Raw genomic sequence first — 57671 nt, 5'->3', positions numbered from 1 at the left:
TGGCCCATATCGTGAACACCGGCGTGCGCGTGCAGGACCTGATGGCAGCCCTGGTCAAGCACACCTCCGCGAGGGAATTTGTCCGCGGGTTCTTCGAGGACTACGTCGAGAAGGTGTTCATCGCCGACTACAGTGAGCTGCGGACCAAGGATCACCCTCTGCAGCACCGCGCCGCAATTGTGCAGCTGACCCTGCAACTCCAGCACCACGAGTCGCGCCGCGAAGAGCTCATCGGCTGGTACCAGGCCAAGATCACGGGCGGCAATCGTGAGAAGGCGGAGATCCGCTTTGAGCGAGATACCCAGATGCTGTTGCGCCTGCGCGAGGTCGATATCCAGCTCCGCCGCGTTGATGAGTTGATTCGCGATGCCAACCACCGCGCGATGGTGTTCTTCGATTACCAGCTTCGTGCGCCCAAGCAGCTGGACAAGCTGATCTCCAAGGCACTCGCGGCAACGAGCCACCTGCCCGACGACCACATCGCCCTGCCGGCTGTCCCGTTGGAGCGGCACGCGTCCGAATGGAGCCTGGCCAAACCACGCCAGGCGCCGCGCCCACCCATGGAAACCAGCGTCGATGTGCGCCCGCCGACCGATCGTGAAATTGCGATGGAAATGCTCCGGCGCCAGATGACCGAGAACCGCATGGTCAGGCCGGCGAATCTCGACAACTACATCGCACGGCACCTGAAGGAGCCAGGATCGGTCACGTCCGATGACCTGGTGATCGAGTCGATCAATGACCTGTGCTGTTACCAGCGTCTGCTGCTGATTGCCTCGCGCGGCAACGCACCCGCTTCGATGCGGCGATCCGATCCCCAGCTGCTCATGCTCCGCAAGGTGCGCGTTGAGTTCGAACCTGAGGCCATGACACACAACGGATACCTGGCGCATCAGCGCTTCATCATCACCAGGGAGGCAAGCTGATGGCCAATTGGGAACGACTGGCGGAACAGAACCCACATTACGTCGCTGGGGACTACGAGAGCGCAGGGTACCGGCTCCTGCTGGAGCAGGTGCTGTACGCCAGCGACCGTCGCAGCCGAACGGCATACGATCTGGTCGTCAAGCATCTCGGGGCTTACCGCGAACTTCTTGGACAGCTGGGTGTGTCGATTCTCCACAACGCGCATATGTCCTATCTCGTCGCCCTACCCAATCAGGCGGTGGCCGAAAAGATGCGCCTTTCGGAGACCCGCCTGGCGCTGGTGCTTCGACGGCTCTACGACGACAAGATGCACGCCACCGAGGTCGTCGCTGGCGAGGCATTCATCGACCTCATCGAGCTGGAGCGCTCCTTCAAGGAGCTGCTCGGTCGCGAACTCCCCGACCAAGCCTCGTTGCGCGATCAGGTCGATGCGCTGAAGCGATACGGGATCGTCCGCCGGGAGGACACGGAAGATGAACAACCCTTCGTGATCGTGATCCGCCCCGGCATCGTGGATGTGCTGGGCGAAACCGCACTCCTGCAACTCGCCGCGTACGCAACCGCCATTGATGAGGAGGATGCCAGTGAAGCACCTTGAAGCGATCGGCCTGGTTCAGTACTTCCTGTACGAACGGATAGACCTCCGCGTAGGGCGCAACACCGCGTTCCTCGGCCCTAACGGCACCGGTAAAACCGCCCTGCTCGACGCCCTGCAGATCGTGCTCCTCGCGGCAGACGCGAACATGATGAACTTCAACGCGGCCGGCGAAGGCAAGAAGCGTGCACGCACGCTCCGCGAGTACTGCCTCGGCGTGTATGGTCAGACGGACGATGAACGCGCGCGATCAGCCGCGAACACGTACATCAACTTGGTGTTCCGTGATCCCGAGACCCAGATCCCGGTCACCGTTGGCGTGTCCGCCAGCGCCTCTACTGATTCGCTGGATGTCATCCGAAACCTCTACATCCTTCCCGGCGTTGCGCTCACCACCGCCTCGCATATCGAAAAGGAAGGCGGACGCGAAGCCGTGATCCCCTGGCGCCGCTTCATGCACGTGGCTGCCGATCTGTGCCGACAGGAAGGGGCCACGCCCTTCTTCACGACGAACGGTAGCGATTTCGCGCGTCGACTGTACCTGGAGCACCTGGCATCACCAGGCGAAAAGCCCAACGTTCGGTCGATCCGCTCATCGTTTGCCAGGTCGCTCAAGCTCAACAAAGATGTTGAAGATCTCGACGAGACCCTTCGCCAACACCTCATCGAGGCGCGCCCGATCAATGTTCGCCAGTTCCGTGCGCGACTGGACCAGTTCCGTGAAGTGACCGCGTTGATCCGGCGTATCACCGCTCGCATCGAGAGTGCGCGGCGGGTGGAAGATCGATATGCCGTTGTCCATCGCGAGCGCACTGCACAGACGAACCTGCTGGCGCTGAAAGCCGTGTACGAGTCAGAACGTGTCGCCGAGAAGCTGGGTGAGACAGAGGAACTGCTTGAGACGTATCGCGAGCAGCTGGAAGCGGCAGGCCTCGCCTTGGCGCGCGCCACCGATGATCGAGTCAAAGCCGACGCCGCGCGCATTCGCGCCGTGGAGGCGCTGAACCGCGACCCGGAGTACACCAGCCAAGCTGGACAAGCTGACCGGCTGAAGGACCAGCAAGAGCGACTGTCATCGGTCGAGAAGCAGTTGACGGTGACGCTGGATGCGTTGCTGGCGCTGCTGGGCCAGGCCGGTCGCATCCCAGCCCTGTTGGACCATCAGGGCGAGTTCGAGGAAGCCTTTGCTGTCGTCGACGACCTCAAGCGGGCGCTGAAGACCGCGCACAGACCGGAGCCAACCGTCCTGCTAGCGGCAGGCCGCGCGGCGGCACGCGTCCACGATGTGGTGCGCAAGGCGCTGTATGCGGCTGAGGCAGATGCACGCCAGGCCAAGGAACGTCGCCGCGACGCCAAGACGGCGTTGGAACGAGCACAGTGTGGTCTCAGTCCCCTCCGTCCCCAGGTGGTGATGCTCCAGCGCGTGCTGGAAGACGCAGGCATCCAGACGACCCCGGTATGTGACGTCGTCTCCATCAAGGACCCGAAGTGGCAGCCAGCCATCGAGGGGTACCTTGCCACCAATGTCGAGGCGTTGCTGGTGCCGGCGGACAAGGAGCTGGAGGCGATCGATGCCTACAAGGGGCTGAAGGGTTCTCAGGCTATCTACGGTGTGAAGCTCGCCCTGCCTTCCCGCGGCAAACCGTGGCAGGCACCCGGGGGCGGTCGCTATGCCGCGCAGCTCATTGATGGCGAGAACAATGCCGCGGTTCGCTACCTGCAGGGGGAACTTGGTCGTTTGGCCTTAGCGGAATCGAGCCACGACCTTCAGATCGGCGCACGCGCCATCTCCGTCGAAGGCATGCTCAGCACGGGTGGTGGCATCGAGCGCCTGCGACTGCCCGCCGCCAGCGACATGAAGATCGGTCGAGCTCAGGAGGGCAACTTGCGCGCCCAGGCTGAGCAAGAGGTACGGGATGCGGAAGGTGCTCTGAAGGCCGCCGAGGAGGCTGCCTCTCAGCTTCAGGCCGTCCACTCGCGCCTGGCGCAGTTCGCCGACGGCGATGGTACCCAGGTCATGCTCGAGGGGCAGTTTGCGTCGCTGGCCGAATCGCGTGCCCTTGTGGGTGATCTGTCAAGCGCCTTGGTAGCGTCCCAGTCCGATCGCCTCACTGCCCTTCGGGCTGCCATGAATGAGGCTGGTGCCAAGCTTGAAGCGGCTATGGTCGCCGAGCGCACCCATGGGCAAGAGGCTGCACGCTTCGACACCATGATCCAGTCCACGGAGAAAGAGCGCGCCACTCTGGAGAAGCTGCTCACATTGGCGAACCAGGCGGAAGCGGGAAATCGCCAGAAGCCGATGTATGACGCGAAGCAGGTCAACACCTACCGTGAGCGCTACGACGGCCGCTTTGGTGACGACTGGGATGCCAAGCTCGAAGCGTGCTCCACGCTAGCCGACAAGGCGGGAGCGACGGCGCTGAATGCGGACCGCGAGGGTTGGCAGCTGTTCTGCCAGTACGTGGCGGACAACGACATCCGGAACCACGATGTCGCCAATGCCCAGTGGGAGCGCGCCTACGCCTACGTCATGGCAGACAGGCAGCGACTGGAGGAGCTTGAACTTGTCGAGCAAATGGCACGTGCCGAAGAGGCCTATGCGGCCGCGGTGAAGGTTTTCCGGACGGACGTCGCCCAGGCGATTCTGGAAGGCTTCGACGCCGTGGAAGAGCAGATCGATAGCCTCAACCAGGTACTTCGCCACGCGCCCGAGTTCTCCAACGGAGAGCGGTACCAGTTCCGGTACAAGGTTGTTCCACAGCATCAGGCGCTGTACGACTTCCTCAAGCGCGTACGCGAGCACGGGGATGTCGAGGAGGACATGTTCGGTGGCTCCGGTAAGGTGCCGGAAGAGTTTCGCGCGCTGGTGGACGGCTCGGCCGATTCCGAGCTACTGCATGACACCAGCCCGCTCAACGATCATCGTCGCTTTTTCAGCTACGACGTGGAGATCTTCCGGGAATCGAAGTCGGTGGGCTGGCTGAGCAAGCGCCTGGGGCCGGGCTCCGGCGGTGAGCACCGCACGCCCCTCTACGTGATCTTTGGCGCGGCGCTTGCGGCGGCTTACGGAAAGGCCCGTGGGACTGAAGGATCGGGCGGCGTCATGATGCTAGACGAAGCCTTCGAGAAGATGGATCCGCAGAACGTGCGCGCTACGGCCGAATACCTGAACTCACTCGGCCTCCAGTTGGTCATGGCGGGTCCGGAGGGCGAACAGTCCAAGATGTCCTCGTTCCTGGACATCTATTACGACATGGCCAGATATGGGTCTCGCACGGTGCAGATGACGATGAATCTCGTGGAGGAAGCGGCCCGCGAGCTTCTGCGGAGCGACAACTTCATGCTGCATCCGGAACTGCTGGAGCAGAAGATCCAGGACATCGAGGCCAACCGTCGTGCCGCTGGCTGATTCCGTACTGAGGGCTCTGCTGGATCGCGCGGAGGGGGCCGCGGTGCGGCGGTCGACGCGCGCAGTCCAGGAAGGATTCGCAAGCCAAGATTCGCCCTACTGGAAGCTAAGCCTCGACGAACGCGATGCCTTCCACCACCGGATGCGGGAAGCTGCCGCATGCGGTGGTGTGTCCCTCGTGTGGGCCAAGCAAGGCGGCGAGGACCGGCCGTTGACGACCGTCCGTGTTGAGGACCGGCGTGCGCTTGCCCTATTCCTGGGCGTGGACTCGCTGGAAGGCCGTGTCGCGCGTGCGTGCACCCAACTTGAACCATGGAGCGACCTTCTTCGGGTGCAGGAAATCTTGGCTGCCTGGGAGTCCCGAAAAGCCGTGCGCGGCCTGGAGCCCGAAGCGGCGGGTGACATCGCTGATGCGCTGCGGGTTCTCGATGCAGCTCGCGAGGAAGAAGATGACGACCTCATCGCCCGACCCCTGAGTGTGCGCCTGTTTGGCGACTCCAAGCGCATCGAAGCCCTTCGCGTTCCGTTGGACCTTTTGACGGCGGATAGCACCGGTGCGCCGGCGCGCCACTGGGAGGAGGTCTTCAGCAGGCTCGGCATCAAGAAGGAGCCGCAGCCGTTCCTGGTCGCCGGCACCGGTCATCTGCAGTTGGCTCAGGGGGACGCGTGCCCCATCGTTGTCCCGTATGTCGGTGTCGCCAACTGTGCTGTCACCGGGTACATCGGATCGCCGGCATGGGTCATGACAATCGAGAACCTGACGACCTTCCACCAAGCCAGCCAATTGCTCAATGGTCAGCGTGCGCTGCTCGTCTATACCGGGGGCATGCCATCACCTAGTTGGGTTACAGCTTACCTCCACATCCTGGGCGCTTTGCCGAAAGACGTGCAGCTATATCACTGGGGCGATATCGACGTCGGAGGTTTCCGGATCGCAGCTCGCATCCGTACAACGTGCGTTGGCGATCGCCCGTTCAGTCCGTGGCTGATGGATGCGAGAGGCGTATCGACGGAAATGCGCGCCAGCGTTAACGAGGCAACTCGAAACGCCATGGCGAGAGCCGCGTCATCAGCGGGCTGGGATGATCTTTCTGAAGCGATGATCCCAGAGGCGGTGGAGCAGGAAGGAATCAGGGTGGCTTTGCCACCTGTTTGATCCCGGCTGCCGGGCCCCTGCGAGATAGCAGGGGTCCATCAAGTCCTTCACAGGTCAGGCAGACAGCGCGGCGGGCAGCTGCAACTCCAGAGCGTCAAGCATCCTGTCTCACTCGTCGTACGAGCGCTGCAGATCCTGGTCGAGCGTCAGCTGCAGGCGTTCTCCCTGTGCCTTCGCCTCCACGCCAAACAGGTCCAGTTTGTCGAGGGAAGACGTGAGCAGGGCCGTGACGATGCCCGTCGCCATCTTTGCAGCGCATACCAAATCAAGGACGACCCGAATGGCATGTTTCCGTGCGCTGCAGTGTAACTTCGCGGCGCGCGTTCTTTCGCGGAAACTCAAGGTTTGCCAGGGGTGACGCGGCCATTAGTGGTAACCCGTTTACTTGCTTTTTGGTCACGAACGGCATCAATTGCTGAAAGCAAGTACTTTCCCTACCCTCGATAACACACCCTAATCACCCGCCGGACACGCTGCCTTCGCGTCACTTCTTGGTGCCAGGCTCATTCGTCGTTGAAGAGACAAGTATCTTGATCCGGCGCCCTCGCCTTCAGTAGCGGGACGAATTGGAGTCTGGGATTTCGCATGGACGGCAGGTGTCAGCCCGCCAAGGGCTCGCTTGGGCGCTCCTCGTTGTATTGCCGACGCCAGGCTTCGATCTCGATGCGCGTGTAAAGCTGACTGGGGAGCCGCACCCTGATAGGGGGAGCCACCCCGTTTTCGGCGAAGTCAAGATCGCCGGAATTGCCGCGGCTACAGCGACACCAGTGTGCTTGCCGGCAAGGGTGGGCGCCGGCAAACACGCCAGAGCCCCACTGTCATGAGTGGAAGGACAAAAATTGCGAGGACCGCGAAGGAAAGCCAGCGGTAGCCGTTCGCGATGAGTGCAACGAGACCGATTCTATCGGCTGCAAATACAGATCCGATCAGAATGATCACCGTGTTGCAGAGGCGGGCACGATTGGAGAGAGTCTTTCGGCCGCCGGCCTCGTAGGTACGTGCAATGCGCTCGTTGATGGCGTGAATTTGCCCCGTGCCGCTCTCCAGGAGAGCCGCGAAGATCATGGCTTGAAAGATGAGCCTGAGCAAAGGAATGTCGAGCTGCTTCAACATGAAATCGGAAGGCAGTACTTGAGTCTGTATCGCTGGATAGAACGCCGTCATCGAAACGAAAAACAGGATCGCTGGAAGCATGGCGAGCGGGCCGGCCAAGAGCCCTGCAACCACGGCGTCCTTTCGGCTTCTCAGGTGGCGCATCACGGGAAGAATGATCACGGCACCGATCACGTTATACCCGGCATAACTCAGGCCACCTGCAAACCAACCTGCTTTTAAAGCGTTTTCACCAAACGCGCTCGAGATACGACCGCCGAAGTGGGTCAGCGATAGGACCAGAAAAACACCGTATGTTGCGTAGAGAAAAAACGAGACGTACTTGAACAAACGCTCAACCGACTCGTTTCCAAAAGTCGCAAACAGCGTGATTGAGGCGATCAACATCAAAGAACCGGCCAACATGGGCCATCCAAAAAGTGCGTGACCAATCGCTCCTGCAGCGGCTGCGAAGACAGCCAGAATAACGATCATTGCGAAAATGAAAGTGATCTCGAACGCCGGCCAGAACGGCCCAAGGAGGTGACGAAAGAATGTTCGGTAGTCTGTACTTCCCGTTTGCACGCTAAACAGGAATGTAACTATGCAAACGACACTCCATACAGTCATTGCGAGAGCCATTCCCAGCAAACCGCCACGCGGGCCGCTCGCCATAAAGAAGGTAGCCAGCTCTCGGCCGGTCGCGTACCCTCCTCCGATCACTACCGCCTTGAACGCGAGCCCTGGCAGCCATAGCCGGCGGAACCAATCTGCTTTCGGTGCCATCTTTCGGTCCCCTGTCTAGCGTCTGGACTGTCGCGAAACCAGCCCTTGGTTACGGCCCTGATGCAGCATCAGGCGTCAGCTTCAATGTCGATTTCGTTTCGCAGTCTGTTTCGGTGGGCAACTGCTCGCAATGAAGCGATGAAAAGCCATGGTGGAGTTACCGTGATTTAGCGGACACCTGATCGTCGTCGCGGATTCATGGCCTCGAACTAATCAGGACTGACACCACTCAGCCTGCCTGGCTTTACTTGGCGTCTTGCGTGAAAGCATGGCTGAACTCCTCGGCTGATCGGCTGGATTTCAGGACCTGTCCATCAACTCCTGGTAACGCCATCCTTCAGGACGTCATCGGCCAAAGCCTGATTCGAGCCTCGCTGGCATGCCCAAGCATCCATAAATTGCGTATGGGAACCGACGGAGATCCACGCCCCCTCCCCTGCTTCCGACGCCCATCCCCCATAGCGCTCGAGCAACACCAGTCCACCTGACGAACCCCTCGCCTCGCGGACGCCGCCTGCAGGGTCCGCCGCAAGTAACTGCGCCCGACGGAACACGATGCGCCCAAAGGAACAGGGCTGGATGCGTTTGTGTGCCACTTGCAGTTCGCCAGACACCCCCGCGCCTGCGGCCGCTACTGACCTGCCCCTTTCGTGGTCGTTCTCAACCGAGCGATTCGCCGGCCCCACGAATGGTACCAACATATCATTGACACATGTGTGTTATGTATATACCAATCGGCAGTCTGAGTCGACCACGTGATCATTTCGGGGGGAAATGCCATGCAGCTTCACCACATGCAGCAGGAGCGGCGCCGCGCGTGCGCTGTCAGTCAGCAGCAACAGCAAGCGTCCGCGGGTCGTCACTTAGTGGCTGGTGCGTGGATGCGGCCCATGGCCAGGCTGCTGGCTGCGTTCGCACTCACCCTGGCCAGCGATGCTGCCATGGCCCAGTCGCCCATCCCGACGCCGGCCCCGGCCACCTCGGTGATTTCGCCAGCCGTGCCGGCGGCGGTCGTACCAGCCAGTGATCTCCACGGTGCATCCACGCACGAGTTGACCAACCAGGATCTGTCCGCCTACCTCGACGGAATGGTTCCCTCTGCGCTCAAGAGTGGCGACATCGCCGGCGCCGTGGTGGTCGTGGTCAAGGACGGTCAGGTCTTGTTCGAAAAGGGATATGGCTATGCGGATGTCGCCGGCAAAGTGCCGATGGACGCCAACACGACCATGATGCGCATCGGCTCGACGTCCAAGCTTTTTACCTGGACGGCAGTGATGCAGCTGGTACAGCAGGGCAAGATCGATCTTGACCGCAACGTCAATGACTATCTCGATTTCAAGATCCCCGAGACGTTCGGCAAGCCGATCACCATGCGCGATCTGATGAATCATCGCGCCGGGTTCGAAGAAGGGCTGAAGGACATTCTCGCCTATGACCCGACGCACTTCGAATCGAACGAAACCTACCTGAAGAATCATCCGCGTCCGATGTTGTTCGCGCCGGGCAAGGTTCCTGCGTACTCCAACTACGGTGCCGCGTTGGCGGGCTATATCGTGCAGCGGGTGTCGGGCGAGCCGTATGAGGAATACGTCGCACAACACATCTTCCAACCGCTGGGCATGACGCATTCCACGATGGTCCAGCCACTTCCCGCCCAGTTCGAGCCCTTCATCGCCAAAGGCTATCGCGCGGCGAGCGACGCGGCACCCACGCCGTTCGAACTGGTCATTACGTCGGCAGCAGGCAGTGCCTCTGCCAGTGCAGCCGACATGGCCCGCTTCATGCTCGCGCATCTGCAGCAAGGGAGTGTTGACGGACACGCGATCCTCGACCCGGCCACCACGGCCTTGATGCACAGCCCGAGCGATTCCGAGCCGCCGGGCTTTGCCGCGATGGCGCACGGCTTCTTCTCCGCGACCCAGAACGGACAAACCGTGATCGGTCACGGCGGCGACACGATCGTCTTCCATACCGAGCTGGACATGCTGCCGCAGCAAGGCGTGGGCATCTTCTACAGCTTCAACAGCCGCGGCAAGGATCAAGCTGTCTATGGTGCCCGCAAGCGGCTTTTTGACGGTTTCATGGATCGGTACTTTCCTGCCGCTGCCACGGTCGAGCCACCGGCGTTGAGCTCGGCCAAGAGCGACGCACAGCAGATCGCCGGCCGCTACCAGAGCTCACGCCGGATCGAACATGGCTTCCTGAGCGCGCTCTATATCCTGAGTCAAACGGTGATTGCAGCGAATCCCGATGGCACGATCACCGTGCCGGACGAACTGCTTGGTGGACCGGTCACCTACCGTGAGATCGCTCCGCAACGATGGCGCGAGGTAGGTGGCACACATGAGCTTGCCCTCAGCCTGGTTGATGGCGTCAAGACCGTCAGCGACAGCGAGAATCCGATTTCCGTGCTGCAGGAGGCTTCATTCCTGCATTCGGCACCGCTGAACCTGACCGTGCTGACGCTGTCGCTGGCTGTCCTGTTGTTTACGTTGTTGCTGTGGCCAATCGGTGCCTTGCTGCGTCGGGCAGATCGTGCCACCAGCGGCACGTCCACCGAGGTGAAGCGGCTGCGTCTTTACCAACGCCTCGCGGTGGTGTTTGACGTGGTCTACCTGCTTGGGTGGTTCAAGCTGATCCAGCCGATACTGAACAGTGACGTGGCGGCATACAACAGCGCCATCGATGGCGTGGTGCGCTCTCTGCAGGTCAGTGGACTGCTGGCCATCGCAGCCGCCGTAGTGGGTGCATGGGTGGCGTGGCGGATGATGCGCATCGACGCTTCGCGTCTGTCACGCATCTGGAGCGTACTGGTTGCATTGGCCCTGCTGGGAGTGGCCTGGGTCGCCCTGATGGGCCAGCTGATGAGCTGGAATCTCAATTACTGAATGGGCTGCTGGAGTCGGCAGAGTCATTGTCTGCCGACTCCTTTCGCGCAACCTGCATCGCCACGCTGGAAAGTCTTGCTCACCATGGTTTCAAAAATGCCAAGCCATTACCCCAATGACCCCGCAGGCAGCACGCCTTACCGGGTAGCCGGTCTCGTGCACGCACGTGCGGTGGCGTTGTGAGCGCCGTTGCCATCGGCGAGGCTCCTCGCAAGGCGGTCCGCAATGCGGTGATCGGGTTGATCACCCTTGCCATGTTCACCGGGACTGCCACGCGCTATGTACTGAGCCCCGTGCAGGAGCTGGTCCGATTGGACCTTGGCCTCAGCGACAACCAGATGGCCTTGCTGCAAGGGATGGCCATCGCGTTGCCGACCGCACTGATCTCGATTCCGATTGGTCGGCTGGTCGATCGCACCAATCGCACCCGTTTGCTCATCATCCTGGCACTGGTCTGCGCTGCTGGCAGCTTGCTGACCGTCGTCGCGCACAACTTCATAACGGCCTTCGTGGCGCGGATGTTGGTCTGTGCGGCGGTGGTGGCGGCGCAACCGGCCGCGCTGTCGCTGGTGTCCGACGTGACCGATGCCAGACAACGAGGCCGAGTGATCACCCTGACCTCGCTTGGACAAGCATTGGGCGGCACGATGGCCTATGTGCTTGCCGGTCCGTTGCTGCGTTGGCTGCCGACCGTAGTGCCCATCGGCAGTGGCCTGGCGACTTTGGCACCCTGGCGCCTGGTTCAGCTCGCCTTCGCGGCGGCGGTATTGGTGGCCAGCGCGGCCTTGTTGTTCATGCGTGAGCCCGTGCGCCGGGAAGCGGGTGCTGCCCTGGGCGACAACTTGCATGCGGCCCTGCGTGAATTGTGGCGTTATCGAAAATTCTTGTTGCCGTTGTTTGGCGGCATGATGACCGTTGGCATGGCGGATGCTGCCGCATCGGTCTGGGCGGTACCGGTATTGACGCGCACCTTCCACCAGACGCCCGCGGACTTCGGCACCTGGATGGGGCTGCTTATGCTTGGCTCCAATGTGGTGGGTGCCGTCATCGGCGGAACCACGGCAGATTTCGCCCAGCGCAAGCGTGGCCGCGGGGGTGCACTGCTCGGTGCGGTGCTCGGTGCTGCGCTGTCCATACCTGCCGCGCTCTTTCCCGTGATGCCCGACGTAACCTGGTTCGCCGTGTTGATGGGAGTTCTGCTCACCAGCGGCGCTTGCGTAAATATCGCCGCAACCTCGGCCATGATGGTGATTCTTCCAAACGAGCTGCGCGGCATCTGCATGAGCCTGCTAGTCGCCGTCATGGGACTGGCAGCCTTTGGTGTCGCGCCCCTGCTGGTCAGCCTCACCACCCAGGCCTTCGCACACGGTGCCGACGTCGCCATTTCTCTCGCATGCGTGGGCCTGGTCACCAGTTTGCTCGGCACCGTCTCCTTCATTTCGGCGATGCGCGTCGCTGCGCACCCGGCAGCGAATTAGACGGCAGCTTTGCCAGCAGCGAGGCACTACCCATGCCGCTGCCATCCAAACAACAGGAATTCCAATGAGTCAATCCAGCATGGCCGATACCTATCCCGCCGACGATCTCTGCGTCACGGCACTGGATCGACTGTTCCAGAGCGTCAATCGCAGCGATGCGCCTGGCCTTGTCGTCGGCGTGGCCCGCCATGGCAAGCCCATCTATCGGCGGGCGTTTGGACTTGCCAGCATTGAACACGGCGTGGCCAATACGCCGTGGACACGCATGCGCATTGGCTCGACGAGCAAGCACTTCGCCAGCCTTGCTGCGTTGCTGCTGGCGGAAGATGGCAAGCTCGATCTCGACGTCGGCGTGCGCACCTATCTACCGGAACTGCCCGAATTTCCGCAGGAACCCACGCTGCGTCAATTCATGACGCACACCGGGGGCTTCCGCGACAGTCTTGACGCGGGTTTCCTCGCTTCCGGGCCGGTGATCAAACCCAAGGGTGAGGGGCTGGCCATACAGATGCGCCAGGGCGAAGTGAATTTCGCACCGGGTGAGAAAATGATCTACAACAACAGCGGCTACCAGTTGCTGTCGCTCGCGATCGAGCGTGTGAGTGGGCTTTCGTTCGAGCAGTTCCTGAAAGAGCGCATCTTTGATCCGATGGGCATGCTCGATACCCGATCCGTACCAAGCGATTTCGAGATTCATCCGGGTACGGCCACGCTGCATGTTCCCCAGCCCGACGGAAGCTACCGGCGCGGCATGTTTCCCAGCGAAGAAGTTCGTGGTGAAGGCGCCATCGTCTCGACCATTGACGACATGCTTTGCTGGCTGCGGAATCTGCGCGGCCCTCACAAGGTGGGCAGTGACGATAGCTGGGCGCAGATGTTGACGGTGGCACGCCTGAATAATGGACTGGTGTGCAAGTACTCGCTGGGCTTGCAACTGGAGCAGTACCGCGGCGTCGACATCATCCATCACGGGGGCACGGTATTTGGAGGCAACTGCCAGATGCTGACTGTGCCGGGCCATGCTCTGGATATCATCATCATCACGAACGGAGCCGCGGTCAGCGTCGTCGAACTGGCCAACAGCGTCATCGAGGTCATGCTTGGCGAAGATCTGCTTCCGCTGCCTGCCGAAAAAACCGCCGCCAGCGCGGATTTCATGCCTCTGGTCGGGGCGACCTATGCGTCACCGGACATGCAAATGGTGTTCGGATTCGGCGACGCAAACGGCAAGCTCGGCTTTGCCATACACAACTCGCCGGTGATTCCGGTGCGTGAAGAAAATGGCGAGCTGTGCCTGGATTTCAGCCGCATTGTCACCGGTCCGTACCGGGTCGCCATGCAGCCTCTGGCTGCGAGCGACGCGGCCCCTTCGACGATAGAGCTGGACGACGGCGGCACGCGATGGGTGCTTGAACGCTTGCCCGAGACGGCGCCATCGCTTGCGGTCGCAGGCCAGGCTCTGGTGGGAAACTACCGGGTTCCCGATCTGAATGCGCAGGCGAAAATCGAATTCGACGGCGATGCGCTGGTGGTGAGAATTGCGAGCGATTTCGGCCCCAACCTGCTCACGCTGAAGGCGCATTCCAGCGACGTTTTCGCCTGGAATTTCACGGGTCAGCTCGCCCAGCTGGGAGGCAGCCTGACGGTGGAGCGCAGCAACGGCGAGGTGATCGGCCTGCGCTTCAATACGCTGCGTACACGGCACATGCACTTCCAGCGCATCGCCAACTGAAACCTTCCACCAAGACTCGTCGTCCACTGCGCCCATGAAGTTTTTCATTGCTCACCTCGCGACCGAAACCAATACGTTTGCCGCCGCGCCCACCGGCCTTGGCGGGTTCGAGGAGTACGGCATCTTCCACGGCGATGCCAGCAGCAGAGCGCCTGGCGGCACCGGCGCATTCATGCGTTACCTGCGCGACCTGATCGAGGGCGACGGTCATGAAGTGGTGGAAAGCGTCTGCTCGCTCGCCCAGCCGGCCGGCCGCACGGTTCGGTGTGTGTACGAGGCCTTGCGCGACGAGATCCTGGCGGACCTTCGCGCCGCCATGCCGGTGCATGCCGTCCAGTTGCTGCTGCATGGCGCGATGGCCGCTGATGGCTATGACGATTGCGAAGGCGATCTGGTCGCGCACATCCGCCAGATGGTCGGACCTGATGTCAGCATCGGCATCGAACTTGACCTGCACTGCCATTTCACGGAACTGATGCGCAGCTCGACGGACGTGATCATCGCGTTCAAGGAATACCCGCATATCGACACCGAAGAGCGTGGCCTGGAGCTTTACCGCCTGCTGGTTGATGCGGCATCAGGCCGGACGCGACCGGTGACCGCTGTGTTCGATTGCAAGATGGTTGGCCTCTGGCGCACGACGCGTGAGCCGATGAAGTCATTCGTGCAGCGGATGCAGGCTGTTGAGTCCCAGCCAGGCGTGTTGTCAGTCTCGCTTGGCCATGGTTTTCCCTGGGGTGACGTGCCGGAATCCGGCGCCAGGCTTTGGGTAGTCACGGACAACCAGCCTGCGCTTGCTCGCGCACTGGCTGACCAGCTGGGGCGTGAGTTCTGGGATCTGCGCGAGGCAATCCAGCCCGCCGCAACCTTTGTCGACGAAGCACTCGACCAGGCACTCGCCATCGGTGACGGGCCCGTCGTGCTGGCAGACATCGCCGACAATCCGGGTGGCGGAGCAGCAGGCGATAGCACCTTCATCCTCCGGCGGCTTATCGAACGTCAGATTTCCAACGTAGTCGTCGGCGTCCTATGGGATCTTTCTGCCGTCCAGATCTGCAAGGATGCCGGTGCGGGCGCTCAACTTGACCTGCGCGTGGGCGGCAAGTGCGGGCCCGCATCCGGCCAGCCAGTGGACTTGCGCGTAACGGTTCGAACCGTCGTCGAGAACCACACGCAAAGTGCGCTGACGACGCGCGAGCGGCTGGGTACCTGTGTCTGGGTCGAGGCAATGAATGGCCTGCACATCGTGCTTTGTTCAATCCGCACGCAGACGTATGGTACCGACGCATTCACCGGCATGGGCCTCACGCTGCATGACAAGTCCATCATCGTGGTGAAGTCGACCCAGCACTTCTACGCGCAGTTCGCTCAGCTGGCCAAGGCAGTGATCTATGTCACCACGCCCGGCGCGCTCACCTTTGATTTCGCCAACATCCCCTACCAGTTGCGCTCGCTCGACTTCTGGCCACGTATCGACCATCCACACGCGTTTGACTGAGAGAGCCGGCATCTGTCCTGATTCGGCGACAGGCATCTCATGAGAGCAGGTCCGAAGGGCTTTTCACCAGGCGCACGGCGCCTTGAGTGGCGCCACCCTGACAATCCGGACGCTTGAGTCAAGGCTGTAACGGCCTGGCCATGCTGATCAAGCCAGTACTGCATGCGAGGACGGTGGAAACGCTCGATGCAATCCAGGGCATCGGCACGGATATAGTCCAACGAGAGGTTACGGCGCTGGCAAAAGCGCCCCCCCCCTGGGCATGCCAGCTAGCCTGCCGCGGCGGGATCGTCCCGGCCATGGCCCACATCACCCATGATGCTGGTGATGTCGTGACCGGCCTTCCTGGCAGGGTATGCGTTGATGGGCCCGGACCCTTTGGCCGTTAGCTGGCGCTGCGGCCGTTCGGCTCCGTGGTGGCGATCGATACATGCCGTGGCGCGCATCATTGGGCGAGCTTTGTTCGCAAGCGGCCTGCCGTTGCTGCAAGGAATCCCGCTCAGATGGGCAGGCTCGTCGTGAGCTTCACGCATTTCAGCGCGAAGCTGGAGTTGATCGATGCCACCCCCGGAAGGTGCAGCAAGGTTTTCTTCAGAAATTGCTCGTACCGCTCCACACTCGCCATGACGATGCGAAAAATGTAATCACGGTCGCCACTCATCGAGAAACACTCGACGATCTCCGGGCGTTTCTCGACAGCCTCCTCCAGCTGACTCAGTGTCTCCTCGTCATGCCGCCTCAGCTTGACCTCGGCAAATACCGTGATCGGCAAGCCCAGTTCGGCTGCATCCAGAAGCACCGCTCGGCCGCGTATCACCCCGGAGGATTCCAACTGCTTCAGGCGTCGCCAGCATGGCGTGTGCGAGAGGTGAATACGGGCGGCGAGTTCCTGTATCGACAAGTCGGGATCGGCTTGAAGGGTACGTAGGAGTGCCAAATCAATAGCGTCCAGCATGGAGGTGGTCTCATCCTCAAATAAATGGACTTTATAGGATAAATTTGCACATTCCGACGGAGATTTTTGCAAAACAGCAAAAATATTCCTGTAAGACGATGCCATGATGGCGACTATTGTCGAACCCGAGAGCGGCCACCGGATTGCCATGAACCAGCCCGCAGATACCTCCCCTGACCAGGTGCCCACCGGCGCCATTGCCGTGCCGCAACCGCATGGTCGTCCCGGCGACGAGCCTGACTTCAGCCATCTGGAGTTCCCCCCCGTCGGCAGCGCGCGCCGGCCTGCGGTGGACGAGTCACCCGCTCAGATGCGCGAACTGGCCTATGGCCTGATCCGCGTCCTGGACGCAGATGGTGCTGCCGGCGGCGAGTGGAATCCTTCGCTGAGCGGCGAAACCATGCGGCGAGCGCTCCGTGCGATGGTACTGACCCGGACATTCGACGACCGTATGTTTCGCGCCCATCGCCAGGGCAAGACATCGTTCTACATGAAGTGCACCGGCGAAGAAGCCATCGGTTGCGCGCAGGCGATGGTGCTCGGCAAGGACGATATGTTCTTTCCGACCTACCGGGTGCAGGGCATCCTGATCACCCGCGACTATCCGCTGGTGCAGATGATGAATCAGATCTACTCCAACGCCAGCGATCCGTTGCAAGGCCGCCAACTGCCGATTCTCTATTCGGCACGCGACTATGGCTTCTTCTCTCTGTCCGGCAACGTCGGCACCCAGTATTGCCAGGCGGTGGGCTGGGCCATGGCCAACACCTACAAGAACAACACGAATATTGCGTCGGCCTTCATTGGTGATGGCTCAACCGCCACCTATGACTTCCATCACGCGTTGAATTTTGCGGCCGTCTACCGCGCCCCGGTCATTCTCAACATCACCAACAACCAGTGGGCGATTTCCAGTTTCCAGGGTATCGCCGGCGGCGAGCAGACCACCTTTGCGGCACGCGGAATAGGTTTCGGGCTGCCGGCATTGCGCGTGGATGGCAATGATTTTCTTGCGGTGTATGCGGCCACCGACTGGGCCGCCCAGCGCGCGCGCAAGGGCCTGGGCGCCACGGTCATCGAGTTTTACACCTATCGCGCCGAGGGCCATTCGACCAGCGACGACCCGTCCAAGTACCGACCAAAGGACGAGGCCGCCCACTGGCCAATGGGGGACCCGATCAAACGCCTCAAGCAACACCTGATTGCCCTGGGCGAGTGGTCCGAAGAACAGCACGCAGCGATGGAAGCCGAACTGTTCGCACAGGTACGTACCGCGGCGCGCGAAGCCGAGGCTGTGGGCACGCTGGGCCAGTCACGCCCGCCGGTCGGCAAGATGTTCGAGCAGGTATTCACGGCGCCCGACTGGCGCCTTGAACGCCAGCGCCAGGAGGTCGAAGGACAATGAGTACGATGAACATGATCCAGGCCCTCAATTCGGCCATGGATGTGATGATGGAGCGTGACCCGACCGTGCTGGTATTCGGCGAGGACGCGGGCTACTTCGGTGGCGTCTTCCGCGCCACCGATGGCTTGCAGCGCAAGTACGGCGTGTCTCGCTGCTTCGACGCCCCGATCGCCGAGGGCGGCATCGTCGCGACCGCCATCGGCATGGGTGCCAACGGGCTGCGTCCCGTGGTGGAGATCCAGTTCGTCGACTATATCTACCCGGCTTACGATCAACTGGTGTCCGAGGCGGCGCGCCTGCGTTACCGCTCCAACGGTGAATTTTCTGCGCCCATCACGGTGCGCTCGCCCTACGGCGGCGGCATCATGGGTGGACAGACGCACAGCCAAAGTCCGGAAGCCATCTTCACGCATGTGCCCGGCCTGAAAACCGTCATTCCGTCCACACCCTACGATGCCAAGGGCATGTTGATCAGCGCCATCGAAGACGATGACCCGGTCATCTTCCTTGAGCCCAAGCGTATCTATAACGGCCCCTTCGATGGCCATCATGACCGGCCATTGCAGCCCTGGGCCATGCATCCCGCCAGCGAGGTTCCGGCGGGTCATTACACGGTGCCGCTTGGCTCGGCGGACATCCGCCGCAGTGGCAAGGCCGTGACGGTGCTGGCCTATGGCACCATGGTTTACGTTGCATTGGCCGCGGTCGCAGAGAGCGGCATCGATGCGGAAGTGATCGACCTGCGCAGCCTGGTGCCACTGGACCTGGAAACCATTGAGGCTTCCGTCAAAAAGACCGGTCGCTGCGTGATTGTGCACGAGGCGCCGCAAACCTCGGGCTTTGCCGGCGAATTGATCGCACTGATCCAGCAGCATTGTTTCTATCACCTGGAAGCACCGATCGAGCGCGTCACGGGCTGGGATACCCCCTATCCGCACGCATTCGAATGGGACTATTTCGTGTCACCGGCGCGAGTCGCCGCAGCGTTGCGCCGCGCCGTGGAGGCTGTCTGATGGCCGATTACGTTTTCAAGTTGCCCGACGTAGGCGAAGGTACCGCTGAAGCCGAGATCGGCGATTGGTACGTCAAGCCCGGCGATCGCGTCGAGGAAGACCAGGTTCTGGTCGAGCTGATGACTGACAAGGCTGTGGTGGAAATCACCTCGCCCGTGGCCGGTGTGGTGCTGTCGATTCATGGCGAATCCGGCGGCATGGGCGCGGTCGGTTCGCCGCTGGTGGTATTCCAGCTCGATAGCGCCGACGTCGGCGCCAGCCCGACGAGCGATGCGCCTCTTGCGGCCGGGCCGAAAGACACTGCCACAGTCGAGGTCGCAGCCTGTTCGGTAGCCCAGTCGCCCGCCACCGTCGAGCCGGATCACGGCCTATCCAGGCCGCTTGCCTCGCCGGCCGTGCGCCGGCGCGCGCGCGAGCTTGGTCTTGCGTTGAACACCGTTTCCGGAAGCGGTCCCGGCGGACGCATCACGCACGCCGACCTGGACGCTCATCTCGGGGACACCGCGGCCGCAACGACGGGGGCGCCAACAACGGCGCGTCCGCCCACCGCGCAAGCGGCAGGCGGCATCACCGAGACAAAAATCGTCGGCGTACGCCGCAAGATCGCCGAGCGCATGCAGGAGTCCAAGCATCGGATTCCACACATCACCTATGTGGAAGAATTCGACCTGACCGAATTGGAGGATCTGCGCACGCATCTCAACGAGCGACGCAGACCGCAGCAGCCGAAGCTCACGCTACTGCCGTTTTTCATGCGTGCGCTGGCATGTGCGTTGCCCGAATTTCCGGCGATCAACAGTCGCTACGACGATGATGCCGGCATCCTGCGCAGTTATGCCGATGTACACGTCGGCATCGCCACCCAGACACCAAGCGGCCTGCTGGTACCGGTGGTCCGCCAGGCACAGGCACGCGATCTCTGGGACAACGCGGCTGAGGTGATGCGGCTGGCCAAGGCAGCGCGCGAAGGCAAGGCGACGCGCGAAGAAATGAGCGGCTCAACCATCACGATTACCAGCATGGGGGCGCTCGGCGGCATCAGTGCCACTCACATCATCAATCATCCGGAAGTGGCCATCATTGGCCCCAACAAGCTGGTCGAACGACCGGTGGTGTATCGCGGCCAGGTGGCCATTCGCAAGATCATGAACGTGTCCTCCTCATTCGATCACCGCATCATCGACGGCTACGACGCTGCGCAGTTCGTGCAACGGCTCAAGCAGTTGCTGGAGCATCCGGCCACACTGTTCATCGAGCAGCACTGAAGCACGCCGGATCGACACCAGAGCGCGCGCTACGCAGCCCTGGGTGCGTAGCGCGCCATGAGCATCCCTCGGAACACCGTCATTGCACGACGCAGCGCGCCATTGGCTCAGGAGTCCAGGGCATGGGATGGTTTGACGTTGCGCGTAGTCTTTCGACATGGCAGCAGGCCCGGCCCCTCGACCGAGCTGTCGAACACGCCCCTCCATCAGGGCCGCCTATACGTTGGCGAGTGCCTGACCGTAGGTTTCGTGAAAGTGGCACACAAGGCGATCCTGCGCGATATCCACGGCCACCGCTTCGATCAGGCTACAGGCCTGCCCCGCAGTACCCACTGCCGTGGCATCGTTGCGCACACCTCATGACAGCCCAGGTCGAACGGCGCCCATGCGACCACCACCGACGATTCGCCATGGCGCAATCGCACGGGCGGCCGTATAGAAACGTGCGCCCTCTCGTTCTGCACGTCAGCACGCGGATTCACTTCGACAACGCGCACTTCGCCAGGCTTGCAATCGGCTGTATTTACGCGTCGGGTTCGAAATCCACCAGGTCAGCGCTTTCGCGCACCTGACTCCCCACCTGGCAGAAAAATCCGCGCACCACCCCGTCGGCGGGTGCCGTCAAGGTGTGCTCCATTTTCATCGCCTCCATCACCAGCAAGGGCGCGCCCTTTGTCACCCTTGAGCCAGGTTCGACCAGTAGCGCAATGATGTTTCCAGGCATGGGGGCACGCAGGCCGCCTTGCGTTTCACGTTCTTCACCTGCGTGCATCAGCGGGTCAGCAAGCGTCAACACCCACGCCTCGCCATCCATAAAGACATGCACGGTGTTGCCATCGCGTACCACATCCGCGTGCAACTGGCGCTTACCCCAACTCAAATGCAGGCGGCCCGTGCTATCGATATAGCCGCCGCTTCGCTTGCCGGCGATCTCGATTCCGCTGTTCGTGTAATGCACGGCAATCGCCGTGTTTTCCGTCTTCCCTGCTTCACGAAACGCGATGCAGCGGATCTGCGGCCCGAGCATGCGCCAGCCATTCGCCCGCGCCCAGGGCGATTGAGGTTCATTGATCGATTGCGCATGTGCCTGCAGAGCGCTGGACTCCTGCAACACCATGAACATGGCCGCCGCAGCCAGCGCCTCCGCGCTGGCCCATGGCGCCGGTGCCAGCAGTTGCTCGCGATCGCGTTCAATCAGGCCGGTATCGACGCAACCGGAGCGGAAATCGGCGTGATCGACCAGGCGCGACAGGAAGGTGACGTTGTTGCTGACGCCGACAATCTGAAGTTCACTCAATGCGTGCAACATTCGATCGATCGCCTGTGCGCGTGTTTCAGCCCATACGATCAACTTGGCCAGCATCGGGTCGTAATGGGGGCTGACCACGCTGCCCTGCTCGACTCCGCTGTCAATTCGTATGTGGGGCGACGGCGCCGGAGTGCGCAGATGCACCAGCCGTCCGATCGAAGGGAGGAAACCCTTGTTCGGGTCCTCGGCATACAGTCGCACTTCAATCGCATGACCACGCAGCGGAACCTGGGCCTGCGCGAGCGGCAGAGGCTGGCCGGCTGCTATGCGCAACTGCCACTCCACCAGATCCAGGCCGGTGATCATCTCGGTCACGGGATGCTCGACCTGCAGGCGGGTGTTCATCTCCATGAAATAGAACGCATCGTCGCGATCAACGATGAATTCCACGGTGCCCGCACCGACGTAGCCGACTGCACGTGCAGCGTCACAGGCGGCCTTGCCCATGATGGCGCGACGTTCGGCACTCATGCCTGGTGCAGGTGCTTCCTCAACGACTTTTTGATGCCGACGCTGAGTCGAGCAGTCGCGCTCGTTGAGATGGATGATGTCGCCGAACTCATCACCGAACACCTGTATTTCGACGTGCCGCGGTCGGTCGAGATATTTCTCGATCAGTACCTTGTCATCGCCAAAGCTCGCCTGTGCTTCACGCTGGCACGATGCCAATGCCTGCGGAAAGTCGGCAGATTGCTCGACCACCCGCATGCCCTTGCCACCGCCTCCGGCAGATGCCTTGATCAGCACCGGGTAACCCATGCGGTCCGCTTGTTGATGCAGGTGCTGCGTGCCCTGCTCGTCACCGTGATAGCCCGGCACAAGTGGCACACCCGCCGCGGCCATCATGGCCTTCGCTGCCGACTTGGAACCCATCGCGTGGATGGCTTCTATGGGCGGTCCGATGAAAGTAATGCCTGCCTCGCTGCAGGCCTTGGCAAAGCTCTCGTTCTCCGAGAGAAACCCATAGCCGGGATGGACCGCCTTGGCGCCACTCGCGAGCGCCACCTCAAGGATGCGCTCGGCCTGGAGGTAACTGTCACGCGCCGGCGCCGGGCCCACGCACCAGGCCTCGTCGGCCAATTTCACATGCCGCGCGTTGCTATCCGCCTCCGAATAGACGGCTACCGTGCGGATGCCGAGGCGACGACAGGTGCCGATAATGCGACAGGCGATCTCGCCGCGGTTGGCGATCAGGATCTTGCTGAACATGGGATATTCCGAACGGGCTGGGGTGGTCGCGCTCACATCCGGTACACCGGACTGCGCGTGTCCTCAATCGGCGCATTCAATGCCGCTGAAAGCGCCAGGCCAAGCACTTGACGCGTCTGCGCCGGGTCGATGATGCCGTCGTCCCACAGTCGTGCCGTGGCGTAGTACGGGCTGGACTGTTCTTCGAACTGTTCGAGAATCGGCGCCTTGAACTCCGCCTCCTCAGCCTCGCTCCACGACTTGCCAGCCGCTTCGATACCGTCTCGGCGCACCGTGGCCAGTACGCGAGCAGCCTGTTCGCCGCCCATCACCGAAATACGCGTATTGGGCCAACTCCACAGGAAGCGTGGCGAATAGGCGCGGCCACACATGCCGTAGTTGCCGGCACCAAATGAGCCACCGATCAACACCGTGAACTTCGGTACCTTGGCGGTCGCCACGGCGGCGACCAGTTTCGCGCCGTGCCGCGCAATGCCTTCGTTCTCATATTTGCGACCGATCATGAAGCCGCTGATGTTCTGCAGGAACAGCAGCGGGATCTTGCGCTGCGTGCATAGTTCAATGAAATGCGCACCCTTTTGGGCCGACTCCGAGAACAGGATGCCATTGTTGGCAATGATGCCAATCGGATAGCCATGCAGGTGCGCGAATCCCGTCACCAAGGTGGTGCCGAAACGTGCCTTGAATTCATCCAGTCGCGAGCCGTCGACCAGTCGGGCGATGATTTCGCGCACATCGTAGGGTTTGCGTGTATCGGCCGGCACGATGCCGTAGAGCTCTTCGGCGTCATAGAGCGGCTCCTCCGGCTCGCGCAAATCCAGCGAAACAGGTTTGCGGCGATTCAGATTGGCCACGATGCGTCGAACGATGGCCAAGGCATGATGATCGTTGTCGGCAAAGTGGTCGGCGACACCCGAAACCCGGGTATGCACATCCGCGCCACCCAATTCCTCCGCGCTGACCACCTCGCCGGTCGCCGCTTTCACAAGCGGCGGACCACCGAGAAAGATCGTGCCCTGTTCACGCACAATCACCGACTCGTCACTCATCGCCGGCACATAGGCGCCACCGGCGGTACATGAGCCCATCACGCAGGCGATCTGGGGGATGCCTTCAGCCGACAGGTTGGCCTGGTTGAAGAAAATGCGCCCGAAATGCTCGCGGTCAGGAAACACCTCGTCCTGCAGCGGCAAGAATGCGCCACCGGAATCGACCAGATAAACGCATGGCAGGTGATTTTCCCGCGCCACTTCCTGCGCACGAAGATGCTTCTTGACCGTGCTCGGGTAGTAGGTGCCGCCCTTGACCGTCGCATCATTGGCGACGATCACACATTCGCGACCACTGACTCGCCCGATGCCGGCCACCACGCCGGCCGAAGCAACTTCTCCGCCATACATGCCAAACGCGGCCAACGGAGCCAACTCCAGAAATGGGGTGCCTGGATCAACCAGGGCGTCAATGCGATCGCGCACAAGCAGCTTGCCGCGATCCTGGTGCTTCTTGCGGGCCGTCTCCGATCCGCCACGCGCAGCCCTGCCCAGATGTTGACGAAGTTCATCGAGAAGATCCGACATCACCGCCCGATTGACACTGTATTCCGCGGAATCCGTGCGGATCTTCGAGGTGATGACGTTCATCATGCCGTCTCCGCGAACAGCTCTCGACCAATCAGCATGCGGCGGATCTCGGAGGTGCCGGCACCAATTTCGTAGAGTTTGGCGTCACGCCATAGCCGACCGGTCGGGTATTCGTTGATGTAGCCATTGCCGCCGAGCGCCTGGATCGCCTGCCCGGCCATCCAGGTCGCTTTCTCCGCCGCATACAGGATGGCTCCGGCAGCATCCTTGCGAGTGGTTTCGCCGCGATCACATGCCTTGGCCACGGCGTAAACGTAGGCGCGGCAGACCGAGAGTCCGACATGCATGTCGGCAAGCTTGCCCTGCATCAGCTGAAACTCGCCGATGCTCTGGCCAAACTGTTTGCGGTCGTGGACATAGGGAATCACCACGTCCATGCACGCCTGCATCAGACCCAGCGGACCGCCAGACAGCACCAGGCGCTCATAGTCCAGCCCGGACATGAGTACCTTGACGCCCTTGTTCATCTCGCCGAGGACGTTTTCTTCGGGTACTTCGCAATTGTCGAAGACCAGTTCGCAGGTGTTGGATCCGCGCATGCCGAGCTTGTCGAGCTTCTGCGCGGTGGAGAAACCGGCAAAACCCTTTTCGACGATGAAAGCGGTGATACCCCGCGAACCGGCTGCCGGGTCGGTGCTGGCATAGACAACCAGGGTATCTGCGTCCGGGCCGTTGGTGATCCACATCTTGTGGCCATTCAGCACGAAGCGATCGCCCTTCTTCTCGGCGCGAAGCCGCATGCTCACGACGTCCGAACCTGATCCGGACTCGGACATGGCCAATGCGCCAATATGCTCACCGGAGACCAGTCGCGGCAGATACTTCAGTTTCTGCGCTTCGCTGCCGTTCTTGTGAATCTGGTTGACGCAAAGGTTGGAGTGCGCGCCATACGAAAGGCCGATCGCACCGGAAGCCCGCGAAATCTCCTCCATCGCGACGACATGAGCCAGATAACCCATGTCACTGCCACCAAAACGCTCCTCAACCGTCAGGCCGAACATGCCCAGCTCACCCAGCTTGGGCCACAACGCGGCCGGGAACTGATTGCGCTCATCCACCTCGGCAGCGATCGGGGCGATCTCGCGTTGGGCGAAGTGGCTGACCGCATCACGCAGCGCCTCGATATCAGGGCCCAGGTCGAAATTCAGGGAGGTATGGCTCATTGGCTTGATCCGTCGTTGCAAGGCATCGTTTGTGGAAATGGGCAGGACGTTTGTTTTAGGCTCGATCGGATTCCCGCCCCGACCAGCGTCCCGGCTGGGCAGCAGCCCTCCCGCCCCAATAAGTGAATCACAGTTCACTTAAAAAAGGTATATTCATAAAATGGCTTATCAACGTTCGCCCCTGATGAAAAAGCGGCTCAGCGACAATCGGCAGCAAATCAAGCTGGCGGCACGACGGCTGATCGCGCTCGGTGGCTTTCGCGAGGCATCCATCACCGCCGTGGCCCAGAACGTGGGGCTCTCCACCGGGGCGATCTACCGTTACTTCCCGTCCAAGGCCGAGCTCTTCATCGAAGTGCTCGGCGATGCGGTATCGCATGAGGTGACCATCCTGCGCGGCCTCCTCGAGGGCGAGGGATCACCCGTCGATCAGCTGTATGCCGCCGTCGAGTCCTTTGCCACGCGGGCGCTCAAGGGCCCTCACCTGGCCTATGCCTTCATTGCCGAACCGATCGACTCCGATGTGGAGGCCGCGCGCATGGCTGGCCGCGCGCAGTTCATCGCGGTCTTTGAGGACATCCTGCGAGCGGGCATCAAGCGCGGCTTCTTCCCCGCCCAAATGCCGGACGTTGCTGCCGCCTGCATCGTCGGGGCGTTCACCGAAGCGTTGATCCGACCAGTAGCCCCGGCGGCCCGGCCGGCGGATGACAAGAAACTGGTCAAGGCCATCGCCAGCCTGTGCGTACGCGCGGCAGGCGTGGCCATCTCGCCCGTCGAAACGACGGCGAAACGGGTCAAACCGAAGCGCTAGGCAAGATCCTGGCTGAAGGGGAATCGGGTGATCACGCGACGGACGTGACCGCACAACGGCGCCAGATACCTAGCCGCATGCATCGGAGCCCAACCGGCAATCTGCCCGCATGCCTTGTCCTTACCCGCTGGACCCGGTCTGGCGCACAAGGCAAGCCAACCGCGTCAAGGCACGCACCTGCCTGGCCGGTGCATGCCCGCGGCGGGAAGATCGCCGGAATCACACGCAGCTGACGACTGACTTCCGTGGGCCTGGAAGATCACCACCATCGCCACGGGAGCAGCCTGCGCGACAACTCACATCACTTGCCCGCAGCACCGGCATCCAGTTGCCCGATCGTCGCCGACGACGGCGGCTCCGAGGCCTGCAGCCGTTTCGCCACAGCTTCTGCTTCGCGCATCACACGCAGCATGTTGCCACCGGCCAGCTTGGCAAGGTCACTGTCGCTCCAGCCGCGCCGCGCGAGCTCCTCAAGCAGGGCCGGGTATTTGTCGACGCCTTCCAGGCCCTTGGGTGTATCGGGAATGCCGTCGAAGTCGGAACCAAGGCCCACACAGTCGATCCCGGCAACTTCGCGGATGTGCTCGATGTGGTCCGCCACCATCGCCAGCGTGACAACAGGCTTGGGATGCTGGCGGTCCCAGTCAGCCATCGCCGCCTTGGCCCGCTCTGGTTGGCCGATGTAGATGCCGGCGTAAGGCGGTGCATTCAACAGCGTCTGCTCGGCACTGCGCTCGGCCCACCAACGATGGTACTCGGCCGACACGTACGGAGTGGCAAAGGTCGCCATCACGATACCGTGATTGCGAGCCACCATCTTGAGCACATCGTCCGGCACGTCGCGCGGATGGTCGTTCAATGCGCGCGCACCGGAGTGCGAGAACATGACCGGCGCCTGCGAGGTTTTCAGCGCATCGCGCATGGTGTCCGGCGACACGTGACTGAGATCGACCAGCATGCCGAGGCGGTTCATCTCGTGCACCACCGCACGCCCGAACGGGGTCAACCCATGATGTTTCGGTGCATCGGTGGCCGAATCGGCCCAGTCATTGTCCAGCGTATGGGTCAGCGTCATGTAGCGCGCGCCCAGCACATACATCTGGCGCAGCACCGGCAACGAGTTGTCGATCTGGTGTCCACCCTCGATGCCGATCAGCGAGGCGACGCGACCCGCCTTGAAGGCGCGCATGATGTCGTCTGCCGAGTACGCCATCTGCAGGTCGTTGGGATAACGCGCCACCATGTTGCGCACGATGTCGATCTGCTCCACCGTCATCTGCACTGCCTCCGGGCCGGCCACCCCGGACGGTACCCATACCGACCAGAATTGCCCGCCGACATGCCCCTCGTGCAGACGCGGAATGTCGGTCATCAGCGGCGGCGAGGAACTGCCGTCCTTCATCGATGGCGACAGGTTCGCGGTGCTGGCACTGAGGTCCACGCCGTAGGCATTGCCGTAGCGTTGCCGGATCTCCCAGGCAAGATCGTTGTGACCGTCGATCAGGGGCACGGTCTTCAGCACATGCTCGACGCGTGTTGCGAGGACGGCGTCACTATCCTGTTTCGCCATCGCCAACGGCGTACATGCAGCAAACAGCATGGTTGCCGCGGCAGCGAAAGCCTGAGTCGAGTGTCGGTGTTTCATCGTGGCGTTTTCCGATGATGGGTGGGCGCGCGGATCAGGAAATCTACGCGCCGATGGGGCCAGCCTTTGACTGCATCCGGATCAGGAAGACTGACGGGATGATGGGTGTTCATGCACCGGCCGGTTCGTCCAAAGCTGCCTGGGCCAGCCGATCAAACGACTCGCCGCCGCGCATCGGATCGGCCGCGGGCATGCCCAGCTGCGTGGCCGTCCGCGTCAGAAGTTCCTGTGCTGCATCTGCATCCAGGTGCCCCGTATTGAGGCTGATGCCCGCGCAACGGATGGCCGGATTGGTGCGTTGACCGAGCTGGATCGTCAGCTCGATCACCTGCTCGATCGTCGGCAGGACGAATTCCGGATGGCCAAGCACATGCGTGCGGCCAGGCTGATGGCAGACCACGAAGACATCCGGCTGGCTGCCGTGCAGCAGGGCCAGCGATACGCCAGCGTAGGCCGGATGAAACAACGAGCCCTGCCCTTCGATGACATCCCAATGTTCCGCATGCGCGGCAGGGCTCAGCATTTCGGCCGCACCGGCCGAGAAATCGGCAATGGTGGCGTCCATGGGAATGCCGCTTCCGGCAATCAGGATGCCGGTCTGGCCGGTGGCACGAAAATCGACTGCCACGCCTCGCACGGCAAAAGCTCGAGCCAGCGCCAGGGCGGTGTACTTCTTGCCCAGCGCGCAATCGGTACCCACCGTCAACAGGCGTTTGCCGGCACGCTTGCGGCCGCTGGCGATCGGGATATTTCGCGGCGGCGTGCGCACGTCAATCAGACGCCGCCCCAGGAGCTCGGCCGCCGCAGCCAGCCGCGGGATCTCGGCCAGCCGCATGTGCATGCCGCTGATGATATCGAGGCCCGCGTGCAGCGCTTCGACCAGCGCGTCGACCCAGCTATCTGGAATGAAGCCGCCTGCATTGGCGACACCAATCACCAGCCCCTTGGCACCGCGTTCCTTCGCCTCACGGGGCGTCAATACCGGCAGCCCGGTGCTGACCGTTGCGCCGCAAGCCCATTCGCCCACACACAAATCCCCGGCCCAATCGCGCACGCCATAGGCCGTCTTGGCATAGCCCGGCACGGTGGTATCGCCCAGGAACAAAAGATATGGCTGCGGCAACGCGCCAACGTGTGTATCGGACAATGCCGATGGGGTACTCATACCAGATGACTCCTGATGACCTGCTGGCGCAATCAAGCGAACAGCAACTGTTGTAGTGAATTCGCCGGCGCAGGTAGCCGGCTTGGGCCTTCTATTTCTTGTCCGCTGTCGGCGTGAAGTTCAGGTCTTGGTAGTCCCAGCTGAAATCGGCAAGCGGCGACACCGATTTCATCGACATCCGTTCAACGCTGCCGTCTGGCTTGAGCGCGAAAGTGACATACGCGTCTTCAAGATCCGGCATCGCCCAATGGGTACGGAAGGTGTCGTACTGCACGTGCTCCAGCGTGCCGTGCAGACCGGGTGTGCGATCGAAGCTGATGCTCAAAGCGCCCTTCCCGTCCTTGCCCTGGGTGATGGTTGCCGTGCCATACCAGGGATCGCGATACACGCCAGCATATCGAGACAGCGACAGCGACGGACCACGCTCGGGATGCGTGGCGGCGTTACTGGTCTTGAGCGCCGCCAGTGCCTTCGCTCGTAGCCCGTCGAGTACCTGCTGGTAGGTGGTGATCCAGTCCGGCGAAGGCAGCCCAAGCAGGCTATCCAGCAGGTGTTCGCGCATCGCAAACAGGGCTCCGGCATCCTCGGAGTTGAGCATGATGGCGAACGCCGCGTTTTTCTCTGGAATGATCACCACGATCGAGATGCCACCGAGCACACCGCCGCCATGGGTGATGATCTTGTGGCCTCGATAATCCTGCACCTCCAGCCCCAGCGCATAGGCGCTGAACTGCGGCTGCGCCAGCGCAAGCGGCGGCGGCGCGGGACGTATCGGGATCAAGGTCTGCGGCGTCCACAAGGCCTGCGCGGCTGCCTCGCTGAACACCCGCTTGCCATCGTCCAGCGCGCCATGCCGCAACTGCAACTGCAGCCATCGCCCCATGTCCGTCGCACTCACTTGCAGTGCACCGGCCGGCGCGAAAACGTCGCCTGACAGCACCGTGGTGAGCACTGCCTGTTTGCCCACCCCGCGCACCGCCGTGGTGTTCTTCGCATGCAGTGACACCTGGTCGGCCACGCGCGTGTCGATGCTCACCTGAGTGTCATGCATCCCCACCGGATTGAGGATGTGCTGCTGCACGAAGTCCTCCCAGCGCTGGCCCGATACAGCCTCGACCAGCTGGCCGGCAACGATGTACAGCACGTTGTCGTAGTCGTAATCCGCCCGGAACGAATGGGCCGGCTTCAGGAATCGGATGTCATGCACCAGCTCGGCGCGCGTGCGGTTCGTCGTGGGAAAGACCATCAAGTCGCCTTCGCCCAAACCCAAGCCACTGCGATGGGTCAGCAGATCCGTCACCGTCATTTCACTGGAGGCATACGGGTCGTACATGCGAAAGCCTGGCAGCTTGTCGACCAGGCGATCGTCCCAGCGCAGCTTCCCTTCGTCCACCAGGATCGCCAGCGCCGCAGCGGTGAACGCCTTGGTGTTGGAGCCGATGGGGAAGATCGTGTTCGCATCCACCCGTGCCGGATCACCGAGCTTGCGCACACCGTAGCCGTGCGTGGCAACCGTGCCGCCATCGACCACCACCACGGCCATGCCAGGCGTATCGAAGGTCTGCATGGTTTTTTGCGCAAACGCATCCAATGCGGGTGAATCCGCAGCTGGCGGCAACGGTTCCGCCGCGTACGCAGACGGCAGAACGGCAAGTGCGATGCAGCCACTCAACAGCCAACGGCTTGCGTTACGCCTGAGATGCGAGGCGCGTTTACCGGGTTCCAGGACCATGGGTTGCCATCCTTCTGTCGTGATCGCCGTATCGACGGCATGAGCGTGGGGACCGCGAGGCGCCTGAATCCGCGCCACGCGGCACAGCCAGACTCTGACGTGATTCAGAACGTGTAGTTGAAGTTCGCCAGACCGTAGGCACAAATGGCCCACAACCCGTACAGCGCACTCAGACCAATGAACACCTCGCCCAGGCGAGCCAGCCAGCCGCCAGGTCCGCGCAACACACGAAGTACCGCATGGATCAGCATGGCGATGGCGCCCAGGGCAGTGAGCACGCCCAGGATGTACAACGCCGTCAAAAGCAGACCTATCGTGTGATTGGATGCCTCGATGCCACTGGAAATCATCAGCAACCAGCTGCACACCATGACCAGCAACAACACCGCGCCAAGCCGGGAAGCCAGCCTCAAGCGTCGTTGACCCCGGGTCATCACCAACGGCGCATGAAAACGCCGCCGCACCACCCAGCCACCGAACCAGATCACCACGGTCAGCACCAGGGTCACCAGGAACAACACGCCCAGCGACTTGAGCATGCCGATGCTGCGCAGGCCATGTACCGGCTGGAACAATTCGACCGGAAGGAAGTCGTCGGAGATCCAGTACTGGATACGACCATCCTTGTCGGTGATGAACTTGGTATGCGCCTGGCCACCGACTTCGCGATACACCAGCGGCCCGACTTCACGCCACGTTTTGGGCGTGCCGCTGAGATCCTTGAGCGCTTCGATCTTGATCGTGCCGTCGGGCTGGGCAATCACGCTCGACTGAGTCAGTGCCTGCAACACGGAAAACGTGCTTTCGATACGCCGCGTCACTTCATAGGCGCCGGCCACGCGAGCCGCGTCGGGCTTGGGGTTGGCTACAGTTTCTTCGTGCGGCGGCGCATACGGGTAGTAGCGATCCAGGAAGGAGCGGAACAAGGCGGTGCGCAGCCTACCCACCTCGGCCTGCTTGCCGGGGCTATTGAACGACATGAACACGCCGACATGCTGATCCAGCAGCAAATGCAAGTCGCTGTGGAAAGCCGCGGTGTCACCGGCATGGCCGATGATGCGCTGGCCATTACGGTTTTCCTGGTAGAAGCCCAGATCGAAACCGTTCAAGCCCGGCGCCATGGTCGATTGCGGCGAATGCATCAACTCGATCATCGCCGGCGACAGCATCGTGGCGCCGTTGTACTGGCCGCCACCAAGTTGAGCGATCATGAAATGCGCCATGTCGGCGCCGGTAGCGCTCAACGATCCGGCCGGCCCGACCTCGATCGCCTCGAACGGAATGGTCTTCTTGTCCGATGCCGAGTGATAGCCCACCGACATGTTCGCTGCCAGCGGCGCCGGCAAGGGCTGCTCGAAAGTCGAATGATCCATGCCCAGCGGCTTGAAGATGTGCTCGGCCACGTATTCGTTGAACGGCTGACCAGAGACCCGCTCCACGATGTAACCGGCCAGGGTCGCGCCGTAGTTCGAATAGGCGACGAGCTTGCCCGGTGGGAATATCCGCGCCGGCAGATGCTTCTTCACGTAGTCGCCATACGGGAACAGCTGATCAGTCGACTTCATGAACTCATCGCCCACGGATTCTTCGAAGCCGGCCGTATGCGTCATCAAGTCACGCATGGTGATCGGCTTGCCGAATTTTTCCGGGATCGTGAAATCCAGGTAGCTGTTAACGTCCTTGTCCAGGTCGATCTTGCCCGCGCCGACCAGTTGCATCACCGCGGTCCAGGCGAACGTCTTGGATATCGAGCCGGGCCGGAACAAGGTCTGGTCCGCGACAACCGGCTTGCCGTTCGCGACATCGGCGTAGCCATAGCCCTGAGCAAACAGGGGCTGGCCGTCCTTGACCACTACGATGACGCTGCCGGCGATGTCGCCACGTTGCAATGCGTACGGCACCACACTGTCGAAAAACGTCTGCACGTCTTGCGCGGTCATCGTGGGAGCGCTTGCGATGCCCTGCACTGCTAATGGCGCTGGCGCCACCGCGCCAACTTCGGCTGCAGCAGAGTTCGCCACCGAACCTGGCGTGGAAGCCTGGCTGTTAACCGATGTGGCCGAGGCAGCGCAGACCGTAAACAGCAAGGTCGCCGCAAACGCCTTCAATCGTGTGTACATGTTTTTTCCTCGTACATCGAATTTGGGAGATGACGCGCAACTACGTGTAAGCAAAATGGTTCAGGCCGATCACCATGCATCCCGACAACGCATGCGAGCCCAGCAGGCCGAGCACAAAGCGCCTTTGGTCGGTGAAAATCCCTTCACCGCAATCTGCTTGAGTCTCTTGATGAAGTAATGCGGGTGCACCCCATGCCAACGTCGCACTCGCCTGCACTATCAACAACCACCGCTCCGAGCGATGTGCCGAGCGGCCTCATAAATTGCCCGCAACGCAAACTTCGCGGCTGGTCATCTCGAGATCTCAAGAAAAAAGACCAGCGTTGCTCCCGAACAGTGCCGACCACCATGGCCCCGGGAGAGCTCGCGGCGTACTCCAGGGGATTCGCACAGGGACATGCTGTTCAGGCGTGGCGGAATGGTCGTGTCATTACTTGCAATCTGAGTGGCGCTTGCATGGAGCGCCCCCTTGACGACCACCCCGGACTAATCAGCCGTCCAAGCTGTGCTGTCGAGTCGACCAGTCGCCTGGCGAAAGCGCGGTGACCGCAGAACAAGCATTCTGCGGCCACTGCGCCCACCTGTCGCCAACCTCGCTCCGTCAGAACGTGGTGGAGACGGAAACACCGATCGTACGCGGCGTAATGATCGCGTCGCTGGCTTCCACATTTCCCGTGACCGGGTTGAGGGTACCGGCGACAGGTACGTAGTTCTGCCAGCTGCTGCCGGTGAGAATCCCGCGCTTGTTGGTCAGGTTCTTGACATACAGGTCGATATTTACCGCGCCCTTGCTCACGCCCGTGCGCAGGCTGACGGTTCCGTATCCCGGAATCCGCGGGCTCGCCGGAAGCGGCGCAAAACCAGGAACCCCGGCGATGGGAAAGCTGAAGGCAAAGTCGGTCGATCGTGCACCGACGTATTGATAGCTGCCGCCCACATAGCCGTGCCAGCCGCCGCCTAGTGCGAAGTCATAGTCACCGTTTACAGCGCCTGCAAACTCCGGTGCATACGGTAGCGGATCGCCCTTCATGCCGTTGTTCGGGAACGGTGCATCCTTGGTCAATTCAGACTTGTTGTAGGCGGCATTGAGCGAGAGTTTCAGGCCGCGTACCGGGATATAGGCAGCCGAGGCCTCGAAGCCGTTGCTCTTGGCCTGCCCGCCGCCGACGAGGAACGTGTACCCGTTGGCATACGTCGTCAACGTGATCTTGGTCCAGTCGATGTGGTACGCAGCGAGGTCCAACTGAAGGGTGTTGTCCAACAAGGTGGATTTCAGGCCCACCTCATAGTTCGTCAGGTCGGTCGGGGAGTACGTAGCCGGCACATTGGGAGTATTGACGACCTTCACATTGGGACCGCCGGGCAGAAAGCCGGATGCCACCCGCGCGTACAGCATGTTGTGGTCATTGATGTGGAATTGCGGCGAGAACGAGTAGGTCGTGCTGCTGTCGGCCGAGTGGCCATCGACCTGAAGATTCGGCGCTGCAGTGAGGCCTAGAACCGGCGTTCCATAGAGCCACTCCTGGTACGTCTGCTTGTCGTGGGCCCAGCGCAAGCCACCTTCGATGGCCCACTGGTCGTTGATGTGCCAGGTCGCGCTGCCGTAAGCGGCGTATCCGATGTACGAGCTCGGCTGGTGGGTCCCCTCGATAGGATTGGGACCAAGCCCGGAATTGATCAATTGTCCGGTGTAGTAGTCAGTCGACGGAATGATCTGGTCGACATTGCCGATCTCGTGGGTGAAGAACAAGCCACCCAGCCATGACACTGCCTGATCTTCCGACGATGCCAGGCGAAATTCCTGGGTGAACTTCGTTTGCGTTGTCGGCTGAAACTCCAGAATGCCGAAGGTTCCGCTGGGGGGCGTGCCAGGCGTGCCCGCACCTAAATCCATCCCCAACAGACCATACCAGCCCTGCGCGGCCGCGATCGACGTCACGTCCGTATTGATCTTGGCATCCAGCGTCGTGTAGGCGGTGTTGGAGGTCAGCTTCGCCCAGCCAAAATCGGTCTTGAAGGTTGCGTTGTATTGCCGGTATTTCTCGACAAACGCGTCGCCGCCAAAGTTGGCGGTGCGCGTTTGCAGATCGCCATACAAGGGTTTCAACGTGACGGGATCGACCGTGATGTCATTGGGGTTTGCGAAGCTGAAGTTCTGTACCAGCGCGCTCAGCTGCAGCGAGGTCTTGTCCGTAGGCGTCCACAACAGCGAGAAATTGCCATCGTGGCTCTGGGTTTCGTTGATGTTCTTCGTGCCCTGAGCGGCATCATCGATGAAACCCGGGGTAGTCGTGGTTGACGCACTGGCACGGAATGCCAACTTGTCGGCGATCAGCGGCACGTTCAGCATGCCATGCACGTCGAAACCGGTACCGCCGCCACTAACGTCGCTGGCGCCAACTTCCACACGTCCAAAGGCGCTGGTGGCGTCGGGCGGAGTAGTGATGAAGCGGATCACGCCACCCAGCGCACCGGCGCCATATAGCGTGCCTTGCGGCCCTCGCAATACCTCGACACGCTGCAAGTCATGGGGATCGATGTTCGGTGTCAGCATCGCGCCACCGGCGTAAGCACTGCTCGAGCCGAACGGCGTCTCGTCGATATACGTGCCGACCGTCGCCACAGACTGTTCAGAACCGGAAGCGATGCCACGGACGCTAAGCACCGTCTGCCCCGGCGGACCCATGGCGACGAGTCCAGGAGCACTGGCCGCGTAGTCTGCGAAATTCTGCAGATGCTGGCGATCGATATCCTGATCGGTCACCGCCGAAATGGCCATGGGCACCTTTTCCAGCGACTCACTGCGCTTCGTCGCCGTCACCAGGACGGTCCCAAGCTGGGTCGCATTGGCCTGGTCCACCGCCTTGTCCTTGGGCGCCGCAGTCGTCTGCTGGTCAGCCTGGCCGTCTGTACCTGACTGTGCCGGTGCCGATTGAGCAACCCCCTGCGCCGCCGCCCCCGACGCGCTTTCCGCACTGACCGATGAAACCGCCATGGCGGCCGCAATAGCAATAAACAACGGAGTGAATTTTCCGACGTTCTTGGCCATACCTTCTCCTCCCCAGAGGCTGTCAATGCCTCGATTGTAGCAATATCGAGAGGTTTTCTAATTTTGTCAATTTTTCAATATTAGAAAACTTTCTGCGATAAATGGATAAGCCGCCGAAAGAATGAAACTTCGGTTTTCGGCGGGCGTGCGCTCAACTATCGCCATGCGTAAAATCAGGAACAGGACCGACCGCGGTGACATTCATGCTCAAACATCTGCACGCAAAACCCGAACCAGGCTCTGCCTTGCGCAATCTGCGCAAGCACAAGCAACTGACGCTCGCCGAGGTCAGCGAGCGCACGGGCCTACCCGTATCCACCTTGTCCAAGATCGAAAACGGCAAGATGTCGTTGAGCTACGACAAGCTCGCGCGGTTGAGTACGGGCCTGGAAGTCGATATTGCGCAGCTGTTTGAACCCGACTCGGCGGCTCCGCCAACCAGGGTTCAGGGGCGGCGCAGCATCACCCGTGCTGGTAGCGGGCTTTCGGTGGAGACTGAAAACTATAGCCATCTTTATCCCAACGCAGATCTGCTCAACAAACGATTGGTTCCGATCATTGCCGAACCCCACGCGCGTTCGCTGGCCGAGTTTGGCGAACTGATCCGCCACGAGGGGGAGGAGTTCATCTACGTGCTGGAGGGTACGGTCGACCTGCATACGGACCTTTACGCCCCAACCCGGCTCGAGGCGGGTGATTCGATGTATTTCGACAGCGGCATGGGCCATGCCTATATCGCAGTGGGACCCAAACGCTGTCGGGTGCTCTCGATCTGCACGGCGAGCCAGTCTCGGCTGGCCGAAGCCCTCGGGAGCAATAAAGGCACCCAGGGCCCACCGATCAAGCGCAAGCCCAGGCAGCCCGCGTCGACGAAGAAGCCCGTGATACCGGCGAAAAAGCGACCAGCCGCGCGCTCGAAGTAACCCGCTCCCAGCAGCGCCCCTGCATCGGCAATGACCTATCGCGCCGCTCACCGCGAAGGCACGACTTGAGCGTCAACGGTCACGTGCTTTTCCACATGGCCCGTGCACAGCGAAAGGATGTAAAGAAGCACGGCGGACAATGCCGACACGCCGCCGATCATCACAAAGAACCAGCCATGGGCGAACTGGCTCCAGAGCGTACCCAATCCCCCTGCGAGTAGATTTCCGAAGAAGCCGGCGAAGAACCAGGTAGCGATACTGGTGGCACGAAACCCGTCCGGAGCCATCCGCCCGAACAACGCCAGTCCGCTCGGCAAGATGTACAGCTCGCCCGTGGCAAACACCACGAACCAACCAGCCAGCCATAGCCAGCTTGCACGCGTTCCGTGGGCCTCATGCCATCCGGCGATCAACCCCAATGCCACGTACGACGCTGCCACGACGGCGGCACCGAATGCCATCCGACCCAACAACGACGTTTCGATACCGCGTCGCGCCAGTCGCGCCCAACGCGCCACGAGCAAGGGCGTGAACGCAAACACCACCAGTGAGTCGATCGATATGAACCACGTCATCGGTATGGTCCAGGGACCTACCTGGCGATCGATGCCGGTGTCGGCCCACAGCGCAATCGTGTTGCCCACCTGCTCGTAGGCGCCGCGGAAGATCACCACGATTGCGGCGATACCGATCAGCAGCGCAAAGCGATTACGCGCGGCTCCATCCAGCGGTGGACGGGCCGCTTGCGCGGCCACCCCGCGCTGCGGGTCGGGCGGCAGATAGCGGCGACCGGCCAGATAGATCACCAGCGAGAGCAGCATGCCGAGGCCGGCCGCGGCAAAACCCCAGTGCCAGCCGTAGACCTCACCGAGGGTGCCGCAGACGAACGGGGCCAGGAATGCACCCAGGTTGATGCCGACGTAATAGATGTTGTACGCACTCTTGGTACGCGTATCGCCCTCGCGATAGAGACCCTCGATCTGGCTGGCGAGACTAGGCAGAAACAACCCGTTGCCCAGCGCGATCATGCATAGCGCCGGGTAAAACAAGGCTTCCCACGTCATCATGAAATGGCCGAGCGCCATGGTCGCGCCGCCGATCACCACCGCTCGCGCCTTGCCCAGCCAGCGGTCGGCGACCATGCCACCGAACACCGGCGTGAAGTAGACGAAGGCTGCGTAGGCGCCATAAACCAGCGAGGCGTGCTCCTGGTTCATGTCCAGGTGCTTGGTCATGTAATAGACCAAGATCGCGCGCATGCCGAAGAAGGAGAACATCTCCCACATTTCGGTCAGGAAAAGCACGGTCAGGCCACGCGGGTGGCCGAACCAGCTTTTCTCGGTCGATGAGGTCGTCGCGAAAGACATCACGCGGACCCCTCTGCCTGCTGCCTGGACAGAACCATTATGGCGCGGCCGGCGACGGCCCACCCCACAGGTTATCGGGGCACCATATCTTGCCGTCCTCATACACCACGGATGGCGAGTAGTCCTCGCGCAGATTGATCGGACCATCGAGGTCCACGACGTCGCATAGCTGACCGACCACGAACGAGGGCGCCATAGCCAACGACGAGCCGCCCATGTTGCCGACCATCAACTTGAAACCAAGCTTGCGCGCCTCATCAGCGATGGCCAGCGCCTCGGTGAGACCGCCGCACTTGTCCAGCTTGATGTTGATGACATCGACCCGGCCGACCATCTTGGCGAGATCGCTGCGGTCCAGCACGCTTTCATCGGCCGCAAAACGAATCGGCCGCTCCAATCCGTCGAGCCATGCCTCATTGCCGACCGGGAATGGCTGTTCGACAACATCCACGCGCGCCTCCACAAACGTAGGCAGCAGGTGTGCCAGGGACTCACGAGTGAAGCCTTGGTTGGCATCAACCATCAGCCATACATCCGGGCGCGCCTTGCGCACGGCAAGCACGCGTTCGGCATTGAGGTCGTCGTCGGTAAGCTTCAACTTGATCGCACGCGCGCCCACAAAGTCAGCTGCACGTTGCGCCATGACGCCAGGCTCTTCCGCACCCACGGTGTAAGTCGTGAGTAGCGGCTTCGGTGGCTCCAGGCCGGCCAACTGCCAGACCGGCGTGCCAGTGCACTTTGCCTCAAGGTCCCACAAGGCGCAGTCAAGCACGTTGCGCGCGCCACCGGCGGGCAGCAACTGCTGCAACTCTTCGCGTGTGAGGCCCGCCTCGATGCGTTCGCGCAACGCTTCGATCTCGGCCAACATCGTGACCGGCGTGTCCTTGTGGTAGTACACGCCCTGTGCCTCGGCGCATCCGACGTGACCGTGCTCATCGGTCAACTCGACAATCAGTGCGTCGAACGCTGTAAAGGTATAGCCGGTGATGTGGAACGGCGCCGTGATCGGCCAGCTCTTGAGGCTGGCTTGCAGGCGCAGGCGCCCGCTTGCGTGGGTATTCATGGTGACTCCTGATGATGAATAGTGCGGCGGCGAAATCGCCGCCGCACGAATGGCTTTGTCAGAACCTGACGTTGAAGCTGACCATGCCGAATGCCACGATCAGCCACGCCAGGTAGACGGCAAAGAAGGCCAGCACGGTCTCACCCAGCAGCACCCACCGGCTGCGCTTTGCCATCCAGCAACGTGTCGTGTGGATCACGATCAGCAGCACACCGATCAGTGCCACTACGCCAAGCACCGAGAGCAGGTACATCCACGGCACCGCGGTGCCCTGCAGCAAGAGGTAGGGGTTGCTACCCATGCAGATCAGCAGGATGAGCCAGCCGACCAACGTGCCGAACAGCACCAGCGTAGCCAGCCGTGACCACAGTCGGCTGCGCAGCAACTGCGGCGGAAGCTCAAGTGTGCGCCTGTAGTGGCGGCGAACCAGCCAGCCACCGAACCAGACCAGCAAAGCAAGCAGAGTGACCAGCAGGCCCAGCGCACCCAGCAGCTTGATCGAGCCCAGCGCGTGCAGCCCATTGAGCCGCTGGAAGATCATCACCGGCACTACCGCATCGGTAGCCCAGTAGTCGATATTGCCGTTCGCATCCGCGACGAAATCCAGCTTGTGCGTACCGTTGACTTCCTGGTACTGCAAGGGGCCGATTTCGCGCCAGTGCAGCGGCGTGCCGGCAGCGTTGTTAATGCCGCCCGCGATGATCGTGCCGTCGGGAAGTGCCTGGACCTGGTTCTGGCCCAACGCGTACATCATGCGCATGCCGCTGTCGTTGCGACGACTGGCCAAGTACCAGCCCGCGACCCTGGCTGCATCAGCTTTGGCCGTGGAAGCGGTAGGCAGGTTTTTGGCTGGCGCCGTGGGGTAGTACCTGTCGAGAAAGGCGTCGAACAACGCCGTGCGGATCACGTGGGCGCCACCCGCATTGCCGGCGCTGTTGAACGACATGAAGATGCCGACATTCGAGTCCAGCAACAGATGCAGGTCAGTGTGGAAGTAATCGAGGTCGCCGGCATGACCGATGATGCGCTGACCGTGGCTGTCCTCATGATAGAAGCCCAGCGCGAAGCCGTTGAGGCCGGGTGCCTCGGTGCGCTGCTGGGCGTGCATCGCCACAGCTGTGGCCTGCTGCAAGATACGGTTGTTGCCGTAAAGGCCGTTCTGCAGCTGGGCGATCATGAAATGAGTCATGTCCAGCGCGGTGGCGGTTACCGCACCGGCAGGTGCCGGACTGATGATCTCGAAGGCCTGCTGCTTGCCATCTGACGCGGTCTTGTAGCTCTCGGACATCAAGGGCGCCAACGCCGACGGAAGGGGTTGCCGGAACGTGGAGTGCTGCATGTCCAGCGGGATAAAAATGTGCTGGTCGACGTAATCGTCGAAATCCTGGCCGGACACGCGCTGCACAATGTAGCCAGCCAGCCCGCAACCATAATTGGAATAGGCAACCACCTCGCCCGCCGGGAAGATCCGTTCCGGCAGGTGGGACTTCATGTACTGCTCGAGGTTGACCGGCTTGCCGTCGATCGAGATCAGGTTCTTCGCGGTGTCCTCGAAGCCCGGCGTGTGGGTCATGATGTTGCGCAGGGTGATCGGCTTGCCCTGATAAGGCGGAATCTTGAAGTCAAGGTATTGGTTGACGTCGGCGTCCAGATCCAACTTGCCCTGCTCGACCAGTTGCATCACCGCTGTCCAGGTGAACAACTTCGACGTCGAACCGATCCGGAACGACGTGCGGTCCACCTCGACCGGCGTGCGCTTCTCCAGATCGGCGTATCCGTAACCCTTGGCAAACAGTACCTTGCCGTCCTTCACCACACTGACGACACCGCCGGCGACATCACCGCGCGCGAGCGCAATCGGTACGAAACCATCGAGGAAGGCGGACAGATCCTCATTCGTCAGCTGATGCGTCGAGGCGCCCTGCAAATCAGCGAGAGAACCGGCCGGGACGGGTGTGATCGGCGCAGGCACGGTCACGCCGGAAACGTTGGGGGTTGTGGCGGATTCCGGCATTGGCGCCTGGGCGCCCATGACACCGGTGGCCATCGTGAACATGAACATCGAGAGCAAGCTGGTGACACTCGAGCGCAAGTTCATGCGAATGCGGCGTGTGCCGGTCTCAGCCGCCGGCTGGTGCCCGAAAACAGATAAACGGTGACGTTTTTTTTGCAGATGGTGCGGCATGACATTCTCCCCCGGATGCGCAGGCTCAACCTACCGTACGTTGATATATGCATACCATAAATGTGTCAATGGTATTTTGATATCATCATTGGCCAATAGCGGCCCACGATGGGGCAGCCGGCTCTCATGGACACGCTGCCCACACCACTGGAAAAGCCCAGCCCGGCGCCTGGAACCCTGGATACCTTCTTGAATGGGTGATGGATGCAGCCAGGCCGAATCAGCGAAGAGCCATCCATTTGGCTGATCCATGGTCGTGAACGGGTCACGCGTACAGGGTGCCCACCTGCCCTACCCCCGATAACGCTCCCCATGCAGATCGCCAATGCATACGGTGTGCGATAGCTCGCTGAAAAGTAGAGGGTTTTTTCCCTCCTGACTTGCGCCCCGCGACTCACTAGTCGTCGCGTCAGCAGTGCGCGCGGGGGATATACGCCTGAGTCCATTGCGTCCGCGTCTGCTTTAGCCCTCGTTGCTTCCTGGCTATCGGCCCGAAGTGGCCTGACTCTCGCCCAGCCGAGTCCGAAGCCACTGGATTTGTAGAGACTGAACATCGATCTGGTCTTGCATACAGTTGTGCTGCTGCACCAGGTCAGCACGCAGCGCATGACTATCCTGCAGTTGGCCATCGCGAGTTGCGCGAGCGTGTTCGGCGCGATCCCGGGCGGCCTGAGCTTGTGCCGCACAGGCTTCAGCCACGTGCAGCCAACCTTCCCAGTTTTCGCGCTCGTTCGCCAGCTCGGCCTGAACTGCTTCTGGCGAAGCCCGTGCAGTCACGAACTCGATTGGCGCCCTACTCGCTTGGCCGCATACTCGCGATAATTGCTGATTGATGCTCTAGCCCCGCCAGGAGGGGCGCAATTTATGACGACAATTTCGATTCGAACGCCTGATGATTGGCATGTCCATCTGCGCGATGGTGCGCAGCTGGAGCAGACCGTCGCCGCTACGGCCCACGGCTTCGCGCGGGCTATCGTGATGCCGAATCTGGTTCCTCCCGTTTGTACGGTGGAGGCCGCTCGCGAGTACCGGAACCGAATTCGTGCAGCGATCCAAACGGGAGCTTCGTTTGAGCCTCTAGTGACCTGCTATCTCACGAACGACACCGATCCTGACGAGGTGGCGGCGGGTTACGCGTCAGGTGTCTTCGCCGCATGCAAGCTCTACCCGGCTCACGCCACGACCAATTCAAGCCACGGCGTGACGGACGTTCGGCGAATCCATCCCGTGCTGGCCACCATGGAACGCATCGGGATGCCGCTGCTGATTCACGGCGAAGTGACCGACGCTGCCGTGGATGTGTTCGATCGCGAAGCGATCTTCATTGAGCGCGTACTCTCACACATCGTGCGGGACTTCCCGGGACTTAAAGTGGTGCTGGAACACATCACCACCTCCGAGGCAGCTGACTTTATCCGCGGGTCTCGCGACCAGGTCGCCGCAACCATTACGCCGCACCACCTGATGATCAACCGCAATGCGATGTTTCAAGGCGGACTTCGCCCGCACGCTTACTGCTTGCCAGTGGCCAAGCGCGAAAAGCATCGCCTCGCGCTGCGCCAGGCGGCGACCTCTGGCTCGCCCCGCTTTTTTCTCGGCACGGACTCCGCACCCCATCCGCGCGCAGCGAAGGAATCGGCATGCGGCTGCGCAGGGATCTTCAATGCGCCAGTTGCACTGGAAGCTTATGCACAGGTGTTTGAAGAGGAAGGTGCGCTTGACCGCCTTGAGGCTTTCGCTTCGGAGCATGGGCCCCGTTTCTATGGCCTTCCCCTGAATGAGAGCCGGGTCACGCTGACGCGCAGTCCGTGGAAAGTGCCCGATGTGATCGAAGTCGGAGGACAGGCCGTGGTGCCCTTCCTCGCTGGAGAAACCCTGGGGTGGCGCCTCGACTCGCGTGAAGTCTCACCATGAGAAAAGAGCGCGAGCTTGATTGCTGCATCAGCCGATGAGGTCCCGCCTTCGTTGAATGCGCAGGAGCGCTTTATCGTTCTTGCTCAATTTGGCAGCTGACCGGCGAGTGTCCGCTTTGGGTAAAAAAGCGGACACCACCTGGTCTTCGCGATGACGCTCCTCGATAACCTGCCCTGATCGAAGCGCCGTGCCCTGGCTTCGCTTTCGGCCAAAAGCAATTGCGCCAGAAGCCCGGGCGGGCAGCGGATCCATGCAATCCAAAGTTGATAGAAACCATCACCCCGATACGGCATTCAGAGCGCTAGGATGTTCCAAGCCATTCGGGCGCAAGGAGACGTGGAAATGTTGAAGCTGGCAAGCGGGATCTTTGTTGCGGCCGTGCTGGCGAGCGCCGCCCATGCGCAGACCAATGCAGGCGAACAGAAACCCGATCCCGACCTTCCCTTCACCATGACCAAGGTGGCGAGCCTCGATCTGCCTTGGCGCATCGCGTTCCTGCCCGATGGCCGCATGCTGGTGACCGAAAAGGTTGGCCGCGTCGCCCTGGTGACTCCGCAGGGCGAAAAAACCGAAATCGGCGGCGTCCCGCCCAGCTATTTCGAAGGTCAGGACGGCATGCTGGGCGTCTTCCTCTCGCCTCATTACAGCGCTGACCACAATGTGTATCTCACTTATGTCGCACCAGGTGATTATGGTGGCGGCGTAGTGCTGGGCCGTGGGCGCCTTGTGCTGGATGACAAGCAGCCTCGGCTGGACGGCTTTCAGGTGTTGTGGCGCCAGATGCCCACGGGCAAGGGCGGCCAGCCCGGTGGCCAAATCGCCTTCTCACCAGACGGCAAGTACCTCTTCCTCACGCTAGGCGACCGCCAGCGCTTCACTCCCGCGCAGGATCCCAGCCAGCCCGCAGGAAAAATTTTGCGGCTGACGCTGGACGGTAAACCCGCGCCCGGAAATCCATGGTCAGGCAAGGTCGGAGCCCAAACCATTTCGCTGATTGACCCGGCAACGGATACCGAGAAAGCCAAGACGGCACCTGTGGTCAGCACCTATACGTTCCCCGGCCCCAATCTGACTCCGGCCGAAACCTGGACCACCGGCCACCGCACGCCTTATGGCTTGGCCTTTGCTCCCGACGGTCGACTGTGGGAGCTTGAGCACGGCCCGCGCGGCGGCGACGAACTGAACCTGATCCAGCCCGGCAAGAACTACGGCTGGCCGCTGGTCTCGTATGGCGCCAACTATAACGGTGTGCCCATTCCAAACCCGGATACGCGCCCCGATCTCGCCAAGCCCGTGATCTATTGGGTGCCAGTGATCGCGCCGGGCAATCTCATGTTCTACAAGGGCAGCCTGTTCCCGAAATGGAATGGCAGTGCCTTGCTCGGCGGGCTTGTCAGCGAGGCCATTGTTCGCGTCACGTTTGATGGCAAAGGTGGCGCCACTGCGGTCCAACGCTGGAGTATCGGCAAACGCGTCCGCGACATCGAAGAAGCACCGGACGGTTCGCTCTGGATGCTGGAAGACGCTGAACCCGGTGGCCTGTACCACCTTATGCCGAAGTGATTCGAGGGGCCGGCACTCATTTCAGGGCTGCACCAGCGACTAGCGATGAGCTGAAGCGGTGCGTTGCGCCTCGCGAGCCAGATCAAAGCGCGCCTGCAGCACCAGCCAATAGAGCGGCGAGGTGTCCAGCACGAAAGCAAGCCGCATGGCCTGCCGGGGAGTCATGGGGCGGGCGTCGGTGAGGAACTCCCTGAGGTGGGGCGCCCGGATGCCTGTGCGGCGGGCGAGCTGCTGGTGGTTCATCGTTGCCGGAAGCATGTAGTCGAGCAGCAGCACCTCGCCGGGGGAGCGCAGGCGCAGTGAAGGATCCACGTCCAGATGCGGGGAAAGTTGGATCAGTTCCATGGGTTTCCCTTCCTTGTCAGGCGCGACTGCAGAACAGGCGGGCGCTTGCAGCCGCTCGTGTAGGTGCATGCCTAGTGGCTACGTCGGTGATTGCCGGGGAGCGGCGCATCGCGATGCTTGCCGATGCGCCGCGAAGGCGATCACCAGAGACGTGGCGGGTTCACTCGAGACTCGTGACCGAGCAGGCGCGCGTACTGCTGGAGGCATCGGATAGCGGTTCCCAAACTGGCCGTGACGGCCACGGGAAGCGGCCATTCCAGCGGTCTGCCGGGGAATCCCCGTGCTCGTGCCTTGCGGCACTGCTCGCTGTCATGACGCAATCGTGTGAGTGCGAGCACCGCCAAGGCGATGTCACCGCGCGTGCCCTGACGCAGAGTTTCCGGCCACGTCACACGCGTGCGTGACGAGTCGCCAGTTGAGGGAGTGAGGATGCCGTCAGGGGGAACGGACGGGCGAATGCGTCCCGTATGATCGTGGGTAGCCATGATCAACTTCCAAGTAGTTGGTGATGGTCAGCGGGTCGTGGGTGTTGGTCGCACTCACGGCTCGCGCCTCATGACCTGGTAGTCATGGTCATTCGCGAGGCCCGACAGAAAGACAGCGCGAATGACGGCCTGACCCTAACAAGCAGGGTGGGCATCGTCTGTCAGGGATGGGCGGGATGGGTGTCCGCCTGGCTGAGGATAAGCGTGACGGCGACCGGGCAGCAAAATGTCGGCCCACTGCTCGTCGCAACCCGAGGGGGATCGAAGGCCTGGCGGACGTTTCGTGCCTACATGGCACTCGAATACGCACATCGATCAGGGGCCGTCATGGCCGGTATCCGCTTCTGGCAGGATGCCGGGTGCGCTCCCTGTCCGTGATAGCACGGGCGGATCGCCCTGCCCTTTGGCTACCCGGGTCGAAAGCGAAGATTGGAGTCCCACCAACGCACTGGCACTCAAGCCTCATCGTGACGACACCATGGAAAGTTCGAAGCGCGCCAAGCGATCAGCCACCATCCGCCTTGGCGAATCGGCCTCCAGCCCATCGCAGAGACTAGACTGGCCGCCAGGGGCCGACTGATGCGGCAGGGGTAAACGTCGGCCCGCCATCTGCGCACATCGCGCGCTAAATGACGAGGAGGGGCGATGCTGGTTCTGATTGGCGTGGCGATCGTCGTGATCGGCTTCGCGCTTCGCTTCAATGCGCTTCTGGTGGTGACGGTCGCCGGTCTCGCGACAGGTCTTGCCGGTGGCATGGATCTCGTCGGCATCATCAGCGCAATCGGCAAGGCGTTCACCGAGAACCGCTACATGGGCCTGATCTGGCTGACCCTTCCCGTGATTGCGCTACTCGAACGCAATGGACTCAAGGAACAGGCGCGGCAGATGATCGGCCGGGTACGCGCAGCCACGGCGGGACGCGTGCTGATGCTTTACTTCGTGATTCGCCAGGTCACTGCCGCACTCGGCCTGACCTCGCTCGGCGGCCATGCGCAGATGGTGCGACCACTGATCGCACCGATGGCCGAGGCCGCAGCCGCAAACCGGCACGGCGAGTTGCCGGATGCTGAGCGTCAGCAGATTCGGGCGAATGCATCCGCCGTGGACAACATCGCGGTGTTTTTCGGCGAAGACATTTTCATCGCCATCCAATCGATCCTGCTGATCAAGGGCTTCCTCGAGCAGAACGGCATCATCGTGGAGCCGCTGCAAGTATCGGTGTGGGCCATTCCGACCGCGATCGCGGCACTCCTTATCCACTGCACGCGGCTCTCCCTGTTTGATCGCCGGCTCGCGCGGACCTTCGCTATGCCCGTGAAAAAGGACGCGCGATGATCGGGCTCGAAACGCTTTACACGATTGCGGGCCTGATGTTCGCGGCCTTCGCGGTGTTCAACCTGACCGACCGAACGAATCCGCGGCGCGTCGTGAACTTCGCGTTCTGGATGATCTATGCCGTGACTTTCCTGTTTGGCACGCTGCTGCCACATTTCGTGACGGGCTGCCTCGCGATTGCGCTCGCGGTGATCGCGGGCTCAGGCAAGCTTGGGCGCGGCAAGATTGAGGAGCGCAGCGCTACCGCAGTCGCACGGCGTGAAGCCGGCGCACCGCGCCTGGGCAACCGGCTATTCCTTCCCGCGCTGTTGATTCCTGCGGTTACGCTGACAGGAACACTCGCGTTAAAGCACGCGCCGTTTATCGACACGCATAGCGTGACGCTGATCTCACTGGTTCTCGGCACGCTTGTCGCGTTCGGCGTCGCGCTCGTGATGCTGCGAGACTCGCCGGTACACGGGCTCAGGGAGGCGCGTTACACGATGGATGCTGTCGGCTGGGCCGCGATCCTGCCGCAGATGCTCGCGGCGCTCGGCGCGGTGTTTGCGGTCGCTGGCGTCGGTGGCGTCGTGTCCGGGCTGGTGACGACCTGGATGCCGATCGATTCGCCGATCGCCATCGTTGTCGCGTACACGGTCGGCATGGCGCTGTTTACGATGATCATGGGCAACGCGTTCGCCGCGTTCCCGGTGATGACGGCGGGCATCGGGCTACCTCTCATCGTCCATCAGTTTCACGGCAACCCGGCGATTCTCGGTGCAATCGGCATGTTGAGCGGCTTCTGCGGCACCCTGATGACGCCGATGGCCGCGAACTTCAACATCGTGCCCGCCGCATTGCTCGAGCTGAAGGACAAGAACGGCGTGATCAAGGCGCAATGGCCGACGGCGACCCTCCTCCTTGTCGTCAACACGGTGCTGATGGCCGTGCTTGTGTTCCGATTCTGAAACATGCTTTCCATAAGCGAGATGCCAATGAACACCGTACTCACGCCCGCGATAGCTTCGAAATTCGCATCGCTCGCACTTGCGCATCTCACGCGCGAGTATCCCAACAGCCTCGCCCACGTGCTCGCCGGGCCGCAGGACATCGCGGGGCCTCGTGCGCTGCATCCGATCTTCTACGGAAGCTACGATTGGCATTCTTGCGTGCACGGCTACTGGCTCATACTGCATCTGCTCGAACGTTTTCCCGGCCTGCCGGAAGCGGCGCAAGTGGTAGCCGTCGTCGACGCGCATTTCACCGATGCGAATGTCCAGGGCGAGCGCGCCTACCTTGACTACCCGCACAACCGCGGATTCGAGCGGCCGTACGGTTGGGCGTGGATTCTGGCGCTGTCCGCGCAGCTCGATCGGATCGCGGCGGGCAACGTGCTACCGCAGGCATCGCGCTGGAGAACGACATTTTCTCCACTGACCGATGCAATCGTGGATCGCTTCGAGGCATTCCTGCCGAAGGCGACTTATCCGCTGCGCGTCGGGACGCATTACAACACGGCGTTCGCACTCGCGCTCGCGTACGATTTTGCTCGAGTCACACGACGTGAGTCGTTGGCGTCGCTCATCGTGGAGACTGCAACACGCTGGTACGCGAACGATGCCGCGTGCCAGGCATGGGAGCCTTCAGGTGACGAGTTCCTGTCGCCGTCGCTGATGGAGGCGGAATTGATGCGGCGTGTGCTGGCGCCGGATGCGTTCGGCGATTGGTTCACACGGTTCCTGCCCGACCTCTCGCAGGGCGAGCCCGCGACCCTGTTCACGCCGGCAACGGTCAGCGACCGCAGCGACGGCAAGATCACGCATCTCGACGGACTGAACCTCAGTCGCGCATGGTGCATGCGTGCAATCGCCCGCGCGTTGCCTGAGGGTGACATGCGCCGCAAGCGACTCATCGATGCAGCGGAGCAACACGTCGACAGCGCGCTCCCTCATGTCGCGGGCGACTACCTGGGCGAGCACTGGCTCGCAACGTTCGCAACGCTGGCGCTGGAGGCGTAATGGGCTGCACACAGTAACGGGCTGAGGTTCAGTTCGTTCCGTGCACACGCTCCGCAACCACACGCATGACTGATGCGGCTTGGCTCTGCGCCACGTGGAGTCTCATTCCGTGATACTGGCGATGAAGCTCACGTGACTAAGTCGGACATCGTCACTGGTCGTGCACGCGATTCATCTTGGCGCAAGGAATCCAGAGGCACACTCGCTGGGCAGTGTTTTCTGCCTCGTGCCTCGTACGGAGATAAACCCATGCGCACCCCTGCCCTGCTTCTGGCCGCTTCCCTCGGGCTTGTCCTGACGTCCCACGCAGTTGCTTCCGACCGACCCGACCCAGGCAAATTGACTAATCGCTGCCTCGATGCCGCGGCGAAAAAATTCGACGTGAAGAACGACTATATCCAGCTGCAGCCGATTCAAGCCGCTGATGCCGGGTATTCGATCACCGGTACCGCCGACGCGGGCATGGACGGCAAGAAGAATTTCAGCTGCCAGTTCGACAAGAAGGGCAAGTTGGCCAACCTCGTTCCCGAGGGCAAGTAAGTAGTGCCGATGGGGCCGCGCCCAAGGCGCGGTCACCCAACCGCCCAAAGTTCGTGATCACCGATCTGCACCCCAGATCACCCGTCCGCCGCGGATAGTGTCTCGCACACGAGCGAAGGCTGTTGGATCCTTGGACGGATCGCCATCGAGCAGCACCAGATCAGCCTCCATGCCCGGCGCGATGCGTCCCTTATGCGCGGCATAGCCGAAGCGGGAAGCTGGCGTGGTGGTCAACGAGGCCAATATCTGGCGCCAGTCGAGAGCGCCCGACATCAGGCGATATTCCTCGGTGGTGTCGTAGGCGTCGGTATAACCGACGTCGGTGCCAAACAGGATCTCTCCGCCGGCCGCCGAAAAATCCTTCACCTCCGACGTAATCAATTTGATCGTCTGCGCCGTGACCTCCGGCTTCTGGTGAATTTTGTGCGCCTCCCATTCGAATAGCGTCATGGTGGGAGTCAGGGCCATGTTGTGGGCGCGCATGCGCGCGATAAGTTCGGGCGTCCAGCCGTAAGGATCGTGGCTGCCGTCTTCGGTCGCGGTGGTGTGCGCCAGGACGTCCACGCCGGAGTCGATCGCCACGTTGATGCCGGCATAGTTGGAAGGATGCGCGAAAGCAGGTTTGCCACGTTTATGCGCTTCGGCCACTACCGCCTTGGCAATGTCGAGGCGCATGGGCAGCACGCCGATGTCGCCGCCCACGATGGCGCCAGCGAATATCTTCACGGCGTCCGTGCCGCGGTCGAGTTGTCGAACCGCGCGATCGGCAGCCTCTTTCGGCGTCGAGACTTCTTCGTTGGCCCAGCCGTGATCTGCCAGGTATTGCCGCACATAGATCGGCGTACCGCCTTCGGGAAAGAAGGGATCGCCACACGTGAGAATCATGGGCCCGTCGATATCGCCGGACGCAATACGCTTACGCAACGCCAACGTGTTTTCGGTTGAGGACCCCAGATCGAAGACCGTGGTGAAGCCCCAGTGCGTCAGCATCGCCTGGATGCCCTCTTCGAGGGTCGCCGCCTTGGAGGCCTTCGCGCCCATAAGGTCGGAAGGCATGATGTGAACGTGGCTGTTCCAGAAGCCGGCAGTGAGAACAGCGCCATGCGCATCAATCACGCGAGCAGTCTTGGGAACGGACACCTCTGCGCGAGTGCCGACCTTGATGATCTTGCCGTCCTGCACGAGGACCACGCCGTCGCTTATCAGGGGAGCATTGGGCGACGGATAGATTTCGGCATTCACGATAGCAAGCGGCTTGGCAACAGCCTCCCCCGACATGGCGAGGGTGGCGGCCATTATCGCGGCGGTGACTTTGGCGATGGCACTCATCGAGCTCTCCTTGCAGAAAAGGATTGAAGGCAATGAAGAAGCTGGGCGCGAAATAGCGTCCGGAACTGCTTGTCGCTGGAAAAGCGGTTGGCGCGATGCATGGAGACCAACCCCTGCGCCATGCCTGCGAGCGCCAACGCAACATCCACCGCCGGCGTGTCGCCAAGTCGTCCGTCCGCTTTGGCCTGATCGATTCTGATCATGATCATCGCGATGACTGGGGAACGGCCCGCCACGAAGTCATCGGGATAGCGCCGCGCCTCGGGCGCGGGAAGGAAGAAGGCGGCGTCGAATCTGTGCGGTTGCTTGAGTGCGAACTTGAGGAAGGCCTCGATCACGGCCTCCAGCCACTCCATCGGATCGTCGGCCCGGATGGCGCGGACGATCTTCTCCCAAGCGGCAAGCCCGTCGTCCATCAGCGCGTTCAGGAGGGCATCCTTATCCGCGAAGTGCCGATACATCGCCATGGGTGAGACACCGGCGCGTGTGGCGACCTTGCGCACCGAAAGCCCTCCCAATCCCTCGTGATCGAGAATGGCCCTTGCTGCATCAAAGATGCGATCTTTGCTCATGTATACAACGTACGCCTCTTAGCGTACGCCGTATACATGCCTTTCGGCATCCGCGATGTGTTGTCCCCAGAAGGCCAGGCGCGAGGCATGTCATGCTGGCTCAGGTCACGGATTCATGCCGCCCAGGATGGCTCGGCCATCGCTGGCAAATAGCATGGACTACGCACCGCCCTCAGTGGCGGAGGCGCTTTAAGGTCGATGATTTAAGCCCTGCCCCGGGGCAACGTTGATCCAAGGAGATGTTGCGCCTTCCAATGAATGACGCGAGCGACTTCGGCACCCGTCACTCATTCGGCGGTGGCGTCAGTGCGTGTCTGGCCCGGGATTGCCGAACCATCGCGACGCCGCCCGAGTCGCTTCCTCAGGGTCAAAGCTTCCCTCCCCGGCCCAGGCGACAACGCCATCGGGGCGCACGAGTACGGCGTCCAGGCCGAGGCTATCCTCGGCGTCGCCCGCAACATAGGTGATCCGGTCGCTCCAGCGGCTCGCAAGCTTTCGGTAGGGAGCGTGGGTGCCGAAATCCAGCCACAGACCACTTCCCCGGTTGAGCAGTCCGCCGACCCTTCCGACAGCGGGCAGCAGGAAATCCGGAACACTGCGCCCCACCAGTGGATGATCCGCGCCGAGATCGTAGCGAAGCGAAACACCCCACACGCGCTCGGCGAAGTAGGTCGCACCATCGCGTGTATCGACGAGTTGGCGAATGATGGCTCCGAGCGCGCGCGAACTGGCGCTTGGACGCATAAGGGCAACCTGGGCGCGCGACCAGTCGAGAACCTGCTTGCCCACCGGCTGCCGTTCGTCCGGATAACTGTCGAGCAGGTCGGCCGGTGCATCCCCGCGAATCGTGGCGGCGAGCTTCCATCCGAGATTCATCGCGTCGCCGACCCCAAGATTGAGCCCATGTCCGCCTAGGGGAGAATGAATGTGCGCGGCATCGCCAGCGAGCAGGATCCTCCCTCTGCGATAGGCGGCTGCCTGGCTGGCACGGTCGGTCCACGTGGTAGCGAGCCGCAAGGCGGTCAATGTCACGTCCCTTTGGGAGACGCGACGCAACACCGCCTGTACATGATCGAGCGTGATCGGCTGGACGCGGTGGAAGGCGCCACCATCGAAATCGACCATGGCAATGGTTCCGGGCCGCGCGTAGGTGTACATGCCTGTCGGCGTGTATGTGCGGCCCGGCTGAAGTGCGTCCGGGTCTTCCATCTCCACCTGGACCGAATAGCCGGTGAACTCCGGATCGGTGCCGGTAAATTCGAAACCACCCGCCTTGCGCACGGTGCTGCGGCCGCCATCGCATCCGACAAGCCAGCGGCCGCGAAAGATCTCGCCCTCGGTGCGGACGATCACCTCATCATCCGTTTGCTCGAAACCCAACACTGGAGAGCCGCGTCGAATTTCAACGCCCATGGCGATGGCCCGCTCCGCGAGTACCGCTTCCAGGGATTCCATTTCCACCATCAGGCTGGTGCCCGCAGGGCTCGGCAGTCGATAGGGCCAGCGTGAGCTGTCGATCTGGTCATGGAAGAACGGGATGCCGGCAAAGTGGCCGGCCGGGCGCCGTGTCTCCTGCATCCAGTGAGCTGCCGCCCGACTGGCTCCGGAAACTTCATTCGCTTTCTGAGCTTCTTTAACGGCGTCCAGCAGTCCGCGGCGATAGAACGCTTCCAGCGTGGGAGCCGAAAGGCCGCGCATGCCAAAGGGGAGCCGTTTCAGGGGCGAACTTGGATCCTCGGCTTGCTCCAGCACCACCACCGACAGGCGGAAGAGCGCGAGCTCACAGGCGAGAAACAGGCCGACGGGACCGGCGCCGGCAATGACAACGTCATGGGATGTTGGATGGTGGCTGTGCATGAGTGACTCCTGTGTCGATACGATGTTCGACCGGAGCGTTCCTCGAATTCGAGAACCCTGCGGACGAATGATGGGACGCAGGTGGCGTCCGATATTCGTCGCGGGGATCTCAAGCACGAAGCCAAAGACCAGAGCTTTCGTTACCGAAAGGACTTGGGCTTACCAGACCAAGTCTGCCTTTTCCGACTGGGGTACCTTAACACGACCATCGGGATCGGGCATTCGCGCCCTCAGATTTGGGGCGTCGCTATTGCTGTCTCATGCAATGGTGTCGACTTCCTGGCCTCCAAAAGCCGTCTCGGCAGGCACGGGTCGCGGCCCTTTCAATCAACCAAGGACCACTCTCCTCTGCGTTGCCAGGCCGCACGGGAAACCAGCGTGCCCGCCACTGAGCTGAGACGCGAACAGCCGTCGTCAGCTCGTGGCGAATGGTCTTGTTGCTTTAAAGGGACCACCCCTCGCGATACTCACGACGCAGAAACGCGTTGGCATCCGCCAGGTTGGTGATGCGCATGTTTTCCGCGTCGTACTCGATCCTGCCGCCCGCGCGAAGGGACACGATGCCCAGCAACATGACCTCCGTGAGCCGTGCAGCGTACGAGAACGGCGACGACGCTTCCGCCTTCCCCTTGCAGGCGTCTACCCAGTTCATCTCATGCGAGGTCTTGATGCGCGCGAACGTTTGGGGAGGCGTGCCCACCGAGTCATGCAACGACTGCGGCAGCAGGCGCGGATTTGCGCCGTAGGTCTCGTGGATCAGCTTGCCCTTGTCCCCAACGTAGAGGACACCGCCATCCTTGCTCATCTGCCCGGCGCCCAGCGCTTCCAGCCCCGGCGGCAGCAACGCGCCGTCATACCAGGTGAGCTTCACTGGCGGCTTGCTGCCGCGCGCAGGGAAGTCAAAATACGTCATCGTCGCCATGGGATACGACGTCTTGTCGAATGGCGTCGAGACGGTCTCCACCGATGTCGGGAAACCCAGGTCCAGCGACCAGAACGAGGAATCGATCAGGTGCGCGCCCATATCGCCGATGGCACCGACGCCCCAATCCACCCAGCCGCGCCAGTTGAACGGGTGATACACCGGGTGGTAGTCGACGACGGGACCGGGACCAAGGAACAGATCCCACGCCAGCCCTTCCGGCTTCGGATAGTTGCCGACCATGGCATTGGCGAGCCGATCCATCACCGCGCCTTCGTTCCAGTTCGCGGCGTCTGGCTGCGGCCTGGCCTGCGGGCGTGGAATGCCCTGCGGCCAGTAGGCAAGTGGGCGATTCGTCCAGGCGTGGACCTCGCGAACCTCGCCGATCGCCCCGGACGCGATGTATTCGTTGATCAAGCGGGCATCGTCGGAAGAGTGTCCCTGGTTGCCCATCTGCGTGACGAGCTTGGGATTGTCCTTAGCCTTCCTGGACAGTTCGCGAGCTTCGTAAATCGACCAGGTGAGTGGCTTCTGCAGATACACGTGCTTGCCATGGCTCATCGCCGCACTGGCGATTACCGCATGCAGGTGATCCGGCGTCGCAATGACCACCGCATCGATGTCCTTCTGCTGCTCGAGCATCCGGCGGTAGTCGGTATAGCGCTTGATCGAATTGAACTTGCTGGCAAGCAGCCTTGACTGGTCGATCTCGCCCTGCAGCCTCAGGCGGTCTTTAGCCGTCTGGGCCTTGTCAAGGCGCGCCTGCACTTTCGGCAGGCCATCGACCATCCCGCGGAAGGACTTGTCCGTATAACCCCAGTCCACATCGCACAGGGCAACGATGTTCTCGCCAGCCAGGGCACGCATGTTGTGCATGCCCATACCTCCGACACCGATGCCGGCAATGTTCAGTCGATCGCTGGGTGCCGTATAGCCGGTCCCGCCCAGCACGTGGCGAGGCACAATCATCAGCCCGGCTGCGGCAATGGCCGTGCCCGTAAGGAATTCGCGGCGCGAGAGCTTGACGATCGCCTCCGTACTTCCCGGAGTTCCTCCGGCCTGGCAGTCCTGCTTCTCTTTCGTGATCTTCGACTCGTCCGTCATAGGTACTGCCACCCCCGGTTGGATATCGATCTTCGATGAGCATGCATTCTTGCCTCAACGAGATCAGGGGATCAAGGTGACTCGTTCGCAACATCGCGCGCAATGAGGGCACGCAGGAAAGTCGCTGACTCATATTAGTCGCCGCTAATCACAGCTGGCGGCCGCGCCGCATTCGTGTATGCAGCCGTGTTCGCTGCAGATCGGAAGCAAACCTGTCCGAGCCTCGATGACTTGACGTCAGTGCCCTGCCCCCTGGTCTCCGAGGAGTGAGCAACGTGGACTTCGCCAACGTCCGCGCCGGGTTTGAAGCGGACCTTTTAGTCCAGATAGGTCCAACTATCTGCACCATCAAAGCGACGCACCTTCAACCCGGCAATCAGCGAGATGTCGAAGTTGCGCATATTGATTCCCACCTTCGACCTGCCTTGCGCGGCGATAGGTTCCCAATGCGTTACGCACCCGCAGATTGCACAATGCATGGTGCGGATTGTTCGTGATCCCCAGATGTAGGTACGTAACGACTCCAACTGCCCGGAAATCGTTACGGCCTCCGGCTCAAGTAACGCCCAAAGCGCTCCGTATCTCCGGCAGATTGAACAATTACAGTCGATTGCATGATCCGGGCCGGCTGAAAGCTCCAGGCGAATCGCACCACAGTGGCAACTTCCCTTCATCATGCGCCCGCCCTTTATCAAGTCACGCCGCTTAGCATCTCATGGGCGACGCCGGCCATGGGTCGAATGCGACCACTCGGAATTGCTGCATAGGCAGCGGCAAGATCTAGGGATTAACGCACTGCGCGCAAACTCGGGCAACGATCAGTTACCTGAGAAACTATCGATTTGGCCAGGCATTGACCCAAACGGCCATATGGAAGTCCATTTCACAAATCCTATACCCAAGCAAGGCAACCCTTCGAGGGTTGCGCATGCCGCCCGCAGCAACGCCAACGGTTGCACTTCCCATCCATCCAGATAGAAGGGCAGAAAAAATGAACCAGAAGGCCGACTCGAGTACGGGCAGTGGGTATGTGACGGTGAGTGATGGAACTCAAATCTATTACAAGGATTGGGGAGCCGGCCAACCTCTATTCTTCCATCACGGATGGCCTTTGAGCGCCGACGACTGGGACGCTCAGATGATGTTCTTTTTGAAGGAAGGTTTCCGCGTGGTTGCCCATGACCGTCGCGGGCACGGACGTTCAACTCAGACATCGAACGGTCATGACATGGATACCTACGCGGACGACGCCTTCGCCGTGTCGGAGCACCTAGGCCTGAAGGATGCGGTCCACATTGGCCATTCCACTGGTGGCGGCGAAGTGGCTCGTTACGTTTCTCGCCACCCAAAGGGAGTCAAAAAAGCAGTACTCATCAGTGCAATACCGCCGGTTTTCAGGAAGACCGAAAAGAATCCCAATGGCGTGCCGCAAGATGTGGTGGACAGCATTCGTGACGGAACTGCGAAACACCGTTCTCAGTTCTACAAGGACATCACCATTCCGTTTTATGGCTACAACCGACCGGGCGCACAAGTCGACGAAGGTGTACGCGAGAATTGGTGGCGCCAAGGCATGATGGGGAGCGCCGTAGCGCACACCGAGTGCGTTCGCGTTCTGTCGGAGACCGAGTTCTATGACGACCTGGCCGCCATCGATATCCCCGTGCTTGTCATGCATGGCGAGGACGATCAAATCTGCCCATTTCCGACGACGGGCGCCGTCTCGTGGAAGCTGCTCAAGCACGGAAGGCTGAAGTCATACCCCGGCCTGCCTCATGGCATGCCAACAACTCACGCTGACCAAATCAACGCGGACCTATTGGCGTTCATCAGGGAAGCGTAATCGCCCTTTCTTCTCTCGCGGTGCTCACGTTTGACTGTGGCAGGGAGATTTCAGCTTCCCTGCCACAGACTTCCTGAGCTTCCGCGGCCACGGAATCACGGAGCTCCGAATGATCTATCTCGGCTATCCAGCGTTCACCGTGGAAGGTCCGCCATGGGTCGAAAGCAATGGGATGGACTCCTCCCCACCCTCGGCATCTAAGAGTGCCAGACTGGAGTTGCGAGACAACCAGTCACAGTGAGGAGGAGTCCACTCATGAAGCTTACGCGCATTGGGATCGACATC

The 57671-nt window shown here is 61.6% G+C and carries 41 protein-coding genes and 1 pseudogene (1 of these 42 running past the window's edge); 21 read left to right on the top strand and 21 right to left on the bottom strand.

Annotated features, from left to right (window positions below; all coding sequences use genetic code 11):
• The 4 genes in view from EPB08_RS04820 to EPB08_RS04805 are tightly spaced (each overlapping or abutting the next) and all read left to right on the top strand, a layout consistent with a single transcriptional unit that may run on beyond the window.
• On the top strand, nt 1–926 hold the 3' portion of the coding sequence (locus EPB08_RS04820) for a Wadjet anti-phage system protein JetA family protein (protein WP_130617953.1). The gene continues 493 nt to the left of window position 1, outside the view; only the last 926 of its 1419 coding nucleotides appear in the window; its start codon lies off the left edge, out of view; the stop codon is at nt 924–926.
• Complete coding sequence (locus tag EPB08_RS04815) at nt 926–1525, top strand: DUF4194 domain-containing protein (RefSeq protein WP_130617952.1); 600 nt, start codon at nt 926–928, stop codon at nt 1523–1525. The genes EPB08_RS04820 and EPB08_RS04815 overlap by 1 nt, the downstream gene beginning before the upstream one ends.
• On the top strand, nt 1512–4931 hold the full coding sequence (locus tag EPB08_RS04810) for an SbcC/MukB-like Walker B domain-containing protein (RefSeq protein WP_165418403.1): 3420 nt from the start codon (nt 1512–1514) through the stop codon (nt 4929–4931). The genes EPB08_RS04815 and EPB08_RS04810 overlap by 14 nt, the downstream gene beginning before the upstream one ends.
• Entirely contained in the window at nt 4918–6087 is a 1170-nt protein-coding gene (locus EPB08_RS04805) for a Wadjet anti-phage system protein JetD domain-containing protein (protein WP_130617950.1), read from the top strand. Before EPB08_RS04810 ends, EPB08_RS04805 begins: the two co-directional genes overlap by 14 nt.
• A 108-nt stretch (nt 6088–6195) precedes the next feature.
• Here the strand turns inward: EPB08_RS04805 and EPB08_RS21005 are convergent, their stop codons facing one another.
• The 3 genes and pseudogenes from EPB08_RS21005 to EPB08_RS04800 form a co-directional block, all read right to left on the bottom strand.
• On the bottom strand, nt 6196–6333 hold the full coding sequence (locus EPB08_RS21005; RefSeq protein ID WP_165418402.1) for a hypothetical protein: 138 nt from the start codon (nt 6331–6333) through the stop codon (nt 6196–6198).
• 336 nt (nt 6334–6669) lie between these two features.
• Nucleotides 6670–6755 (bottom strand): annotated as a pseudogene (locus EPB08_RS21235) (integrase core domain-containing protein); the annotation flags it as partial.
• Between the two features lie 85 nt (nt 6756–6840).
• Nucleotides 6841–7965 carry a YkvI family membrane protein gene (locus EPB08_RS04800; protein ID WP_130617949.1) on the bottom strand — a complete coding sequence of 375 codons (1125 nt, stop codon included), beginning with the start codon at nt 7963–7965 and terminating at the stop codon, nt 6841–6843.
• Nucleotides 7966–8855: 890 nt separating this feature from the next.
• On the opposite strand from EPB08_RS04800, the gene EPB08_RS04795 reads away from it, so the two are divergent.
• The 4 genes from EPB08_RS04795 (at nt 8856) to EPB08_RS04780 (ending at nt 15561) form a co-directional block, all read left to right on the top strand.
• Entirely contained in the window at nt 8856–10853 is a 1998-nt protein-coding gene (locus EPB08_RS04795) for a serine hydrolase domain-containing protein (protein WP_165418401.1), read from the top strand.
• A 179-nt stretch (nt 10854–11032) separates the two neighbouring features.
• Nucleotides 11033–12331, top strand: coding sequence for an MFS transporter (locus EPB08_RS04790; protein ID WP_130617947.1), 1299 nt, complete (start codon nt 11033–11035; stop codon nt 12329–12331).
• Nucleotides 12222–14063: a serine hydrolase domain-containing protein gene (locus EPB08_RS04785; RefSeq protein WP_205746283.1), complete on the top strand. Its 1842-nt coding sequence runs from the start codon at nt 12222–12224 to the stop codon at nt 14061–14063. Before EPB08_RS04790 ends, EPB08_RS04785 begins: the two co-directional genes overlap by 110 nt.
• A 34-nt stretch (nt 14064–14097) precedes the next feature.
• A complete protein-coding gene (locus EPB08_RS04780; RefSeq protein WP_130617946.1) occupies nt 14098–15561 on the top strand; it encodes a M81 family metallopeptidase in 1464 nt (487 codons plus the stop codon).
• Nucleotides 15562–16060: 499 nt separating this feature from the next.
• Here EPB08_RS04780 and EPB08_RS04775 read toward each other — a convergent pair whose 3' ends face one another.
• Nucleotides 16061–16516 carry an Lrp/AsnC family transcriptional regulator gene (locus EPB08_RS04775; RefSeq protein WP_130617945.1) on the bottom strand — a complete coding sequence of 152 codons (456 nt, stop codon included), beginning with the start codon at nt 16514–16516 and terminating at the stop codon, nt 16061–16063.
• Between the two features lie 148 nt (nt 16517–16664).
• Between EPB08_RS04775 and EPB08_RS04770 the strand changes: the two genes are divergently transcribed.
• Genes EPB08_RS04770 through EPB08_RS04760 form a run of 3 tightly spaced genes read left to right on the top strand, consistent with a single transcriptional unit; the run spans nt 16665 to nt 20199 of the window.
• The gene (locus tag EPB08_RS04770; RefSeq protein ID WP_130617944.1) at nt 16665–17921 is read left to right on the top strand and encodes a thiamine pyrophosphate-dependent enzyme; all 1257 of its coding nucleotides are present in this window, start codon (nt 16665–16667) and stop codon (nt 17919–17921) included.
• Entirely contained in the window at nt 17918–18934 is a 1017-nt protein-coding gene (locus tag EPB08_RS04765) for an alpha-ketoacid dehydrogenase subunit beta (protein ID WP_130617943.1), read from the top strand. The genes EPB08_RS04770 and EPB08_RS04765 overlap by 4 nt, the downstream gene beginning before the upstream one ends.
• Complete coding sequence (locus tag EPB08_RS04760) at nt 18934–20199, top strand: dihydrolipoamide acetyltransferase family protein (protein ID WP_130617942.1); 1266 nt, start codon at nt 18934–18936, stop codon at nt 20197–20199. The genes EPB08_RS04765 and EPB08_RS04760 overlap by 1 nt, the downstream gene beginning before the upstream one ends.
• 523 nt (nt 20200–20722) lie before the next feature.
• On the opposite strand, the gene EPB08_RS04755 is transcribed toward EPB08_RS04760, so the two are convergent.
• From EPB08_RS04755 to EPB08_RS04745, 3 genes are read right to left on the bottom strand one after another with little or no spacing between them, the layout of a single operon-like run.
• A complete protein-coding gene (locus EPB08_RS04755; RefSeq protein ID WP_130617941.1) occupies nt 20723–22717 on the bottom strand; it encodes an acetyl/propionyl/methylcrotonyl-CoA carboxylase subunit alpha in 1995 nt (664 codons plus the stop codon).
• A gap of 32 nt (nt 22718–22749) precedes the next feature.
• A complete protein-coding gene (locus tag EPB08_RS04750) occupies nt 22750–24357 on the bottom strand; it encodes a carboxyl transferase domain-containing protein (protein ID WP_130618615.1) in 1608 nt (535 codons plus the stop codon).
• On the bottom strand, nt 24357–25520 hold the full coding sequence (locus EPB08_RS04745) for an isovaleryl-CoA dehydrogenase (protein WP_130618614.1): 1164 nt from the start codon (nt 25518–25520) through the stop codon (nt 24357–24359). The genes EPB08_RS04750 and EPB08_RS04745 overlap by 1 nt, the downstream gene beginning before the upstream one ends.
• Nucleotides 25521–25680: 160 nt before the next feature.
• On the opposite strand from EPB08_RS04745, the gene EPB08_RS04740 reads away from it, so the two are divergent.
• Nucleotides 25681–26331 carry a TetR/AcrR family transcriptional regulator gene (locus EPB08_RS04740; protein ID WP_130617940.1) on the top strand — a complete coding sequence of 217 codons (651 nt, stop codon included), beginning with the start codon at nt 25681–25683 and terminating at the stop codon, nt 26329–26331.
• A gap of 301 nt (nt 26332–26632) precedes the next feature.
• On the opposite strand, the gene EPB08_RS04735 is transcribed toward EPB08_RS04740, so the two are convergent.
• The 4 genes from EPB08_RS04735 to EPB08_RS04720 all read right to left on the bottom strand — a co-directional run bounded on the left by EPB08_RS04735 (nt 26633) and on the right by EPB08_RS04720 (nt 32813).
• Nucleotides 26633–27976, bottom strand: coding sequence for a dipeptidase (locus tag EPB08_RS04735; RefSeq protein WP_229238230.1), 1344 nt, complete (start codon nt 27974–27976; stop codon nt 26633–26635).
• A gap of 109 nt (nt 27977–28085) precedes the next feature.
• Nucleotides 28086–29141, bottom strand: a complete 1056-nt coding sequence (locus EPB08_RS04730) for an N-acetyltransferase DgcN family protein (protein WP_130617939.1) — start codon at nt 29139–29141, stop codon at nt 28086–28088.
• A gap of 91 nt (nt 29142–29232) precedes the next feature.
• On the bottom strand, nt 29233–30759 hold the full coding sequence (locus EPB08_RS04725; RefSeq protein WP_425598245.1) for a serine hydrolase: 1527 nt from the start codon (nt 30757–30759) through the stop codon (nt 29233–29235).
• 218 nt (nt 30760–30977) lie between these two features.
• Entirely contained in the window at nt 30978–32813 is a 1836-nt protein-coding gene (locus EPB08_RS04720) for a serine hydrolase domain-containing protein (RefSeq protein ID WP_165418400.1), read from the bottom strand.
• 16 nt (nt 32814–32829) lie between these two features.
• Here EPB08_RS04720 and EPB08_RS21000 point away from each other — a divergent pair, with 16 nt between their 5' ends.
• Nucleotides 32830–33171 (top strand): hypothetical protein, encoded by a 342-nt coding sequence (locus EPB08_RS21000; RefSeq protein ID WP_165418399.1) that lies wholly within the window; start codon nt 32830–32832, stop codon nt 33169–33171.
• A 423-nt stretch (nt 33172–33594) separates the two neighbouring features.
• Here the strand turns inward: EPB08_RS21000 and EPB08_RS04715 are convergent, their stop codons facing one another.
• Nucleotides 33595–36042, bottom strand: coding sequence for a TonB-dependent receptor (locus EPB08_RS04715; protein WP_130617936.1), 2448 nt, complete (start codon nt 36040–36042; stop codon nt 33595–33597).
• A gap of 203 nt (nt 36043–36245) precedes the next feature.
• On the opposite strand from EPB08_RS04715, the gene EPB08_RS04710 reads away from it, so the two are divergent.
• Complete coding sequence (locus EPB08_RS04710) at nt 36246–36965, top strand: helix-turn-helix domain-containing protein (RefSeq protein WP_130617935.1); 720 nt, start codon at nt 36246–36248, stop codon at nt 36963–36965.
• A gap of 47 nt (nt 36966–37012) precedes the next feature.
• On the opposite strand, the gene EPB08_RS04705 is transcribed toward EPB08_RS04710, so the two are convergent.
• Genes EPB08_RS04705 through EPB08_RS04695 form a run of 3 tightly spaced genes read right to left on the bottom strand, consistent with a single transcriptional unit; the run spans nt 37013 to nt 41493 of the window.
• On the bottom strand, nt 37013–38332 hold the full coding sequence (locus EPB08_RS04705; protein WP_130617934.1) for a peptide MFS transporter: 1320 nt from the start codon (nt 38330–38332) through the stop codon (nt 37013–37015).
• A 37-nt stretch (nt 38333–38369) separates the two neighbouring features.
• Nucleotides 38370–39395, bottom strand: coding sequence for a dipeptide epimerase (locus EPB08_RS04700; RefSeq protein ID WP_130617933.1), 1026 nt, complete (start codon nt 39393–39395; stop codon nt 38370–38372).
• A 58-nt stretch (nt 39396–39453) separates the two neighbouring features.
• The gene (locus EPB08_RS04695; protein ID WP_229238229.1) at nt 39454–41493 is read right to left on the bottom strand and encodes a serine hydrolase domain-containing protein; all 2040 of its coding nucleotides are present in this window, start codon (nt 41491–41493) and stop codon (nt 39454–39456) included.
• A gap of 951 nt (nt 41494–42444) precedes the next feature.
• Here EPB08_RS04695 and pyrC point away from each other — a divergent pair.
• On the top strand, nt 42445–43494 hold the full coding sequence (pyrC, locus tag EPB08_RS04690; RefSeq protein ID WP_130617932.1) for a dihydroorotase: 1050 nt from the start codon (nt 42445–42447) through the stop codon (nt 43492–43494).
• 342 nt (nt 43495–43836) lie between these two features.
• Nucleotides 43837–45057, top strand: a complete 1221-nt coding sequence (locus EPB08_RS04685; RefSeq protein WP_130617931.1) for a PQQ-dependent sugar dehydrogenase — start codon at nt 43837–43839, stop codon at nt 45055–45057.
• A gap of 39 nt (nt 45058–45096) precedes the next feature.
• Here EPB08_RS04685 and EPB08_RS04680 read toward each other — a convergent pair whose 3' ends face one another.
• Nucleotides 45097–45402: a HigA family addiction module antitoxin gene (locus tag EPB08_RS04680; RefSeq protein ID WP_165418398.1), complete on the bottom strand. Its 306-nt coding sequence runs from the start codon at nt 45400–45402 to the stop codon at nt 45097–45099.
• A gap of 1130 nt (nt 45403–46532) precedes the next feature.
• Here EPB08_RS04680 and EPB08_RS04675 point away from each other — a divergent pair.
• The 4 genes from EPB08_RS04675 (at nt 46533) to EPB08_RS04660 (ending at nt 49759) form a co-directional block, all read left to right on the top strand.
• Nucleotides 46533–47222, top strand: a complete 690-nt coding sequence (locus EPB08_RS04675; protein ID WP_130617929.1) for a DUF969 domain-containing protein — start codon at nt 46533–46535, stop codon at nt 47220–47222.
• Nucleotides 47219–48169: a DUF979 domain-containing protein gene (locus EPB08_RS04670; RefSeq protein WP_130617928.1), complete on the top strand. Its 951-nt coding sequence runs from the start codon at nt 47219–47221 to the stop codon at nt 48167–48169. Before EPB08_RS04675 ends, EPB08_RS04670 begins: the two co-directional genes overlap by 4 nt.
• Before the next feature lie 3 nt (nt 48170–48172).
• Entirely contained in the window at nt 48173–49219 is a 1047-nt protein-coding gene (locus tag EPB08_RS04665) for a DUF2891 domain-containing protein (protein WP_324615152.1), read from the top strand.
• 249 nt (nt 49220–49468) lie between these two features.
• Entirely contained in the window at nt 49469–49759 is a 291-nt protein-coding gene (locus EPB08_RS04660; protein ID WP_130617926.1) for a hypothetical protein, read from the top strand.
• Nucleotides 49760–49816: 57 nt separating this feature from the next.
• Here the strand turns inward: EPB08_RS04660 and EPB08_RS04655 are convergent, their stop codons facing one another.
• The 5 genes from EPB08_RS04655 to EPB08_RS21445 form a co-directional block, all read right to left on the bottom strand.
• Nucleotides 49817–51088: an amidohydrolase family protein gene (locus EPB08_RS04655; RefSeq protein ID WP_130617925.1), complete on the bottom strand. Its 1272-nt coding sequence runs from the start codon at nt 51086–51088 to the stop codon at nt 49817–49819.
• Nucleotides 51085–51660: a TetR/AcrR family transcriptional regulator gene (locus tag EPB08_RS04650; RefSeq protein ID WP_130617924.1), complete on the bottom strand. Its 576-nt coding sequence runs from the start codon at nt 51658–51660 to the stop codon at nt 51085–51087. Before EPB08_RS04650 ends, EPB08_RS04655 begins: the two co-directional genes overlap by 4 nt.
• A 303-nt stretch (nt 51661–51963) precedes the next feature.
• Nucleotides 51964–53517 carry an FAD-dependent monooxygenase gene (locus tag EPB08_RS04645; protein WP_130617923.1) on the bottom strand — a complete coding sequence of 518 codons (1554 nt, stop codon included), beginning with the start codon at nt 53515–53517 and terminating at the stop codon, nt 51964–51966.
• Between the two features lie 442 nt (nt 53518–53959).
• Nucleotides 53960–55543 (bottom strand): Gfo/Idh/MocA family protein, encoded by a 1584-nt coding sequence (locus tag EPB08_RS20995; protein WP_165418397.1) that lies wholly within the window; start codon nt 55541–55543, stop codon nt 53960–53962.
• Between the two features lie 317 nt (nt 55544–55860).
• Complete coding sequence (locus EPB08_RS21445) at nt 55861–56217, bottom strand: GFA family protein (protein WP_486598945.1); 357 nt, start codon at nt 56215–56217, stop codon at nt 55861–55863.
• 317 nt (nt 56218–56534) lie between these two features.
• Between EPB08_RS21445 and EPB08_RS04630 the strand changes: the two genes are divergently transcribed.
• Nucleotides 56535–57386 (top strand): alpha/beta fold hydrolase, encoded by an 852-nt coding sequence (locus EPB08_RS04630; RefSeq protein ID WP_205746281.1) that lies wholly within the window; start codon nt 56535–56537, stop codon nt 57384–57386.
• Nucleotides 57387–57671 lie beyond the last annotated feature (285 nt).

Origin of the sequence: Dyella amyloliquefaciens, from assembly GCF_004296575.1 — a bacterium.
In the GTDB taxonomy this organism is placed as follows: domain Bacteria; phylum Pseudomonadota; class Gammaproteobacteria; order Xanthomonadales; family Rhodanobacteraceae; genus Dyella; species Dyella amyloliquefaciens.
Note: the sequence above shows the minus strand (reverse complement) of the source record. Positions and strands in the feature narration are given on the sequence as shown.

Bases quoted from the DNA above. Each gene is read 5' to 3' on its own strand.
- EPB08_RS04815 (WP_130617952.1), top strand. From the start codon at position 926: ATGGCCAATTGGGAACGACTGGCGGAACAGAACCCACATTACGTCGCT.
- EPB08_RS21005 (WP_165418402.1), bottom strand. From the start codon at position 6,333: ATGGCGACGGGCATCGTCACGGCCCTGCTCACGTCTTCCCTCGACAAA.
- EPB08_RS04800 (WP_130617949.1), bottom strand. From the start codon at position 7,965: ATGGCACCGAAAGCAGATTGGTTCCGCCGGCTATGGCTGCCAGGGCTC.
- EPB08_RS04795 (WP_165418401.1), top strand. From the start codon at position 8,856: ATGGCCAGGCTGCTGGCTGCGTTCGCACTCACCCTGGCCAGCGATGCT.
- EPB08_RS04780 (WP_130617946.1), top strand. From the start codon at position 14,098: ATGAAGTTTTTCATTGCTCACCTCGCGACCGAAACCAATACGTTTGCC.
- EPB08_RS04775 (WP_130617945.1), bottom strand. From the start codon at position 16,516: ATGCTGGACGCTATTGATTTGGCACTCCTACGTACCCTTCAAGCCGAT.
- EPB08_RS04770 (WP_130617944.1), top strand. From the start codon at position 16,665: ATGAACCAGCCCGCAGATACCTCCCCTGACCAGGTGCCCACCGGCGCC.
- EPB08_RS04765 (WP_130617943.1), top strand. From the start codon at position 17,918: ATGAGTACGATGAACATGATCCAGGCCCTCAATTCGGCCATGGATGTG.
- EPB08_RS04760 (WP_130617942.1), top strand. From the start codon at position 18,934: ATGGCCGATTACGTTTTCAAGTTGCCCGACGTAGGCGAAGGTACCGCT.
- EPB08_RS04755 (WP_130617941.1), bottom strand. From the start codon at position 22,717: ATGTTCAGCAAGATCCTGATCGCCAACCGCGGCGAGATCGCCTGTCGC.
- EPB08_RS04750 (WP_130618615.1), bottom strand. From the start codon at position 24,357: ATGAACGTCATCACCTCGAAGATCCGCACGGATTCCGCGGAATACAGT.
- EPB08_RS04745 (WP_130618614.1), bottom strand. From the start codon at position 25,520: ATGAGCCATACCTCCCTGAATTTCGACCTGGGCCCTGATATCGAGGCG.
- EPB08_RS04740 (WP_130617940.1), top strand. From the start codon at position 25,681: ATGGCTTATCAACGTTCGCCCCTGATGAAAAAGCGGCTCAGCGACAAT.
- EPB08_RS04735 (WP_229238230.1), bottom strand. From the start codon at position 27,976: ATGAAACACCGACACTCGACTCAGGCTTTCGCTGCCGCGGCAACCATG.
- EPB08_RS04730 (WP_130617939.1), bottom strand. From the start codon at position 29,141: ATGAGTACCCCATCGGCATTGTCCGATACACACGTTGGCGCGTTGCCG.
- EPB08_RS04720 (WP_165418400.1), bottom strand. From the start codon at position 32,813: ATGACCGCGCAAGACGTGCAGACGTTTTTCGACAGTGTGGTGCCGTAC.
- EPB08_RS21000 (WP_165418399.1), top strand. From the start codon at position 32,830: ATGCCCTGCACTGCTAATGGCGCTGGCGCCACCGCGCCAACTTCGGCT.
- EPB08_RS04715 (WP_130617936.1), bottom strand. From the start codon at position 36,042: ATGGCCAAGAACGTCGGAAAATTCACTCCGTTGTTTATTGCTATTGCG.
- EPB08_RS04710 (WP_130617935.1), top strand. From the start codon at position 36,246: ATGCTCAAACATCTGCACGCAAAACCCGAACCAGGCTCTGCCTTGCGC.
- EPB08_RS04705 (WP_130617934.1), bottom strand. From the start codon at position 38,332: ATGTCTTTCGCGACGACCTCATCGACCGAGAAAAGCTGGTTCGGCCAC.
- EPB08_RS04700 (WP_130617933.1), bottom strand. From the start codon at position 39,395: ATGAATACCCACGCAAGCGGGCGCCTGCGCCTGCAAGCCAGCCTCAAG.
- EPB08_RS04695 (WP_229238229.1), bottom strand. From the start codon at position 41,493: ATGAACTTGCGCTCGAGTGTCACCAGCTTGCTCTCGATGTTCATGTTC.
- pyrC (WP_130617932.1), top strand. From the start codon at position 42,445: ATGACGACAATTTCGATTCGAACGCCTGATGATTGGCATGTCCATCTG.
- EPB08_RS04685 (WP_130617931.1), top strand. From the start codon at position 43,837: ATGTTGAAGCTGGCAAGCGGGATCTTTGTTGCGGCCGTGCTGGCGAGC.
- EPB08_RS04680 (WP_165418398.1), bottom strand. From the start codon at position 45,402: ATGGAACTGATCCAACTTTCCCCGCATCTGGACGTGGATCCTTCACTG.
- EPB08_RS04675 (WP_130617929.1), top strand. From the start codon at position 46,533: ATGCTGGTTCTGATTGGCGTGGCGATCGTCGTGATCGGCTTCGCGCTT.
- EPB08_RS04670 (WP_130617928.1), top strand. From the start codon at position 47,219: ATGATCGGGCTCGAAACGCTTTACACGATTGCGGGCCTGATGTTCGCG.
- EPB08_RS04665 (WP_324615152.1), top strand. From the start codon at position 48,173: ATGCTTTCCATAAGCGAGATGCCAATGAACACCGTACTCACGCCCGCG.
- EPB08_RS04660 (WP_130617926.1), top strand. From the start codon at position 49,469: ATGCGCACCCCTGCCCTGCTTCTGGCCGCTTCCCTCGGGCTTGTCCTG.
- EPB08_RS04655 (WP_130617925.1), bottom strand. From the start codon at position 51,088: ATGAGTGCCATCGCCAAAGTCACCGCCGCGATAATGGCCGCCACCCTC.
- EPB08_RS04650 (WP_130617924.1), bottom strand. From the start codon at position 51,660: ATGAGCAAAGATCGCATCTTTGATGCAGCAAGGGCCATTCTCGATCAC.
- EPB08_RS04645 (WP_130617923.1), bottom strand. From the start codon at position 53,517: ATGCACAGCCACCATCCAACATCCCATGACGTTGTCATTGCCGGCGCC.
- EPB08_RS20995 (WP_165418397.1), bottom strand. From the start codon at position 55,543: ATGACGGACGAGTCGAAGATCACGAAAGAGAAGCAGGACTGCCAGGCC.
- EPB08_RS21445 (WP_486598945.1), bottom strand. From the start codon at position 56,217: ATGAAGGGAAGTTGCCACTGTGGTGCGATTCGCCTGGAGCTTTCAGCC.
- EPB08_RS04630 (WP_205746281.1), top strand. From the start codon at position 56,535: ATGAACCAGAAGGCCGACTCGAGTACGGGCAGTGGGTATGTGACGGTG.